Origin of the sequence: Bacillus sp. JJ1122 (assembly GCF_036964885.1) — a bacterium.
Classification (GTDB): Bacteria; Bacillota; Bacilli; order Bacillales; family Cytobacillaceae; genus Mesobacillus.
Genome location: NZ_JBALQL010000021.1, coordinates 1 through 57,671, shown reverse-complemented (window position 1 = coordinate 57,671; position 57,671 = coordinate 1). Strand labels below are relative to the sequence as shown.

Below are 57,671 nucleotides of genomic sequence, written 5' to 3'. Positions count from 1 at the left end.
AAAGATGGCATCCGAATTTTGCGCCACTTCAATAGCGTTCTGCCCAACCGCTAAGCCAGGGTATATTTTTTGGATCTCTAATGCTTTGGATAAGGTTCTATTTGTAATCATCATTGAAGAAGGGGAAACGGCATTCCCATCAATGAGAGCTTCGGCAAGAATTCTCCCCATATTCCCTGTGCCTATTATCCCTATTTTCATAACCCTTCCCTCCTTCGTGCATTTATTCTCCTATATCCATATGATTTTAACTTTTAGAATATGACATTAGAAAGGTGTTGGTTCCGATATGGATTGGATCAAAGAACATAAATTATATATTGTTGCAGGAATGGCAGCAGCAATTTTTTTCATCTATTCTTCTATCGATTTCCAAGGGGAGCTTACAGAAGGAAATGAAGAACTGACGGTCAAGAATGAACTGACAGAGGAAATGAAAAATGAAGCAACCGTCCCAGAACAAAAACCACTTGTTATGATGGCTGATATTAAGGGAGCTGTTATTAAGCCTGGAGTATATGAGATTGAAGCCGATGACAGAGTGATCGATCTCATCGAACTGGCAGGAGGACTAACGAAAGATGCGGAAGCAGCCTCAATTAACTTTGCCATGCATGTGAGTGATGAAATGGTTATTTATGTTCCTAGAAAGGGAGAAAGCACAGAAGGTTCCGTTCCATTACAAAGTGGCCAGCAAACACAAGATAAACAGAAGATAAATCTCAATACAGCTGCAGCGAGTGAGCTAGAAACATTGCCTGGAATAGGACCTTCTAAAGCAGAAGCAATCATTGAATACCGCGAAACGATTGGACTATATAAAACAATCGAAGATTTAAAGAACATTAGCGGAATTGGTGATAAGACGTTCGAGAAACTGAAGGAGCTTATTTCTGTAAAATAATCGGCATACAAATTGAACTCGTCCAGTATTAGCATTAGAATTATTAATATAAGAATTTTTTACGTCATAACTGCAGGATTAAATTTCATAAACAAAGTTGCTTTCAAACTGGAGTTGAACAGTTAAGGTTAACACAGTCCACATAAGTAATTAATTCAGGCAGCTGTGTAGTATTCATTTTTACAATTAGCAATTTTAAGGGGGAAAACAGCATGGGAAGAAAGAGTTGGGATGAGTATTTTTTGGATATTGCAGAGGAGGTCGGGACACGTTCAACTTGTCCTCGGCTGCATGTTGGCTGTGTAATTGTTAAGGATAAGCATATTGTATCGACTGGTTATAATGGGTCAATTCACGGACATGACCATTGTGAAGATGTAGGCTGTTTGATTAATGAGCAAGGAAGATGCATCAGGACTCTCCATGCAGAAGAAAATGCGGTCTTGCATGCTGATAGAGGCTTATTGCAAGAGGCAACAGCCTTCGTGACTCATGAGCCTTGTGAAAAATGTGCCAAAACCCTAGCGCAATCCGGCATAAAAAGAGTAGTTTACCGCAGCGCCTATCCTAATAAATGGAATGAAATTTTTCTCAAAGATGTCGAAGTTGTTCACTTATCAAAATAGTGATGGAGATCTGATACATATTCATTATAGAAAAGAGTCAAATAAGATGATCATGAAGCATGACAGCAAATTTCGTATTAAAGGGCAATTGTTTTACTTTGCAGTCTTCTCATTATTGGGTCTGCTAACAGTGCTTGAGAATTACGTCATATATGGAGGATTGTTCTTGCTGGCGATCATCTTCCTGAATTGGATAAAAAAGTTTTCTGCAGCTATGTTAATACTGCTAGGAATCTGCTTTGCCATCTTCATCGCTGCAGGATCTTTTGAGAAAGGAAACATGATTACCTATTTATCAGGTGTTGAAAAAGACTTTTTGATTTTCTTTGAAGATGAAATTAAAATCGACGGCAATCTCCTTTTTGCCTATGCAAAATTATACCCCAGTCAGGAAAAAGTGGCTGTCAGGTACAGGATCAAATCGGAAGATGAAAAACAGAAAATAAAAAAGCAGTTGGTGCCGGGAACGTCATGTCAGGCTTCTGGAAGTCTTGAGTTTCCCACTGAAGCCCGAAATCCCAACGCTTTCGATTATCGAAATTATTTGAATCGAAAACAAATCTACTGGGTTGTCGATGTAGAAAGATTGCCTCCAGAACATTGCATCAATACATCGAGTGGAATGTTGACTGCTCTAAAAAGATTCAGACAGAAAGAAATAACCAGGATGGAAGAGCATTTACCAGAAGAAGCAGCAGCACTTACTGCAGCTCTATTGTTTGGGGTCAGAGATCTTTTAAACCCTGAAACGGAAAGGTCATACCAGAAAATAGGGATCGTCCATTTGCTGGCTATATCTGGATTGCATGTAGGACTTCTCGCTGGAATGCTGTATTTCACTTGTATCAGACTCGGTATAACAAAGGAAAAAACAGATTTATTGCTGTTGATTTTCCTTCCGCTTTATTCAGCTGTAACTGGTTTGGCACCCCCGGTATTAAGAGCAGTAGCCATGTTAATGTTATTGATTAGTGCAAGGCGGCATCGTTGGCAGCTTACTCCGCTGGATGCCATTTCAATCGCATTTATGATGATGGCCTTCAGTGAGCCTTATCTTATTTATGACATAGGATTTCAACTTTCTTTTTTAGTTAGCCTTTCCCTAATAATCTCAGCACCAAAGATACTTACTGGATTTAAATCCTTTCCCCGCCAAACTGCAGCCGCATCTTTTATCTCACAACTAGGGAGCTTGCCGATCATTCTTTCTTCCTTTTATGAAATATCACTCATATCCGTGCTTGCAAACCTTCTATTCGTACCGCTATTTTCCTTCATTATTCTTCCGCTGCTGCTGGTCACCTACATAACTTATTCCTTATTTGAAAGCCTTCCAGTCTTATATGTAACATTACTCGAGAAACTCATTCATCAGGTAAACCAGATATCAGCTTTACTTGCTGAAATACCTGGTTCCTCAATCATCATAGGTAAGCCAGAAACGAGCATCTTGGTTTTGGAAATAATTTTGATTCCGATATTTTTCATCCTTTGGGAAAAAACAATGTCGAAGGGGTTAAAGCCAAAGGGCTGGCATTACATACTGCCAATCCTTCCGCTCCTAGTACAAATCATCATTCCTTATATAAATCCGTACGGTAAAATCATCTTCATCGATGTAGGGCAGGGGGACAGTATTTTAATCAGGATGCCTTTCAACAGGGGGAACTATCTCATTGATACAGGCGGTGTCATGGCATTTGAACAACAAGACTGGCAGGAAAGAAAGGAAGTGTATGATCCTGGAAGGAACATTGTCCTTCCGTTGCTAAAAAGTGAAGGGATTGGCAAAATCGATAAGTTAATTCTGACTCATGGGGATGCTGACCATATCGGAGGTGCATCAGCTCTATTCAATGAACTTCGTATTAAGCAGCTGATTTTGCCTCGGGAAACAGAAAGATCAACTCTCGAGTTGTACATCATCAAGAAAGCATTGGGGCAAGGAACAGCTATTTATTCGGCAGGTGCAGGAACTGTCTGGAATTCAGGGGAAGGGAATTTTAACATTCTTAACCCATCGGGTAATACTGGGGACCGCAATGAAAGATCTATCGTTCTCCTTGCCAATATTGGCGGGAAAAAGTGGCTTTTTACCGGTGATCTTGGTAAGGATGGTGAACAAGTTTTATTAAGTAATTTTACTGACATTGATATTGATGTTTTGAAGGTAGGACATCATGGCAGCAAATATTCAAGTTCCAAGGAGTTTATCGAAAGCATTAAACCAGAATATGCTGTAATTTCAGTCGGGGCAAAGAACAGATATGGTCATCCAAACGGAGAGATTTTGAATAGGTTAAATCTACAGGAAATTCGTATATTTCGGACCGATTTATCCGGTGCCATAATATACAGATTTAAGGGCGATTCAGGAACATTTTTCACCCAGGTTCCATAGGATATAGCAAAGAGCAGCGAGGCTTTAGCAAAAGTAAAGAGACTGCATTATTAAATGCAGTCTCCGTAACTTTAGCCTATGTAGCCGTGATTAACTCCCGATTAACTGCACGACTGTCGCAATAATGAACATTGCTGCAAAGAACCCAAAAGAAACTCCGAATCCAACACCTGAGTCAACAGCGTCATTGCGATTGCTTTGGACATTCTCTTCAAATTGATTCACAGTCAAAACCCCCCTATTTCCTTTATAGTATAAGCGATTTGTTTTTAAAAATCCAGTATTCTTCCGCCTGCTATAGTTTGAATAAGGATGTAAAATGCATCCTAAAACATTGTCCAGCGCCAGCGCCTAGCCCCTCTATCACAAGCCGTACCGCTGTTAAGAGCTGGGAACTGCCTCCTCGCAGATCCTTTTATGCCTCTCGAGGCTCTCCAAGGCACTTTCGCTTTTCGAATTTGACAAGAGTTGTCACAAATACTTTTCCTGCTTGGGGCTAAAATAATCTTAACTTCGATGCACCGCTGTTATATAAGTATCCTAGGCCTTATATTCCAGCGTTCAATATAAATAGGGGAATTGGTCCGGAAAGGCGCGGCCAATTCCCTTAGAATGCTTGTCAAAATGTCCAAGCTTCTTTACGATAGGTATATGGCAAAACTGTACGATCGGAGAGAAAGACATTGGTATTGGACATTTGGAAAAAAATAAGCAAAAAACAGATCGATTCCGTTTACTTATTGTACGGAACAGAAGCTTTTTTAATTAATGAAACCAAGCAGCTGCTAATTGAACATGTACTTGATGATGAAGAAAAGGATTTTAATTTATCCGTCTATGATTTAGAAGAAACGCCAATTGAAGCAGCCCTGGAAGATGCTGAAACTTTTCCCTTTATGGGAGAGAAGAGATTGGTTATCCTGCAGAACCCTATCTTTTTAACTTCAGAAAAGTCTAAAGGAAAGGTAGAACATAATCTTGGAAAGCTTGAGGAATATCTTTCACAGCCTGCACCATATTCCATTGTCGTTTTTTCCGCACCATATGAAAAATTGGACGAACGAAAGAAAATCACTAAAGAGTTAAAAAGAAAAGCTGCCGTTATTGAAGCGAAGAAGTTAACCGAACAAGAATTAATTACATGGGTAAAAGAAAGAGCATCCCTTAGTGGTGTTGAAATTGAAAAAGATGCGATTGAACTTTTATTGTCTTTAGCTGGAACAAACCTTTTCATGCTCACTTCGGAAATAGATAAACTGGCCCTATATGCAGGCGAAAGCCGTTCGATCAACAAAGACATAGTCGACAGGCTTACAGCTCGTTCGCTTGAGCAAAATATCTTCACCCTGGTAGACAAGGTTGTCCATCGGAATGTTGAAGGTGCATTGAGGATTTATTATGATTTATTAAAACAAAACGAAGAACCGATTAAAATCCTTTCTGTCATTACTGGTCAGATAAGGCTGATTTATCAAGTAAAGGAATTATCCCGAAAAGGATACGGCCAGCAGCAGATAGCGGGAACACTAAAAATTCACCCATTTAGGGTAAAACTTGCTGCAGGACAGGCAGGTTCGTTTTCGGATGAAGAATTGATGAGAATTATTAAACTGCTGGCAGATGCGGATTACCAAATGAAGACAGGCGGAATGAGAAAAGAAATGCTGATCGAGATGATCTTGTTTCAGATCAATGGAAGAAAATAGTGTTTTGCAATCTCGTTACAGGCAGCATTTTTACTGAAAATTATTTATGCAAAATAAAAAAACGACCATAAAGGTCGTTTTTTTATTAGCATTTAAAATTAGCCATTAGCGTTTAATTTTTTCATTAAACGGGCTTTTTTGCGGGAAGCTGCGTTTTTGTGGATAAGACCTTTAGCTGCTGCTTTGTCAAGCTTGCTAGCTGCTTCAGCAAAAGAAACCTTTGCTTCAGTATCGTTGTTCACGATTGCTGCTTCTGCTTTTTTAACTGCTGTACGCATAGAAGATTTTACAGTAATGTTTTGAGCTTTGCTCGCTTCACTAGTTTTTACACGTTTGATTGCAGATTTAATGTTTGGCATTCCGTTCACCTCCTAAAAAAGCATCGAGATTTTATGGAACTCGACATTTCCAGTACATTTCTTATTTATTAAGAACAAATGATATTTTATCAAATAGGGGTTAATAATGCAATACTCTGCTTTAATTTAAGTCTAGTGTATCGTGAATGTTTTTTTATGTAAAAGGAAAAGATAGGCAATAGTATGCTGGCAACAGCCAAACTGTATGTGGAGGAATGCGACAATGAAGGAATCCGTAGACTTGAGCATGTATTCAATCAGGACTGACCTGGCGGTTGAGGCAAGAGAAATGGTGCTCGCAGACCAGGCAGCAACAGTCCACTCACAGGAAAATCTTTCACACATTGAAGGCGTAATCATTAAAGAAAAAGAAGAAAATGATATAAAAATTTCGCTAGTTGAGGTAACGGCAGAGGGTGAAAAAAATCTTGGCAAAAAGAAGGGGCAATATTTAACGATTGAGGTTGTCGGAATCCGCCAGCAGGACAGTGAGCTTCAAGGAAAGGTAGAAAAGGTTTTTGCTTCGGAGTTTGCTCAGTTCTTAAAGCAGGCAGGAATCAACAAGGATGCATCATGCCTTGTGGTTGGTTTGGGAAATTGGAATGTAACCCCTGATGCCCTTGGGCCGCTTGTATGCGAAAACCTGCTTGTTACAAGGCACTTATTCGAACTGCAGCCAGAACACGTCGAAGAAGGATACCGCCCAGTAAGTGCGCTATCTCCGGGAGTTATGGGCCTTACAGGAATCGAGACATCAGACATTATATTTGGGGTTGTTGAAAAAACCAAGCCTGATTTTGTTATCGCAATTGATGCACTTGCTTCCAGATCAATAGAAAGAGTCAATGCGACGATTCAAATTTCTGATACTGGCATCCATCCAGGTTCTGGTGTGGGGAATAAAAGAAAAGAGTTGAGTAAGGAGACTCTAGGGATCCCGGTAATCGCCATCGGCGTCCCAACTGTTGTTGATGCAGTTTCAATCACGAGTGATACGATTGATTTTATTCTTAAGCATTTTGGAAAGGAATTGAGGGAAGGAAATAAACCTTCGAGGTCACTTGTTCCAGCGGGAATGAGCTTCGGAAAAAGAAAGAAGCTCACAGAAGAGGATCTGCCAGAAACTCAGCATCGTCAAACCTTCCTAGGAATGATAGGCACTCTCGAGGACGAGGAAAAACGTAAGCTGATTTACGAAGTACTATCACCTTTAGGTCATAATTTAATGGTCACACCGAAAGAGGTAGATGTTTTCATTGAGGATATGGCGAATCTAATAGCCGGCGGACTTAATTCTGCCCTCCACTCAAACATTGATCAGGATAATACAGGTATGTATACACATTAGATGGTATTTATTCCCTGTTATTCTGATTATCTCAATTGACCAGTTTTTTTATAAAAGGCTGAAAATTATTCTTTATTAATATAAGTGATATCAAATTATGAACAATTGATTTCTAAAAAGGAATTTCCAACAATTATTTCAATATGATTAAGATGAGATTACTGGTTCTATCTTCTCTAGCAAAGTCATAACATTTACTAGACTTGCACAGAGAGGTGGAACAATGAGACTTAGTAAACGATCTGGAATAATTGTAGCAGTCCAAGGTACTCATCTGGTAAAAGCAGCCCTAGCATTTGTATTCTTTCTCATTGGCGTTTTTTCAATCAGTGGAGTCATGACTTCACTCCGTCCTGAATATCGAATATCGTCCGATTCAGTTAACCAGGCAGCTATGAACTTGAATGGCCAGCTGCTGTTCTCGCTGATGGGGTGGGAGAACCATCAATTCTTAAAAGCGCTGCCTAAAGACAGTGAAGCACCAAAGCTGTCGACAGTGATGTTTAAACTGTCTACCAATATTAATCTTGATGACCCCAGGAGCTTGCTCGGAAGGGAACTGCCAGGATTCTCACTATTTGATGGGAAAATACTTGTAGCTGGTGAGGGTACTAATTATACAAATATGCCAATGGAATCTGCACCTCCTGTTGAAATATTGAAAGCTGACAAGGAGGCTGCATTGCAAAATACCGATGATCTTCCACCTGTCCCGCAGAATGATACAGGTGCTCCGCCATTAAGCACTGGAGGACGGAAAGCAGTATATATTTATTTTACACACACGAGGGAATCATATCTCCCGTACTTAAAGGGTGTAACAGACCCGGATAAAGCCTATCATTCAAAAGTGAATGTCACTAAAGTGGGTGACCAGCTCAAATCAGGACTTGAGAAACGTGGAATCGGAACAACTGTTGATAAGACTGATGTAATGGCCAACTTGAATAAAAAAGGCCTCGGATTTGGAAAAGCTTATCAGGAATCACGGCCGGTAGTGGAAGCGGCAATGGCTGGTGACCGGAATCTGCAATATTTTATCGATATCCACCGGGACGGGTACCGCAAAGAGAAAACGACGATTCAAATTAATGGGAAACCCTATGCGAAAATTGCATTTGTCATCGGTGGAGAAAATGCAAACCATGAAAAGAATCTTGCATTAGCGAAAGAGCTTCACCATCTTCTGGATAAAAAATATGGCAAAGGTCTTAGCAGGGGAGTCGTCGAGAAAAAAGGCGCAACCACGAATGGTAAATTCAACCAGGATTTATCACAAAATGCAATTTTAATTGAATTTGGCGGGGTAGATAATACGTTTGAAGAGTTGAACCGTTCAGCAGATGCACTGGCTGATGTCTTCAGCGAATTCTACTGGCAGGCAGAAAGCGTTGGGGTACCTGCACAGCAACCGCAGGATAAGAAATAAATAGTTGGCTAGGTGATCGAGATGAAAATGTTTATGCTGAAAAGCATCATGCTTGCTTCCTTAATGTTCCTATCCGTTTTGTTCGGCATGCAGCAGGCAAATGAAGGAATTCATAAAATGAAGGGTTATGATGACCCGGAATTCAAAAGTGCTTTTACCATTAAAGAAGAAGATGGATCAATTAAGAGCGCAATATTGGGCAATGACGTTTCCAGCCATGACCTCGAGCAAAAAAGAAAAAAACTAGAGGAAATGAAAGCATTCAATTTTTTCTCATCAATAGGCAAAAAACTCGCAGAAGGAATATCAATAGCAATTGAAAAATCAGTAGATTTGATAACAGGGAAGTAGAAGCAGCGGGTGAGAGCCCGCTGTTTTTCTGTTTGTAGGATTGATAAAAATGGGGGGATGGAGAAAATTAGCTAAAAAATGAAGCTGAGTGGCACATGGAAAAGCAAGGGGGTACAATAGTTCATCAAATAAACAGATTGGCGCCTCAAAAACCGGTGGCTGAGCAAAACAGGTTACCCAAAAAGCCGATTAGCTTCTTTGAAAGTGAAATTATGTAAAAATAAATAACCAATGAAGACGGTTGGCACCTGGAAAATTAAGATTATGGAAACTTGGATATCCAATGTAGCCTATTGGTACCTAGAAAAGCAATATTATGGGAAAATGGATATCCAATGAAGCCTATTGGCACTTGGAAAAGCAATATTATGGAAACTTGGATATCCAATGAAGCCTATTGGCACATAGGAAAGCAATATTATGGAAATTTTGATATCCAATGAAGCCTATTGGCACTTAGAAAAGCAATATTATGGAAATCCGTATATCCAATGAAGCCTATTGGCGCCTGGAAAAGCAAGATTATTGAAAATAAGTTTGTCCATGGACCTGATGTGCGACTGAAAAATCAAAATAAAAGTTCCCCAATGCAAACCATTGGGGAACAAAACAATAAATAAAAAATCATTGATAATATGACCATTGTCCGTAACCTGATACAATGAAATTTCCCTTCAATATGAGGTTGATTATTTTCTTCGGAAAAAGATCCCCACACCATTCATAAATTGTATTCGTAGATATCTTTTTAGTTGGATTTAAGATCTTATACTCCTCAATACTTCGTAATAGAGCGTCTTTCGTATTCTCATGTTTTCCGCATTTTTGGCATGTTAATATGACCGGACGGTATTCTTTCATAACCGTACCGCATGACTCGCAAAACACTCCTTTTCGCAGCTCATTATAATCGTACTCGGGTACTTTGCTGAAAGGGGATTTCGTTAAATGGGCTGATAGTAATTTTTCAGACAGTCTGGCGTGTTGGTTATTCAAAGTCGACTTCTGGGTATCAAATTGTTGGATTAGACGGTTTAGATTGGTTGGCATTATGATTCTTCGGTCAAGGGGTGCCTGGTATAAAGTGAATTCAGGATTGATAAATATGAGGTACGCTCTAATGGGGATTTTAATATGGAAACTATGCATTAGTTGCCTGAAAAGAGATTCGTTTCTATCTAACTGAAGCATAGGATTTTTAACTTCGACTCCGTTAATCTTTTTGAATTTTTCACCTTCAAAATAAAACTCTCCTTCGTAGTTCTTCACCTCGAATAGATGCATGTGGTCCTGTGAAATTAGCAGCGAGTCAATTTGAAAATGTGAATGGTTCAATTCAAATAGTAAATCGTTAAGAACATAAGATTCAATTTCTATTCTATGAAGATATTCATCAAACAAAACCTCACCTTCGAATCCTTTTTGAAGATTTAAATAGTATTGCTTGTCCTTATCCGGCAATTCCATCCGATAATTCAATGCTTTCATGACTCTTAGATCTTCTGGTTCTGAGCGATTCTTTTTAAACATGACCCACATCCTTTCACTTCTATTTTTATTGAAAAGCATATAAATATCCAGTGAACGTTTTAGTACATAATCAACCCGTTGCCTAATATTAGAAAGTAAACCATACAATTTTCTTGTTTCTAAGATTAAAAAATCTCGGTTAATCAATATTTATGAAGACTGCACTTTTCGTTTTTCATTGAATCTTGATATCCCTGCTGATATAATCAACAATAGTGTACATGCGCGAGTATAGTAGGAGTGAAACGCAATGAACAGAGAAGATAGACTGAAAAGACAAAGTAAAATACGAAATTTTTCGATTATCGCCCATATTGACCATGGTAAGTCCACATTGGCTGACCGAATCCTAGAGAAAACGAATGCGTTGACATCTCGTGAGATGAAGGATCAGCTTTTAGATTCCATGGATTTAGAGCGTGAACGCGGAATAACAATTAAATTGAATTCAGTGCAATTGAGATATAAGGCGAAAGACGGAGAACTCTATACTTTCCATTTGATTGATACTCCAGGGCACGTCGACTTCACTTATGAGGTGTCACGAAGCCTGGCTGCTTGTGAAGGTGCTGTTCTTGTAGTCGACGCCGCACAGGGAATTGAAGCCCAGACATTGGCGAACGTATACCTGGCAATCGATAATGACCTGGAGATTGTGCCGGTTATCAATAAGATCGATTTACCGAGTGCCGATCCTGAACGGGTTCGAAATGAGATTGAAGAAGTAATCGGTTTGGATGCTTCTGAAGCTGTTCTTGCGTCTGCAAAAGCGGGAATTGGGATTGAAGAAATCCTTGAACAAATCGTCGAGAAGGTTCCGGCTCCGGAAGGGGATCCCGATGCTCCTTTGAAAGCCTTGATTTTTGACTCTCTATATGATGCCTACCGTGGTGTTGTAGCCTATATTCGGGTGGTCGATGGTACGGTTAAGGTTGGAGATAAAATTAAGATGATGGCGACAGGCAAGGAATTTGAAGTGACAGAGGTAGGAGTGTTTACTCCAAAATCGACTCCTTCAGCAGAGCTGACTGTTGGTGATGTAGGATTCTTAACAGCGGCTATTAAAAATGTTGGCGACACGCGTGTCGGTGATACAATTACTAGCGCGAAGAATGGTGCGACTGAACCGCTTCCAGGTTATCGCCGTTTGAATCCAATGGTATATTGCGGTTTGTATCCAATTGATAGTGCTAAATTCAACGATTTAAGAGAAGCTCTTGAAAAACTTGAACTCAACGATTCAGCACTTCAATTTGAGCCAGAAACATCCCAGGCACTAGGATTTGGATTCCGCTGCGGATTCCTTGGACTTCTTCATATGGAAATTATCCAGGAGCGGATCGAGCGAGAATTTAAGATCGATCTAATCACCACAGCACCAAGCGTTATTTACGATGTCATCATGACGGATGGTTCTGAAGTGAAGGTGGATAATCCATCAAACATGCCAGACCCTCAAAAGATTGCACGTGTTGAGGAGCCTTATGTAAAAGCAACAATGATGGCGCCGAATGATTATGTGGGTGCAATCATGGAGCTTTGCCAGGAAAAACGCGGAATTTTCATCGATATGCAATATATGGACGAAACACGTGTAAATATCGTTTATGAAATCCCGTTATCCGAAATCGTCTATGATTTCTTCGACCAGTTGAAATCAAGCACGAAAGGCTATGCGTCATTTGACTATGAATTGATTGGCTATAAACCATCTAAGCTTGTTAAAATGGATATCCTTTTAAATGCTGAAAAGGTAGATGCCTTGAGCTTCATCGTTCATAATGATTTCGCATATGAACGCGGAAAGATCATCGTTGAGAAATTGAAGGATCTTATTCCCAGGCAGCAGTTCGAGGTTCCAATCCAGGCAGCCATCGGGCAAAAAATCGTGGCTCGTTCAACGATTAAAGCGATGCGCAAAAACGTATTGGCTAAGTGTTACGGTGGGGATATCTCACGTAAACGAAAGCTTCTTGATAAGCAAAAAGAAGGTAAGAAACGGATGAAGCAGGTTGGTTCTGTTGAAGTTCCGCAAGAAGCCTTCATGGCCGTTCTGAAAATGGACGATACCACTCCGAAGAAATAAAATAGCAAGGGAGGCTGGATGTACTTGTGGACGCAAGTGTATCTAGCCTCTTTTTTCAATAGTTATTCATGAAATCATGGCGAATGCCTCTTAGGAAGTGATTGATAAATGAAAGCAGCATACATTCATATCCCGTTCTGTCATCATATTTGCCATTATTGTGATTTTAACAAGGTATTTATGAAAGGGCAGCCTGTTGATGAATACTTGCAATCGCTAGAAAAGGAAATGGAGCTTACAGTAAAAGAGGATAAAAGCGTTCTTGAAACGGTGTTTGTCGGCGGCGGGACACCAACAGCCTTAAATGAGAAGCAGCTAGAAAGACTAGTTGATGGCATCAATAGGCAGCTTAAAATAGACAGCAGTACGGAATACACATTTGAAGCCAATCCTGGAGATTTATCTAAGGAAAAACTTACAATATTGAAAAATGCTGGAGTAAATCGATTAAGCTTTGGGGTTCAAACCTTCAATGATGAACTCCTTAAAAGAATTGGCAGGAGCCATCGTGCAAAGGATGTCTTTGAATCAATCGTCAATGCAAAAGCGGTTGGCTTTGAAAACATCAGCGTGGATCTTATCTACAGCCTCCCTGGCCAGACGAAACAGGATGTCATAGATTCTATTCATACAGCGCTAAGTCTCGGACTTGTCCATTATTCAGGCTATTCACTGATCATTGAGCCAAAAACTGTTTTTTATAACCTGATGCAAAAGGGCAAGCTTACAGTTCCTGGAGAGGATGCAGAAGCTGAAATGTATGAAACGCTTATGGAGCAAATGGAGCTTCATGGGCTGCTTCAATATGAAATCAGCAATTTTGCTGTCCCGGGGTTTGAAAGCAGGCATAATTTAACGTATTGGAATAATGAAGAATACTATGGATTTGGAGCAGGGGCACACAGCTATGTAAACGGAATGAGACAATCCAACTACGGTCCTCTCAAAAAATATATGGACCCGTTGGCGAAGGATGAGCTGCCAATCATGGATGCGCACCAAGTTACTCGCGCGGAAAAGATAGAAGAGGAAATGTTCTTGGGACTAAGGAAAACAGAAGGTATATCGATTCGACATTTTCAGGAAAAATTCAATGAAAATCCTATTCATTTATTTGCTGAGCAAATTAATGAATGGTCTGAAAAAGGACTGCTAAAAATGGATGATAAACGTATCTTCTTAACTCGGCAGGGACGGATGCTCGGTAACGAAGTTTTTCAATCATTCATTGGGGTATCAAATCATTGACATCCTCAGCGTTTATTGATAAATTATTTTTAGAATTAGCACTCGTTCTTATAGAGTGCTAACAGAGGTGATGATGTTGTTAACAGATCGTCAGGTGCTAATATTGCAGGTGATTGTTGATGACTTTATTCGTTCAGCTCAGCCGATAGGTTCAAGGAGCTTGTCGAAAAAAGAGGAAATAACCTTCAGTTCGGCTACAATCCGAAATGAAATGGCAGATCTAGAAGATCTAGGTTTCATTGAAAAAACTCATACTTCTTCGGGTAGAATTCCCTCGGAGAAAGGGTATCGTTATTATGTTGATAATCTTCTGCTGCCGCAAAAATTGAATCATTCAGATATGGCTGCGATTAATTCCATTTTTGCTGAAAGAATTTACGAGCTTGAAAAGATCGTTCAAAAATCAGCGAAAATCCTTTCTGAAATGACCAATTATACTTCGATTGTCTTGGGACCAGCTGTAAAGGACAATAAATTAAAAAAGCTCCAGATTGTCCCGTTGAACAAGGATACTGCAATCGCGATTATCGTAACGGATACAGGTCATGTGGAAAATAGGATTTTCCATTTTCCAACAAGTGTTGATCCTTCCGATGTTGAGAAAATGGTCAATATTCTCAATGAACGCCTGGCAGGGGTTCCCCTTACAAATCTTAACTCAAAGATTTATAAGGAAATTGCCGTGTTGCTGCGTCAGCATATTAGCAGCTATGATTTACTGCTAAATACGATAACCGATACTTTGAATATGCCTGCACATGAAAAGGTGTTTTTCGGAGGCAAGACCAATATCCTGAGTCAGCCTGAATTCAATGATGTAGAAAAAATCCGCAGTCTTATGAACATGATTGAGCAAGAGGATGGACTATATCAGCTGATCAGGAAAAATCCTGCTGGAATCAACATAAAAATCGGCACTGAAAATGACAATTCCGCCATGGAAAATTGCAGCCTCATTACAGCTACCTATTCGATGGGAGCTGAAAAACTAGGTACGATTGCTGTGCTTGGTCCAACGAGGATGGAATATTCACGCGTAATAAGCTTGCTCCAATTGATCAGCACGGATCTTTCAAAGGTGTTGACGGAGCTGTATCAAAATAAATAGGCATGGAAATATTGATTAAGGGTGGAGCAGCCTGTTCCATCCCGAATTGTTATGTGTTTTCAAATGAAGGCCAGGTCCATCCTGATCTTTCGATGAAATAAATGCTGCCAGGCTTAATGCCATAGACCGAGCCGCAAACTTTTAAGGGAGGTGAGTTAACGTGACAGAAGAAAGAAACACTGAGCAAGAGTTGAACAGCCAGTTGGAAGAAGAGAAGGTTGAAGAAGTTTTTGCTGAAAATGAAGCTTCTGAACAGACTGTAGAGGTTCCTGATCAGGAGCAAGATCCAGTTCAAGTTAAAATTGCTGAATTGGAAGCGAAACTTGAGGATGCTGACAACCGTTACCTGCGCCTACAGGCTGACTTTGATAACTTCCGCCGCCGATCAAGAATTGAACTTGAAGCGAGCGCTAAATATAGAGCACAAAGCGTAATCACTGATCTGCTCCCAGCTATTGATAATTTTGATAGAGCAATGAAGATGGAAGTAGATAACGAACAGGCAAAATCCCTTATGCAGGGAGTCGAAATGGTTTACCGCAGCTTGCTAGATGCTCTTAAAAATGAGGGCGTTGAAGTAATCGAGGCTGTTGGCAAAGAATTTGATCCACATCTTCACCAGGCCGTCATGCAGGCTGAAGATGAAAATTACGGTTCTAACATCGTAGTGGAAGAGTTCCAAAAAGGCTATATGCTTAAGGACCGCGTAATTCGTCCAGCAATGGTAAAAGTGAACCAATAATCGTGGTTACATATTTTAGCTAGGAGGTAATAAATATGAGTAAAATTATCGGTATTGACTTAGGTACAACTAACTCTTGTGTGGCCGTACTTGAAGGCGGCGAGCCAAAGGTTATTCCAAATCCAGAAGGAAACAGAACGACACCTTCGGTAATAGCATTTAAAAATGGTGAGCGCCAGGTAGGTGAGGTTGCTAAGCGCCAGGCTATCACAAACCCTAATACAATCATTTCAATTAAACGTCACATGGGTACAGACCATAAAGTTGAAGCTGAAGGCAAGGAGTACTCACCTCAGGAATTATCTGCTGTCATTCTTCAATACTTGAAGTCTTATGCAGAAGACTATCTTGGTGAGCCAGTAACAAAGGCTGTCATTACAGTTCCAGCATATTTCAATGATGCAGAACGTCAGGCAACCAAGGATGCAGGAAGAATTGCCGGTCTTGAAGTTGAACGTATCATCAACGAGCCAACAGCAGCTGCACTTGCTTATGGTCTAGACAAAATGGACGAAGACCAGACAATCTTAGTTTATGACCTTGGTGGCGGTACGTTTGACGTTTCCATCCTTGAATTGGGCGATGGTGTATTTGAAGTAAAAGCTACTGCTGGTGACAATCGTCTTGGCGGCGATGACTTTGACCAGGTAATCATTGATTATTTGGTAGAGCAATTCAAGAAGGAAAATGGCATTGACCTTTCTAAAGACAAAATGGCTCTTCAGCGCTTGAAGGATGCTGCTGAAAAAGCAAAGAAGGATCTTTCTGGTGTAACTTCTACACAGATTTCTCTTCCATTCATCACAGCAGGAGAAGCAGGACCGCTTCACTTAGAAGTGAACATGACTCGTGCGAAATTTGAAGAACTTTCTGCTGGATTGGTAGAGCGTACAATGGGACCAACTCGCCAGGCACTTAAAGATGCTGGTTTAAATCCTTCTGAACTTGATAAAGTAATCCTTGTCGGCGGATCTACTCGTATTCCTGCCGTACAGGAAGCGATCAAGAAGGAAACTGGAAAAGAGCCACACAGAGGAGTTAACCCTGATGAAGTTGTAGCAATGGGTGCTGCAATCCAGGGTGGTGTCATCTCTGGTGATGTTAAGGATGTTGTCTTGCTGGATGTTACTCCGCTTTCACTTGGTATTGAAACAATGGGTGGCGTATTCACTAAGTTAATTGACCGGAACACTACAATTCCAACATCTAAATCACAAGTGTTCTCTACTGCTGCAGACAGCCAGACTGCTGTAGATATCCACGTGCTTCAAGGTGAGCGTCCAATGGCTTCTGCCAATAAAACACTTGGCCGTTTCCAACTGACTGACATTCCGCCAGCACCACGCGGAATTCCTCAGATTGAAGTTACGTTTGATATCGATAAGAATGGGATCGTTAACGTTCGTGCAAAAGACCTTGGAACAAACAAAGAACAACAGATTACAATCAAGTCATCAACTGGACTTTCTGATGACGAAATCGAACGCATGGTAAGAGAAGCTGAAGAAAATGCTGATGCGGACAAGAAGCTTAAAGAAGAAGTTGAACTTCGCAATGAGGCTGACCAGTTAGTATTTACAGCTGAAAAGACTTTAAAAGATCTTGAAGGAAAAGTGGACGAAGCTGATGTCAAGAGTGCAACCGATGCTAAAGATGAGCTGAAGGCAGCAATCGAGAAGAACGACATCGAAGAAATCCGCACTAAGAAGGATGCATTGCAGGAAATCGTCCAAAACCTTAGCGTGAAGCTTTATGAAGAAGCTGCTAAGCAAGCACAGGCGCAACAAGGTGCACCTGGACAAGACGGACCTAAAGACGACAACATCGTTGATGCAGAATTTGAAGAAGTAAATGACGATAAATAATTAATTAACACAAAAAGTCAAAGTCAGGTCATACTTGGCTTTGGCTTTTTATTTATAGCTACGACAAAGAAATATGACTACTAAAATACCGCATAATAGATGTTTTTAAATATTGCACTTGAATATACGGGAATGTTAGAATTATCTTTATGTGAAAAGATTCGGGAGTGGTAATCATGAGCAAACGGGATTACTATGAAGTCCTTGGTGTCAGCAAATCGGCTACCAAGGATGAACTAAAGAAGGCTTATCGAAAGCTTTCTAAACAATTCCATCCGGACATCAACAAAGAGCCGGGAGCAGACGAAAAATTCAAAGAAGTTAAAGAAGCATATGAAGTGCTGAGCGATGACCAAAAGCGTGCCCACTATGACCAGTTTGGCCATGTTGATCCGAACCAGGGCTTTGGCGGGGGAGACTTTGGTGGCGGCTTTGGCGGATTCGAAGATATCTTTAATTCTTTCTTTGGCGGCGGAGGCGGCGGCAGACGCCGAGATCCAAATGCGCCAAGGCAGGGTGCTGACCTTCAATATACAATGACTCTGAAGTTTGAAGAGGCTGTATTCGGCAAGGAAACGGATATTGAAATTCCTCGTGAAGAAACATGTGATACATGCGACGGATCAGGTGCAAAGCCGGGCACGAAAGTGGATACATGTAAACATTGTCATGGAAGCGGCCAGTTGAATGTTGAACAAAACACACCGTTTGGACGTATTGTCAATCGCCGTGTTTGCCATTATTGCAATGGTACAGGCAAAGAAATTAAGGAAAAATGTTCAACATGTTCCGGTACAGGAAAAGTGACAAGACGTAATAAAATCCATGTGAAAATCCCTGCAGGTGTCGATGATGGCCAGCAGTTAAGAGTTGCCGGAAAAGGCGAAGCTGGTATTAACGGCGGACCATCCGGAGACCTTTATATTGTTTTCCACATCAGATCCCATGAATTCTTTGAACGTGATGGCGATGATATCTATTGTGAAATGCCAATCACATTTGTCCAGGCAGCATTAGGTGACGAAGTAGAAGTGCCGACATTGCATGGCAAGGTAAAATTAAAAATCCCGGCAGGCACTCAAACTGGGACTAAATTCCGCTTAAAAGGCAAGGGAGTCCCTAATGTCCGCGGTTATGGTACAGGTGACCAGCATGTTCTGGTTCGTATTGTTACACCTACAAAGCTGTCAGAGAAACAAAAGCAGCTATTGAGGGAATTTGCGGATGTCAGTGGCCAATCGCCGATTGGGGAGCATGAAGAAAGCTTTTTCTCAAAAGTAAAACGAGCCTTTAAAGGTGATTAATTGAATGGAGCTGGTATAAATGAAATGGTCTGAAATCAGCATTTTGACAACGAATGAAGCGGTTGAGCCGATTTCAAATATCCTGCATGAGGCAGGAGCAAGTGGTGTAGTGATTGAAGATCCACTCGAGCTTGTGAAGGAAAGAGAGGACCAGTTCGGCGAAATATACCAACTTAATCCAGACGATTATCCTGAAGAAGGTGTCATTATCAAAGCTTATCTCCCTGTGAATAGTTTTCTTGGAGAAACAGTTGATGAAATAAAAGAAGCAATTAATAACCTGATTATCTACAATATCGATATCGGAATGAACAAGGTTTCAATCAGTGAAGTAAATGAGGAAGAATGGGCAACTGCCTGGAAGAAATATTATAATCCGGTGAAAATTTCCGAAAAGTTCACGATTGTCCCAACCTGGGAGGACTATACTCCAGTAAATACAGATGAACTGATCATTGAACTTGATCCTGGAATGGCTTTCGGAACAGGCACACACCCGACAACAGTTATGTGCATCCAGGCGCTGGAAAGAACCGTCAAACAAGGTGACCGGGTTGTAGACGTCGGTACTGGTTCAGGAGTCCTTAGTATTGCGGCTGCAAAGCTTGGTGCTTCAAGAGTAGAAGCGATGGACCTTGATGATGTAGCAGTTCAGGTGGCGAAACTGAATATTAAACTAAATAAAGTTCAGGAAGTTGCAACAGTGTCTCAAAACAACCTTTTAGATGGTGTAGCAGAGGGTGCAAACATAGTTGTCGCGAATATTCTCGCTGAAGTGATCCTCAGGTTTGCGGACGATGCCGGCAAAATTGTGAAAACTGGAGGCTACTTCATTACCTCCGGGATCATCCAGCAGAAAAAAGAAGTTGTTAAGGATGCGATGATCAACGCTGGTTTTGAGATTGAAGAAATTATTGCAATGGAAGACTGGGTTGCAATTATAGGCAAAAAGAAATAATCTAGGGAAAAGGGGAACAAGTAATGCCCCTTTTTTCTGTCTTTTTTTAGGCAAAGATATCCAGCTTCATTTCGATTGGAAAGCAGGTGCTGTGGTGCAGCGTTATTTTATTGATAGACAGGGAAGCAAGGATCAATTCATTATTAGTGGCGATGATTATCATCACATTGTACGTGTCATGAGGATGAAGGCTGGTGATCAAATTATTTGTGTTTTGCCAGAGGGAAAAAGCGCGATTTGCCATATTGCAGAAATTACCGATGAAATGGTTGTGGCAAACGTTGTAAAATGGGAAGAAGGGACCTCCGAGCTGCCGGTCAATGTTGTTATAGCGAGCGGTCTGCCTAAAGGGGATAAGCTCGAATTGATAATCCAGAAGGGCACAGAACTTGGTGCCTATGAATTTGTCCCCTTCACTGCATCCCGCTCGGTTGTCAAATGGGATGGCAAGAAAGCTGCCAAAAAGATTGAACGGTGGCAAAAGATTGCCAAGGAAGCTGCAGAACAGTCGCATCGCAGCAGAGTTCCCAATGTCTCAGAACCGCTTAGTGTCAAAGAACTAATTAATGCCGGCAGCAAGTATAAGCATAAGCTTATTGCCTATGAGGAGGAAGCGAGGGAGGGAGAAACATCAGCCCTTGCTTCAACCCTAAAGAAAATGCAGGCAGGCGACAGCCTCCTGATCGTATTTGGTCCGGAAGGCGGATTGACCTCTGAGGAGGTTTCCCATCTAACTGCAAACGGCTTTGTATCCTGTGGTCTTGGACCACGCATCTTGCGTACAGAAACAGCACCATTATATGCACTTTCTGCTGTTTCCTATCATTTTGAATTATTGGGGTGAAAATAATGCCTACAGTTGCGTTTCATACATTAGGTTGTAAGGTTAATCATTACGAAACAGAAGCCATTTGGCAGTTATTTAAAGAACAAGGATATGAGAGAGTAGAATTTGAAGCAATCTCTGATGTTTATATTATTAATACATGTACAGTAACAAATACTGGAGACAAGAAAAGCCGCCAGGTCATTCGTCGAGCTGTGAGGAAAAATCCTGATGGCGTTATTTGTGTAACCGGCTGCTATGCACAAACATCTCCTGCAGAAATCATGGCGATTCCTGGAGTTGATATCGTTGTCGGAACACAGGACCGTGTAAAAATGCTGGAGTATATTGAACAGTACAAGCAGGAGCGCCAGCCAATTAACGCTGTCCGGAATATCATGAAGAACCGCGTTTATGAAGAGTTGGATGTTCCAGCATTTACGGACCGTACAAGAGCTTCATTAAAGATTCAGGAAGGCTGCAACAATTTCTGTACCTTCTGTATTATCCCATGGGCACGCGGCCTTATGAGATCACGTGATCCACAGGAAGTGATCCGCCAGGCACAGCAGCTTGTAGATGCAGGCTATAAGGAAATCGTCCTTACAGGCATCCACACAGGCGGCTATGGGGAAGATATGAAAGATTATAACCTTGCAGCGCTTCTAAGAGACTTGGAGGCACAGGTTAGAGGCATTAAGCGTCTACGTATATCTTCAATTGAAGCCAGCCAGATTACTGATGAAGTGATTGAAGTAATTGACCAGTCCAATATTGTTGTACGTCATCTGCATATCCCGCTTCAGTCTGGTTCTGATACAGTATTAAAGAGAATGCGCAGAAAATATACGATGGAATTCTTCGGAGAGCGCCTCGACCGTTTAAAAGAAGTATTGCCGGGGCTTGCAGTAACTTCTGATATCATCGTCGGCTTCCCGGGAGAAACAGAAGAAGAATTCATGGAAACGTATAATTTCATTAAGAAGCATCAGTTTTCAGAACTTCATGTTTTCCCATATTCAAAACGTACGGGAACTCCTGCTGCGAGAATGGAAGACCAGGTGGATGAGGATGTTAAAAATGAACGTGTACACCGATTGATCCACCTTTCAGACCAGCTGGCGAAGGAATATGCTTCTCAGTTTGAGAATGAGGTATTAGAAGTAATTCCTGAAGAGATTTACAAGGATGCTCCCGATAGTGGTTTATATGTGGGCTATACAGATAACTACCTGAAAGTAGTTTTCCCTGCTGCTGAAGAAATGGTCGGTAAAATTGTGAAGGTTAAGATAATAAAAGCAGGATATCCGTTCAATGAAGGACAATTTGTCCGTGTTTTAGAAGATGAAAATGTAGTTGAAGAGGCTGCTGTTTAATCAAAATGAGCTGGCGAAGATGCCAGCTCATTTTTTGATTATCTAATAAATGTTAATTGTTAGTGCTTCCTCCATTATCATGGGTTAATATAAGAAGGCTATCGAGGAACTGCTTAAATTGATTTTTTAAAATTGACAAGCTTTTTATACTAATTAATCCGTTTTCCATGAACAAACTCGACCATTCTGCCGAATTTTTCAGCAAAAGGAAGGACCAGCAGAGAAGCAATGACATTATATACTACACTTACATGTGCAAGCTGGACCTCAGCGCGATGGGCGGTGAGGGGGACAAGGCCAGCTAGCTGATCAATGAACGGATAAAAGGCAGCTGCTCCTGCAACATTCAGCCAGACATGGGCATAGGCAGTCAGCCTTGCTTCCCTGCCGGCTCCGATCGAAGCAAGCAATGCGGTAATGCACGTCCCTATATTTGCGCCTAGCATGGCAGCGATGGCTGAATCCATATTTAGCGTTCCTTCTGTAAGGAAGCCCATGATGATACCTGTCATTGCGGTGCTGGATTGAATCAGCCCAGTGACAATCGTGCCGGTTAGAATACTGATCACATGACTAGTGTTCAGGTTCCCGAGAGCACTTTCCACGATTGGGATGCTTGTCACTGGGTCTGCCAGGAACGTAAAGCCACGCATGGCCGCAAAAACTGCTGCAATCCCAAAGGAAATTGCGCCAATATTTTTCCATGTACTATTTTTTGTCACAAGCAGCACGGCACCGATCATTGCCAAGGGAACAATGAATCCATCTATATTGAAAGTTATTAGCTCCAGCGTAAATGTTGTTCCGATATTTGAACCGAGAATGATTCCTATTGATTGAGAAAACTTAATCAAACCAGCTGAAATCAGCCCAATGGTGATCACCATTACAGCGGAACTGCTGTGCAAAAGAGCTGTAACAACTGTACCGGCAATGAGTCCTTTTAAAGGAGTATCAGTCATGACTGAAAGCCAGTTCTTCATCCTGCTTGCCGAAAGCTGAAAAAGCCCTTTTCTTAATAACATCATTCCGCTTAGAAAAATACCCAGGAACAAAAGAAATAATAATAGATAGACCATCACATTCACCCTTTCAATAATATGTATGAAGGGCGATGCTGGACATGCATATAAATTTTCCTGAAGGATAAAATTCAACATATGCACATTATTTAAAACATGGGCTAATTTCAGTTGACCTCATGGCGCTGTTATATTATAATTGCAAGGTACATGGTTTCCATGTGTTTTGGTGTTAGTGTGTTGTGCTCGGAGGGAGGGAAAGAGAATGTCTAAAACTGTCGTTCGTAAAAACGAATCGCTTGAAGATGCTCTTCGACGCTTCAAACGTACTGTATCTAAATCAGGTACTATCCAAGAAGCTAGAAAGCGCGAATTCTACGAAAAACCTAGTGTAAAGCGTAAGAAAAAGTCTGAAGCTGCTAGAAAACGCAAGTTCTAAGAGAGGGTGGAATCAAATTGAGTCTGCTCGAGCGTTTAAATAATGATATGAAACAAGCGATGAAGAACAAAGAAAAGGACAGACTCACTACGATTCGGATGATCAAAGCCTCTTTGCAGAACGAAGCAATTAAGTTTGGCAAACAGGAGCTATCCGAAGAAGAAGAGTTAACTGTACTTTCTCGTGAAGTGAAACAACGCAAAGATTCCCTCCAGGAATTTGAAAAGGCGGGTCGTGAAGACCTTGTTGAAAAGATACAAACAGAACTAAAGCATGTCGAGGTTTACATGCCACAGCAGCTTAGCGAAGAAGAAGTGACGGCAATCGTCAAGGACGCTATCGCAGAGACAGGTGCGGCATCAAAAACCGATATGGGTAGAGTAATGGCTGTCATTATGCCTAAAGTAAAAGGTAAAGCAGACGGATCTCTCGTTAATAAACTTGTACAACAACACCTTTCATAAAAGCTCGAAGGCCGTAAGATTTTCTTACGGCCTTTTTAGCATACACTAAAAGGTAGGAATACATATAAATGTTTGTCTAATAACGACTATTTGATGCTTATTCATAAAAGGTAATTATAGTGCCATTTTAGTGCATAAAATATGAATAAGTTTGTCGATGCGGACTTTTTTAATGGCAGTTTTCTAAAAGATTGTTTTTTTGAAGGATAAGCAATAAGTATACGAAAAGAACCTGCATAAACAATAAAAACATACAAAACAATCTTGGCTAAAAATTGATAAAATAATGAAACCTTTCTGGATGCGGTTACGTAATACCAATATGGCCTTATTTTTGTGAATGGGGGTGCCAAATTGAAAATAAAATCAGTGATTGCCAGCCTGATCATTATTTTGTCACTGGCCGGGCTGATCAAACCGTATACCGCAGATGCGAAAGAGAAAGTAGTTTACGTCGTACCTATTGAAGAAACGGTCGAAAAAGGATTGCTTGCCTTTTTGGAAAGAGCTGTGCATGAGGCAGAGGAAGCAAACGCAGAGGCCATCATTTTTGATGTGAATACACCCGGCGGAGCTGTGGATGCCGCAGGTGGCATTGGCAAGCTTCTAACGGGCACAGAAGTGAAAACCATTGCATTTGTAAACAAGCAAGCCTTATCAGCAGGAGCCTACATTTCCCTAAACACTGACGAAATTTATATGGTTCCTGGTTCAACAATGGGGTCTGCCGCGATAATCGACCAGCAGGGAAATACAGCAGGGAAAAAGGCTGAATCCTATTGGTTTGCGGCTATGAAGAGCGCAGCAGTAGAAAGCGGGCGCGATCCGATTTATGCTCAGGCTATGGCTGATGAAAATATCGACCTGCCGGAGTTAGGTGCCGGCAAAGGGAAATTGCTCACATTGACTGCAGAACAGGCGCGAGAGGTTGGGTATTCTGAAGGCACTGTAAAAAATCTGGATGAATTATTAGCTAAGCTAGGTTATGAAAATGCAGATGTCAGGAATGTGAATGAAACATTCGCAGAAAAGCTTGCAAGGTTTCTGACGCATCCGGTTGTCATTCCTATTTTGCTCACAATTGGCAGCCTTGGGCTCGTTTTGGAGCTATACTCACCGGGATTTGGATTGCCAGGTTTAGCTGGACTTTCATCACTGCTATTATTTTTCTATGGTCATCTTGTCGCCGGCCTTGCTGGCTTTGAAACAGTGATTTTATTCGCATTGGGAATTGGGCTGATCCTGCTGGAGTTTTTCATCCCTGGAGGGATAGCAGGAGCAATCGGGTTTGTAGCCGTAATTGCCAGCTTTTTTATCGCTTCTGATAATATGGTCCATATGGGGATATCGATATTGATTGCCCTGAGTGCCTCTATACTTCTATCAATTCTAATGATAAGGGTGTTTGGAAAAAGGATGAAACTATTCAAGCGAATCATACTGACAGATTCAACGAGCACGGAAAAAGGATATGTTTCGAATAAGAATCGGCTGGAGCTTATTGGGGTTGAAGGAATCACTTTGACACCGCTGAGGCCGTCTGGAACAATATTGGTAGACGATGAGCGCATTGATGTGGTAAGTGAAGGCGCATTCATATCGAAGGGTATAAGAGTAAGGATTATAAAAACAGAAGGATCAAGAATTGTGGTCAGAGAGGTTAAAAATCCTTAATAAAGGCTCATTCACTTCGGTGTCCCATTTTGAATGGTAAAAAGATTAATCCGCTTTTATGGAGTCAACAAAGCACAATGTTATCTATGTGCGAGCGTTTAGTTGACACCATCTAATAATAATTTTGAGGAGGCACAAAAATGATTGAAGCAGGAACAGCTTTTGTTTTAATTGCAATCGTACTTGCGGTAATTCTACTCGGGGTATTACTGACATTTGTTCCAGTAATGCTCTGGATATCCGCATTAGCTGCTGGTGTAAGAGTCAGCATATTCACCCTGATCGGGATGAGACTTAGAAGGGTAATTCCAAGCAGGGTTATCAATCCGATGATCAAAGCACACAAAGCGGGTCTGAATGTAACGACTAACCAGCTGGAGAGCCATTACCTTGCTGGTGGTAATGTTGACAGAGTCGTAAATGCCTTGATTGCGGCACACCGTGCTAACATTGAATTATCTTTTGAAAGAGCGGCAGCAATTGACCTTGCAGGGCGTGATGTCCTTGAGGCTGTACAAATGAGCGTAAATCCGAAGGTGATCGAAACTCCATTCATTGCCGGTGTTGCGATGGACGGAATTGAAGTGAAAGCAAAAGCCAGAATTACTGTTAGAGCAAACATCGACAGGCTAGTCGGGGGTGCCGGCGAGGAAACGATTGTGGCTCGTGTTGGTGAAGGGATCGTATCAACAATCGGTTCATCAGATAATCATAAAAAAGTGCTGGAAAATCCAGATATGATTTCGCAAACGGTTCTTTCAAAAGGATTGGATGCTGGAACTGCATTTGAAATCTTATCCATTGATATTGCGGACGTAGATATCGGCAAAAATATTGGAGCAGAACTTCAGACAGAACAGGCAGAGGCTGACAAAAAAATTGCTCAGGCTAAAGCCGAAGAGCGCCGTGCTATGGCGGTTGCACAGGAGCAGGAAATGAAAGCACGCGTACAGGAAATGAGAGCCAAGGTTGTCGAGGCAGAAGCAACAGTACCGCTTGCTATGGCGGAAGCACTGCGTGAAGGCAATATAGGTGTGATGGATTACATGAACATCCAGAACATTTCTGCAGATACGGATATGAGAGGCTCCATCGGTAAGCTTTCTGGTGGAAAGAAAGATGACAACAATAACAACTGACGAGAGAACCCGTTAAAAGAAAGGGGGGCTCCTCCTGGAACGATTGTTTGATTTAATAGGTAACCCGTTTGTAATATTCGTCCTGATCGGCATTCTGTCGAGCCTTTTTAATAAAGCTAAAGGCCATGGCCAAAACAACCAGCCACCACGGCCTGTACGACCTGCCAGCAAGCCTGCGGGTATGGATGGTCCCGTAAAAGCTCAACGTGAGATTCGCCGTGAACCTCGCCCTGTCCAGAGCCGCGCGACCAAGCCTCAACCAGCTAAAACTGCGAGAGAGGCTGTGGATGCAAGCAGCATCCAAAAAGAATATCAGGAAAGAAAGCGGCAGGCTGAAATGAGTGAGAGTAAGCCAAGAACTGCTGACAGAGGCAGATTGTCCACTGAGGATGCTGCTGTCCGTCCGCGTCATACTGGCGCTAAAGAGGAGCCTGTACTGGATTTTCAGCCTGATCAAGACCGGCTGATTGAGGGTTTAATATGGGCAGAAGTGCTTGGCCAGCCGCGCGCTAAAAAGCCGTACAGCCCAGGAAGCAGAGACTAGACAGGTATTAAGGGCGTAACCCAGCCGTACAAAAGGTCAGAAATCTTATAAACCTTTTATATGTGCTCTTTAAGACGAATGCTGAAAAAATTCCTTTGTTCGTCTGTGCTGCCGCTCTTAACATTCGCAAGTGGCAGCAGTTAAAAAGGAATGCTTCTATAAGTGAAAAATGGTGCTAGAACCTGCTTTTTTCTCATACATATGAGATGAAAGGGGGTTCTTTTTTTTATGGCAAAAAAATGGGGCCAGTATGTACGTAAATGGATGACACAGAAAATGGATCTTCCTCAAGATGTCATGATGGATCTCCCTAGAATCACGATGATTGGGCAAGTCCATATATATATTGAAAATCACCGGGGTCTGCTTGCGTTTTCCGATGGCGAAGTCCGGCTGCTCATAAAAAACGGACAGCTGCTGGTAAAGGGCAAAGCCTTTGTCATCAGGACCATTTTACCAGAAGAAATATTATTAGAAGGAAAAATCGATCAGGTGCAATATGTAACCGACTGATACGAGGGGGAGAGCAATGAAAAATCAATGGATTCATATCTTTTCTGGCACGGTGAAGGTCAAGCTGACCGGAAAAGGCATTGAGAGATTTTTAAACCAGTTGACACGTAATGAGGTTTCCATTTGGAATGTGAGAAAGCATGGCTCAGAAACTGTGACCTTTTATGTGAACCTGCAGGACGTTAAGAAACTGAGGATTCCAGCAAGAGACAGCCAATGTAAAATCAGGTTTTTAGAAAGGGCTGGTGGCCCTTTCTTTTTAAGAAGATTATGGACAAACAGTGGTTTTTTACTTGGTGCCTGTTTGTTTTTTGCGTTGATTATGGTTCTATCCAACATGGTTTGGGGAATTGAAATAAAAGGTGCGAGCCCTGCAACAGAACATCAGATTCGTAAGGAATTGGACAAGATGGGAATCAGTGTCGGCAAGCTGCAGTTTTCTATAGATAATGTAGAAAGCATCCAGAGAGTGTTGACAGATCAAATAGGGGCCCTTACCTGGATTGGTGTGGAATTAAAAGGGACAACATACCATTTTCAAGTAGTCGAAAAGAGTGAGCCAAAGAAGGCGGAGGCTATCGGACCAAGGCATTTGGTAGCGAAAAGAAAAGCGGCGATTGTAAAAATTTTCGTGGAAAAAGGTGAACCTGTAGTAAAGGTGAATGATTATGTATTGCCGGGCCAGCTATTGGTCTCAGGGGTTTATGGGAAAGAGGACGCTTTAAAATCTGTAGCAGCATCTGGAGAGATCCTTGGCGAGACATGGTATTCAACAAAGGTAGAATTGCCTCTTAAAAGTACCTTTCAGGTTTTCAACGGAAATGAGAAGCGTAAATATGCGCTAAAAATAGTTGGAAAAGTGATGCCGGTCTGGGGATTTGGAAAGACAGAGTTCTCTGAATATGAAACGGAAGTGAACGAGAAGCGAGTGAAATTCTTTAAATGGAGCCTGCCACTTACTGTTGAAAAAAAGACTCTAAGAGAACGGGAACAAGTGACAAGAATCTATACTAAACAAGAAGCGATTGAAAGTGCAAAAGAATTAGCAAGAAAAGATATAAAAAAACACCTTCCTGAAAATGCTATTATAAAAGGGGAAAAAATTTTACATCAATCATTCGAGAATGATAAAGTAAACCTAATAACTCATTTTACAATCATTGAAGATATAGCAGTAGGACAACCAATTATCCAAGGAGACTGAGAATGACAGAAGACTTAAAAACAATGGAAATACAACTTGCGAATCCAAATGAAGCAATTTCCTTATTCGGCAACGCGGATATGAATCTTAAGCTAATTGAACAAGAGCTTGGTGTCTCGATCGTCACCCGTGGGGAAACACTCGGTATCTCCGGGCCAGAGGATAAAGTACAGCAGGCACAGGCCGTTCTGGTTAATCTTCTTGCCGTCATACGGAAAGGTATCAGCATAAGCCAGCGGGAAACGGTATATGCAATTCAGATGGCAGAAAAAGGAACGCTTGAATACTTCAAGGATTTATTTGATGAAGAAATAAGCAAAAACGTTAAAGGAAAATCCATTAGGGTAAAAACCCTCGGCCAGCGGCATTATATCAATGCTATTAAAAGTCGTGACCTTGTCTTTGGCATTGGTCCTGCAGGTACTGGAAAAACATATCTGGCAGTAGTAATGGCTGTGAATGCACTCAAAAATGGGACTGTGTCCAAAATTATCCTAACAAGGCCTGCAGTAGAAGCAGGGGAGAGCCTAGGATTTCTCCCTGGGGATTTGAAGGAAAAAGTGGATCCATATCTTCGCCCATTATATGATGCGCTTCATGATATATTAGGAACAGAACATACATTGCGCTTGATTGAACGAGGAACAATCGAGATTGCACCACTTGCCTACATGCGTGGACGGACTCTTGACGATGCTTTTGTCATCCTCGATGAAGCGCAAAATACAACTCAGGCACAAATGAAAATGTTCTTGACTCGGCTTGGTTTCGGTTCGAAAATGGTCATCACGGGTGATACTTCTCAAGTCGATTTGCCTAAAGGAGCCAAGTCAGGATTAGTCGCCGCTGAAAATATTTTAAAAGATGTTGCGGGAATTTCTTTTGTGCATCTTGAACAGGCAGACGTTGTACGTCATCCACTGGTTGGAAGGATCATAGAAGCATACGGAAAGTTTGAATAAACCAATGTCAGTCCGCTCTTGCTTTACAAGGCGGACTTTTGGTTATACATAGGAAAGTAAATGGTCATATATAAGTGATGAATAGTCATATTCCATAGCGTATGAACCAACTTGATCCCCTATTGTCAAATGGAGATGAAAGTTAACGTGAAACCTGATATGATGGAACAGAAAGTTAGTTATTTTTCCCAGTAAACTCTTGTGGCTTCTAAAAAGCCATAGTAGGAGGGCTGTAAATGGATAAGCTGCAGATCCAGTTAACTGCTATTCTGAAATTGTTGAATATAAAGATTGTCCGGGTACTTTTATTTTTGCTCATTGGCATTGTGATGTATTCTGCTATGTACAGCAATGTAAAGCCTGAGAAACTAAACCTGGAGCTGTTCTCTGTTGCAGAGCAGACCATCAGGTCGCCTATTACAATCGAAGATAAAGAAAGTACAGAAAAAAGCCGCAGGGAAGCGGTTGAGCAGGTTAAAGATATTTATTCAGTCAAAAAGGAATATACCCAAAACCGGGTCGACCTGGTTACTTCTATTTTTGATTCTGTTTCTGAAGTAAATGATGAGGCAGAGGAAAAAATAAACCAAAAGAAAAAAGATGCTTTGGACAATAATGAAGCAGAGGATACCACCGCTAAAGAACCTACAATAAATGAAAAGCTTGCTGCGTTGAAAACTAAATTGACAGAAAGTGAAACAAGGAGTCTATCCGACCAAGTGTTCATTACTTTACTTCAGTCGGCGAATGAGGAGCTGGCAGTAGCGAAAGATTTAACTGTTACTGCAATCAATAAGGTTATGGATTCTCGGATTCCAGCTGATCAAGTTGAAAATGCAAAAAAACGTTTGGAAGAAGAACTAAAATATACAAGCTTAAACAGTGATTTAAAGGATGCAGTCATAGAGATGGGTCGTTATGCCGTTGTCCAGAACGAGTTTTACGATTCCGATGCGACTGAGGAATTGCGGCAGCAAGCTATGGATGAAATAGAACCTGTCCGGATACTTGAGGGGCAAATCCTAGTGGATGAAGGACAGTTAATCAGCAGGGACATTTATAAGAAACTTCAGCTTGTGGGGCTGCTGGAAAGTGAAAATTCATACAAACCATTTATCGGCCTGGCCATGATTGTATCCCTCATTTTGTTTGCATTTTATTTTATTTTTAATGAGATGGAAAACGCTGATAAAAAACAAAAGTACCTTTTAATTTTCAGTATTATTTTCATCACTTCTATACTTTTGATGAAATTAGTTAGCATTTTCGAGGAATTTGAATATTCGGAGGTCGGTTACATTTTTCCGGCGGCGATGGGGGCCATGCTAATTAAAATATTGATCAATGAACGCTTGGCACTGTTTCAAACGGTCGTCTTGGCAATTTCAGGAACAATTATTTTCAATGAGGGCATTACTGGGACGTTGAATGTAACAGTTGGTATCTATATTCTTGCGAGCGGGCTGGCGGCTATTTTGTTTTTGCAGAAACAAAATCAGCGCTCGAAAATTCTCCAGGCAGGATTATTTGTATCTGTTATCAATTTAATCATCATCGTTTCAAACATTTTTCTTAGGAACAGCCAATACTCTGGAATGGAATATGGCTTTTACTTAATAGCAGCCTTCCTGTCTGGAATTACCTCAGCTGTTTTAACAATTGGCCTTTTGCCATTTTTCGAAGCTGGATTTGGCATCCTGTCTACCTTGAGGATGATTGAGCTTTCCAATCCGAATCATCCGCTTTTAAGAAAAATCCTTACGGAAGCTCCAGGTACTTACCACCACAGCGTCATGGTTGCCAATCTTTCAGAAGCAGCTTGTGAGTCGATCGGAGCAAACGGGCTTCTGGCAAGGGTGGGATGCTACTACCATGATATTGGAAAAACAAAAAGGCCTCAGTTCTTTATTGAAAATCAAATAAACATGGATAACCCGCATGATAAGCTTCCAGCATTAACAAGCAAAAATATTATCATTGCCCATGCCACTGATGGAGCTGAAATGCTCCGCAAGCATCGGATGCCAAAAGAAATTATTGATATCGCTGAGCAGCATCACGGAACAACTTTGTTAAAATTCTTTTACCACAAAGCAAAACAAAACGGGCATGATGTAAAGGAAGAGGATTTTCGATATCCAGGACCTAAGCCGCGAACAAAGGAGTCAGCAGTCATTGGAATTGCAGACAGTGTAGAAGCGGCTGTCCGGTCGCTTGCGCATCCTACCCACGAGCAAATCGAGACACTTGTGCGAAATATTATAGCTGACAGGCTCCAGGATGGGCAGCTAGGTGAGTGTGACATAACGCTTAAAGAGCTTGATACAGTTGCTGATACACTATGTGAGACACTCAAGGGGATTTTCCATTCAAGGATCGAATATCCAGAAATGAATAAACAGAAGGTGAAGCAAGCATGAAACTAGAAATTGATTTCTTAGATGAATTAAATGAATTGGCAAAGCAAGAGATAGAAGAAATTGAAAAATTGCTGAATTTTGCTGCTGACATGGAGAAGATTCAGGCAGGAAGTGAGCTTTCCGTAACATTTGTCTCGAATGAACGTATTCAGGAGATCAACAGGGAATACCGTGATAAAGACCAGCCGACCGATGTGATCTCCTTTGCTTTGGAGGAGATGGGAGAAGGGGAGATTGAAGTTGTAGGTGCAGACATACCTCGCGTTTTAGGGGATATTATTATATCTGTTCCTAGAGCCAGAGAACAGGCAGAGGAATATAATCATTCCTTTATGAGGGAGCTCGGTTTTCTCGCTGTCCATGGCTTCCTTCATTTGTTAGGTTATGATCATATGAACGAGCAAGATGAGAAAAAGATGTTCGACAGACAAAAAGAAATTCTCGATGGTTATGGGCTTGCACGCTAATAAACGGAAGAAGCATCGTTTGGTTTCTTCGTTCCGGTTTGGGTTTCAAGGAATTGCATCTGCAGCTTCCAAAGAACGAAATATGCAGATTCATATTTGCATTTCTGTTCTTGTCATTTTAGCTGGATTCGCATTCTCTATTACAAGATCAGAATGGATCGCAGTATTGCTCGCGATCGGAGGAATGATTGCTTTGGAGATGATGAATACCGCTGTTGAACGGACTGTAGATTTGTATACAAAAGAGTTTCATCCGCTTGCGAAGCAGGCAAAAGATATCTCTGCTGGAGCTGTCCTGATCTTTGCGATCATAAGTGTGATCATTGGATTGATCATCTTTCTGCCCAGGATTTTAGCCATAGTTCATTTATAGTTGTCCTGCATAGGACAACTTTTTCTTTGATTAGGAAATTATAAATTTTTTCAGGTGTGGATTACTCAACGCGGATTTGCTTAATCCAGCTCCAGCTCCTAGCCCCTCGAGTCGCTTGTCCAGTGTCGCCTCCTAGAAACTCCGAAACTTCAACTCCGCCGGCAGAAGCAAAAAGCGCTTCTTTGTCGGAGTCTCCAGTTTCTGCGTTTCTGGGCAGTCGGCTATACATTTCGATTTCGGTTCGCCCAATGAAGTCAAAGAACGACTTCACTGGTCGGCCCTTCGACGGATACGATGTCTTAGTGCCGACGTAGCCACAGGACGTGGCGGTTTTAGTCGGCCAGCGCTTGTCGGGGCTGACCAAGGCGCTTGCGCTTTTTGTTCTTTAGAAAATGTTTCAATGAATTTGAAAACAGACAAAAACTTAAGTAAAATGACATAACAGTCTATAAAAACTGTGAGTTAGTTTTTAGAAAATTTAAAATTTTATATTTCAATTTTGCTACAAACGATGAAATCTTAGTTGAAATAGGGTAAAATTAAGTGGAGAAGGGAATTACAAAATGAATTTTAGCAATCAAAACAATCAATCACACAGATCAGGGTTTATCTCAATCATTGGCAGGCCGAATGTTGGTAAATCAACATTTCTTAATAGGGTAATTGGCCAAAAAATCGCTATAATGAGTGATAAGCCGCAAACGACACGAAACAAGGTTCAGGGCGTTCTTACTCTTGAAGATTCACAGTTGATTTTCATTGATACTCCAGGAATCCATAAGCCTAAGCATCGTCTGGGAGATTTCATGATGAAGGTGGCTCAAAATACATTAAAAGAAGTCGACCTTATACTATTCATGGTCAATGCCCAGGAGGGTTACGGGCGCGGAGAGGAATTTATCATTGAAAAACTGCAAAATGTTAAAACTCCAGTATTCCTGGTCATTAATAAAATTGACTTAATTCATCCAGATAAACTTTTGGAACTAATCGATTCCTATAAAGAAAAATTCAACTTTGCTGAAATTGTGCCTATTTCTGCTCTTGAAGGCAACAACATTGAAAAGCTGCTGGAGCAAATTAAAGAAAAAATGCCTGAAGGGCCACAGTTCTATCCGGCAGACCAGGTAACGGACCATCCTGAACGGTTCATTGTTTCAGAATTAATCAGAGAAAAAGCACTGCATTTGACCAGAGAAGAAATTCCCCATTCAACTGCTGTAGTCATTGAGAAAATGGAACGACAGTCAGAAAAGGATATGGTCCATGTCATGGCAACGATCATTGTTGAACGAGATTCTCAAAAAGGAATCATTATCGGCAAGCAGGGGAGCATGCTAAAGGAAATTGGCAAAAGGGCGCGTCTGGATATTGAGAACCTGCTTGGGTCCAAGGTATTTCTTGAGTTATGGGTGAAGGTACAGAAAGATTGGAGAAATAAAGCTTCGCACTTGCGTGATTATGGTTTCCGAGAAGATGAGTATTAAGCCTGTTGGGCAAATGCTCCATCATTAACATATTAAAGAATATTGAAATTTATGCACAAGATTGTTTTACAATTTTTTCGTAACATGAAAATCTGATTGACAGGCTATGATATTCATAAGGATTTGGGACAAAAATGCTAGTGAAAAATTGAAAGGTGGGGTTTTCGATGTTGGATTTTACCTGGAAGGTTTTTTCGCAAACAGGTAACATTGACACTTATCTTCTCTTTAAGGAATTAGAGAAGGACAATCAAGAAATACCCGGTTATCAGGAGGAAGAACTAGCACAAATTGATTTTCCAATCTCATAGGTTTGTCTGTAGTAATGGATGGTGACAGCTGATGCTGCAGAAATGTGAAGGCATCGTCATTAGAACAACAGATTATGGCGAAACAAACAAAATTGTAACTTTATATACCAGGGAATTCGGGAAAGTTGGTGTGATGGCAAGAGGCGCAAAAAAGCCTAATAGCAGGCTTGCTGCCGTCACCCAGCTTTTTACGTATGGACAGTATTTATTCCATGCAAGCACTGGGCTTGGAGGTCTGCAGCAGGGTGAAATGATTTCATCAATGAGAGCGATTCGCGAGGACATCTTCCTGACAGCTCATGCCAGCTACATTGTAGATTTGACTGATAAAGTTACCGAGGATCGAAAATCAAACCCGTTTTTATTTGAACTTTTGCTCCAGACGCTTAATTATATGAATGAAGGTTATGACCTTGAAATCCTGACTAATATTTATGAAATGAAAATGTTGAATGTCCAGGGAATGTATCCTGTATTAGACAGATGTGCCAATTGTGGCAGTACTGAAGGAGAATTTCATTTTTCCATCAAGGAAGGCGGATTAATTTGCCATCGCTGCTTTGAACGAGATCCTTACCGGTTTAAAATAGCTCCTGGTACAGTAAGACTGCTCCGATTGTTTTATCTGCTTGACTTGAACCGCCTCGGAAATATTTCAGTCAAGCCCGAAACAAAAGCAGAGCTCAAAAAGGTCATTTCTGCCTATTATGATGAGTATTCTGGTCTTTACTTAAAAACGAGAAAATTTCTTGACCAGATGGATTCATTTAGGGACAGGCTATAACTATTGACATCATTACTTGTTTTCGATATTATTCAAATTAAAATTACATATGTTGCGGCGAAGGAAAAGAGTACTTAATCGCTCTGTATTAGCGAGTCCGGGTTTGGTGTGAGCCGGATTGCAGAAAATTAAGGAAGGCATTCTGGAGCGACATTTTCTTAAAGAGGCTGCTTTTTGGCAGCAAATAGGGTGGAACCGCGGGTAACTCTCGTCCCTATGCATGAATGATGTGCATAGGGGGCGGGAGTTTTTTATTTTAAACTGTGATAGTGATTATTATGATTTTTTTGGCTCTGTTGATTGGAGTGAAAATCAATATCCCAGCTAACAAAGCAATTTATATAAAAGCTATATAATAATTCGGAGGTGTTCAGATGAATATCCAAAATATGATCCTTACATTGCAAAAACACTGGTCTGAAAAAGGCTGCATCCTTATGCAGGCCTATGATGTCGAAAAGGGTGCCGGAACGATGAGCCCTTATACATTCCTGAGGGCGATTGGACCTGAGCCATGGAATGTGGCGTATGTTGAACCATCCCGCCGACCTGCTGATGGCAGGTATGGGGAAAACCCAAACAGGCTGTATCAGCATCACCAATTCCAGGTAATTATGAAGCCTTCTCCAGACAACATCCAGGAAATCTATCTAGAATCATTGAAGGCATTAGGAATTGATCCGCTTGAACATGATATCCGTTTCGTGGAGGATAACTGGGAGAACCCTTCCCTTGGCTGTGCTGGCCTAGGCTGGGAAGTTTGGCTAGATGGTATGGAAATTACCCAGTTTACTTACTTCCAGCAAGTTGGAGGATTAGATTGCAAACCAGTTTCGGTTGAAATCACTTACGGAATCGAGAGGCTTGCATCATACATCCAGGATAAAGAAAATGTATTTGATTTAGAGTGGACAAATGGTTTTACCGTAAGAGATATTTTCGGTCAGCCTGAATATGAGCATTCGAAATATACATTTGAGACTTCAGATCAGGAAATGCTGTTCAATCTGTTCAATATTTATGAAAAGGAAGCCCATCGTCAAATGGAAGCTGGACTTGTACATCCAGCGTATGATTATGTCCTGAAATGCTCGCACGTTTTTAATCTCCTTGATGCACGCGGTGCTATTTCAGTAACAGAAAGAACGGGCTATATCGCTCGCTGCCGAAATTTGGCCAAAAAAGTAGCGAAAACGTTCTATGACGAAAGAGAAAAACTAGGTTTCCCAATCATTAAACGGAAGGAGCAGGTAGAAAATGACTAAGCGCAATCTTTTACTAGAAATTGGATTAGAAGAAATGCCTGCAAGATTTATTACTGATTCCATTAACCAGCTTGCTTCCAAAGTTGAGAACTGGCTAACAAAAAATAATATTGGATTCGAAAGCATTAACTTATATTCAACACCACGCAGGCTCGCTGTCGTAATCATGAATGTAGATGAGCGCCAGGAAGACAGCGTAGAGGAAGCTAAGGGCCCGGCAAGGAAAATTGCTCTTTCTGAAACAGGAGAGTGGTCAAAAGCAGCAATGGGCTTTACACGTGGTCAGGGAATGACGGTTGAAGATATTTTCTTCAAAGAAATCAATGGTGTTGAATATGCACATGTCAGCAAATTTATAAAAGGGCAGGAAACCTCCGCTTTGCTTGTTGAATTACAAGCGATCATCACGAGCATGTCATTCCCAAAGAATATGCGCTGGGCAGATTTAGATATGCGATACGTAAGGCCAATAAAATGGCTGGTGGCGATGTTCGGCAGCGATGTAATTCCATTCGAAATTGCTGGCGTTCGAACAGGGAAGGTTACGAGAGGTCATCGATTCCTTGGAGAAGATGAAGTGACGATATCAAACCCTGAAGAATATGAAGAAACATTACTAGGACAGTATGTGGTCGCTGATGCCCAAAAACGAAAGGATGCCATCCTTTCACAACTTGAAAAAATCGAGGAAGAAAACAGCTGGACAATTCCAGTTGATGAAGATTTGCTCGAAGAGGTTAATAATCTGGTTGAATATCCGACTGCATTATACGGCCGATTTGAGGAAGAATTCCTGGAAATCCCAAGCGAAGTACTTATTACTTCAATGAAGGAGCATCAGCGTTATTTCCCGGTAACTGCGGAAGGAAAATTGCTTCCTCATTTTGTAACCGTAAGGAATGGCGATCACCTTCATATCGAAAAAGTAGCACGGGGTAATGAAAAGGTACTTAGAGCAAGATTGGCTGATGCTGCATTTTTTTATAAAGAAGATCAAAAACTGCAAATTGAAACTGCTTTGGATAAACTTAAGACGATTGTTTATCATGAAGAAATCGGCACAATTGCTGAGAAGGCTGAGCGTGTTCGTAAGCTTGTCAATTTAGTTGCAGACAGACTGGAACTTTCTTCTGAAGTTATTAAGGCTGCTGATAGAGCTGCACAAATCAGTAAATTCGATTTAGTATCACAAATGGTATATGAGTTTCCAGAACTTCAGGGGATTATGGGAGAGAAATACGCTCTTCAAAAAGGTGAAAGCCCTGAAGTAGCTGCTGCGATCAATGAACACTATATGCCTAGGAATGCAGAAGATTCTGTACCAGGCACACCAGCTGGAGCTTTAGTGGCAATTGCTGATAAACTTGATACGATCATCTCTTTCTTTGCACTTGGGATTATTCCTAGCGGCTCGCAGGACCCATATGCATTAAGAAGACAGGCAACAGGAATTGTTCAGACGTTAATTGAAAAACAATGGCCGGTTTCAGTTGAAAATCTTGTTGGACTTTCCTTGAGTTTGATTTCTGAATCAGGAATCGCAAAACGGTCTGAAGAAGAAGTTTACCATGAATTAATCCAGTTCTTTAAACTTCGTGTAAAGCATCTTCTGCAGGAACGGGGAATCCGTTATGATATCATCGATGCAGTACTAGGCGGGGAAATCGGAACTGTTTCTGAATTAGTTGAGAAAGCAGTAGCATTGCAGTCAGCAAGCTCCGACGAAGGATTTAAGGAGAGTATGGAGGCATTAAGCAGGGTGCTTAATATCGCCAGCAAAAAAGAGGTTCTCGGCGACATCAATCCAGAGCTGTTTGAGAATGTGCATGAACAAAATCTATATGATAAATATCTAGAGCTTGGCAGAAAGACAGAAAATGGTGTAGACGCTTCAGTGTATTATCAGCTGCTTGTCTCTTTAAAACCAGAAATCAATCAGTACTTTGATAATACAATGGTTATGTCAGATAATCTGGAAATCAAGGAGAATCGATTGAACCAGATGGCTGCACTGGCAGTTCTCATCATGAAGCTTGCCAAAGTCAACGATATTGTTGTGAAGTAATCATCGAAGTGCCTTCCAGCTTAAGGAAGGCACTTCGAAAATAACAAAGCTGCCACTTCTTGAATCTATTCTAAATAATAACAAAATACTTACTTTCTATTTGGAATGAGTAGGATATAATGATTTTATAAACGATGTATCTATTACAATTTCAAATAAGCGTAATGAATTATGCAATTGAGCTTTATGGTCTTGTTTACTTTTAGTACACCTGGAATTTGATTTCTTTAAAGCCATAATAGCGTATTACATTAATATTACATAAAATTGCGGCTAATTAGCCAAATAATTCCGTTAGGTGGTGAGGACAATCGAACTGAATAAGCGCCAGGAACAGATCCTGCAGATCGTCAAGGATAATGGACCAATCACAGGGGAACATATTGCCGACAGGTTGAATCTGACAAGGGCGACATTAAGGCCGGACCTTGCCATCCTGACAATGTCAGGCTATCTGGACGCCAGGCCGCGTGTAGGCTATTTTTACACTGGCAAAACAGGTACTCAGCTCCTTTCTGAGAACCTTAAGAAAATCCTTGTTAGAGAATATCAGTCGATCCCGATTGTAGTGCCTGAAAATGTCTCGGTTTATGATGCAATTTGTACAATGTTTCTTGAGGATGTTGGGACATTGTTTGTTGTGGATAAGGCTTCGAAGCTAGTAGGTGTTCTTTCTCGTAAGGATTTATTGAGGGCGAGCATTGGCAAACAAGAGCTGACCAGCTTGCCAGTGAATATCATTATGACAAGGATGCCGAACATAACTGTTTGCCGCAGGGACGATCTGCTTATTGATGCAGCAAAGGAATTAATTGAAAAGCAAATTGACGCTCTTCCAATCATTAAAGATACCGATGATGGATATGAACTTGTCGGCAGATTGACGAAGACGAACATTACGAAGGCCTTTGTTGCCTTGGCAGAGGAATAAGAAGCAAATATTGAAGGGGCTGGATACAAAAATGAAAAAAACGCCAATAATTTATGTGGTTTCTGACTCTGTCGGCGAGACAGCTGAGCTCGTTACAAAAGCTGCTATCAGCCAATTTGAACATGCAGATATATCCTTAAAAAGATATCCATATGTTGAGGATAAAGAACATATTGATGAAGTTGTCTCCCTTGCTAAGCAAGACGGCGGCATGATTGCTTATACTTTAGTGAAGCCGGAAATAAGTGAATATCTGATGGAGGCCTCTGGGAAAGAAGGAGTATATGCATGTGACCTTATTGGCCCTTTGATGCAGCAAATACAGCTCCTTTGCGGAGAAACTCCGTTATATGAACCAGGATTGGTAAGGAAACTAGATGAAGATTACTTCAAAAAGGTTGAAGCCATTGAATTTGCCGTTAAGTATGACGACGGTCGTGACCCAAGAGGAATCTTAAAGGCAGATATCGTGCTGGTAGGTGTTTCGAGGACTTCGAAAACACCTTTATCCCAATATCTTGCTCATAAGAGATATAAAGTGGCAAACGTGCCGATTGTTCCCGAGGTTGACCCTCCAGAAGAGCTATTCCTCGTTCCAAAGGAAAAATGTTTTGGTTTAAGAATTTCCCCTGATAAACTTAACCAGATCAGGAGAGAACGGTTGATTTCACTTGGCCTTAATGACAAAGCCATTTATGCCAATATTGAACGGATTAAGGAAGAAATTGAATTTTTCGATGGTCTTGTTGAAAAAATCGGTTGTCCTGTTATTGATGTGACAAATAAGGCAGTTGAAGAAACAGCAAATGTCATTTTGAACATGGTCCGGAACAAAAAGATGGACGCTTAGCACATATATATTGCGTATGTGCTTTTCTTTTTGAATGTATTTGAATCGTGTTTTAAAACATTGTCTTCCATTAAGTGGTATTAGTTTGCAGATAGCCTTAAACCACGAGAAAAAATAATGGCAAAATCCCCTTTCTTATACTATAATAAAAAATTGTGATAAAAATGTATCTGTTTAGGTTTAGACTTGACAGATTACGAATAAACTATTTATTATCAGTTGTCAAGATATTGACCATGAAAAAATTCGACAAAATTCCCTTTTTAAAAAATATAGTCCCTAAGAAGGAAAATCCGGAGTGATGTAGAATTAATACTAGTGAAATCAACAATCAGACTCTTTTTGTTGATGCAGATTCATGCCCGGTCTTAAAAGAAATTGTCGAAATTGCTACGAAGTTTTCAATCGAAGTGATTTTTGTGGCTTCATATGCCCATATGAAGAACGATCTCCAAGGGCTAAACTGGGTATTTGTCGATTCACATAAGGAGGCTGCAGACCTTTATTTAATGAATCACGTTAACAAAGGTGATTTTGCAGTGACGCAGGACATCGGTCTTGCCTCTACCCTTCTTGCGAAAGGGGTTTATGCCATCTCTCCAAGGGGAAACTTATTTGAAGAAAAAGGTATACAAACTGCGCTTGAATTAAGGCATCTTTCTGCTAAAGCAAGAAGGCGCGGATTCTACGGAAAAGGGCCGAAACCTTTCACCGAAAAAGACAGAGAAAAATTTATAAAGGAATTGAGCATGCTTTTGTCGAATTTTAAGATATGTTCAAGGAATCACAACTAATGAGGTCATGCATATGGCAGAGAGGATTGCCGAGGAAAAAGTAAATGAAATCCGGCAGGCGGTTGAAATAGTCGATGTCATTGGTGATTTTGTCCAGTTAAAAAAACAGGGCAGAAACTATTTTGGACTCTGTCCATTTCATGGGGAAAACTCCCCTTCGTTTTCAGTCTCACCCGATAAGCAAATTTATCATTGCTTTGGTTGTGGCGCAGGCGGCAATGTTTTTTCATTTTTAATGGAGATTGAAGGTCTTTCCTTCCAGGAAGCCGCCTTAAAACTAGCAGAACGAGCGAATATCGAACTGCAGCTTGATGGTCCCTTAACTAATAAAGGACCTCAATTGTCTGAAGGCTCTAAGCAGATGATTGAAGCTCATGAGCTATTGCGTAAATTTTATCATCATTTGCTGGTAAATACAAAAGAAGGACAGGATGCTCTGGAATATCTCCTTAACAGGGGCTTCACCCTGGAATCGATTGAACGGTTCCAGATTGGATATGCACTTCCTTCCTGGGATTTTGTATCTAAGCTGCTTGAGAAACGTGGATTTTCACTGGCGTTAATTGAAAAAGCAGGTTTAGTTATACAAAGAGAAAAAGATGGAACATATTTTGACAGGTTTAGGGACAGAATCATGTTTCCTATTGTGGACCATCAAGGAAATACAATTGCGTTTTCCGGGAGAACCCTAGGGGGCGAAGAACCCAAATATTTAAATAGTCCCGAAACGCAAATTTTTAACAAGAGCAAAGTTTTGTATAATTTTCATCTTGCGCGGCCTTCAATCCGGAAGCAGCAGAAAGCCGTGCTTTTCGAAGGGTTTGCCGATGTCATTTCCGCTAATCGTGCGGGTGTTGAAAATGGCGTAGCAACGATGGGGACTTCTCTCACCGAAGAGCATATTTCATTGTTGAAGAGAAATGTTCAAGCCGTTACAATTTGTTATGATTCGGACAAAGCAGGTATTGAAGCAGCCTTCAGGGCTTCCAATATGCTGTCCAAGGCAGGTTTTACGGTAAAAGTCGCACTTATGCCAGATGGCATGGACCCCGACGATTTCATAAAGGTCCACGGCGAGGAAAAATTTAAAAACGAAATAATTGGTTCGAGCGCCACCTTGATGGCATTTAAATTAATATATTATCGAAGAGGGAAAAACCTTCAGCATGAAGGAGATCGCCTTCAATATATCGAAGAAGTACTTAAAGAAATTAGTGCATTAGATAAAGCCGTTGAAAAAGATTTGTATTTAAGGCAGGTTGCCAATGAGTTTTCGCTTTCGCTAGAAGCACTTGTGCAGCAGCAGAACCAATTGGTGCAGGCAAGGAACCAAAAGAAGCAAACACCTAAAGGGCAAGCCCAGCCAGAAAACAAGCCAGTGGCGTTCAGCCGAAAAGCGGAGCTTAAACCTGCATACCATACGGCTGAAAGGCGTATGATTTCTCACATGATGAGAAGTGCCGATATTGCCTATAAGGTACAGGATATGCTTGAAGGGAACACACTGAACATTGATGAGCATCAGGCTATTATTACTTATTTATTTGCATACTATGAAAAAGGACATGACCCTGATCCAAGTGCGTTCTTAAATTACCTTCAGGATAATAAGCTAAAAAGGGTCGTTGCTGATATCGAGATGATGCCTCTAAACGAGGAAATCAGTGATCAGGAATTATCTGATTATATCAAGCAAGTGTTGAATTATCAAAAAATGTTAAAAATAAAGGAAAAATTGGCAGAACAAAAACAGGCAGAACGACAAAGTGACTTCTTGCGTGCAGCGTCTATCGCTGCAGAAATCATAAGTTTGCGCAAGACTCTATAAATCCCGATGCTGATTGTTTTTGATTTTTGGAAGGAGGGGGACAAATGGCTGAAAAGTCGGCCCGTTCTAAAGAGGTCACAGAAAATGAAGTGACAGTGGAACAAGTTAAAGACCAGTTAACTGCACTGGGTAAAAAAACAGGTGTCCTTGCTTATGATGATATTGCTGAAAGGCTCTCAAGTTTTGAACTTGATTCAGACCAAATGGATGAATACTATGAGTTCCTAGGAGAGCAGGGAATTGAACTAGTTGGAGAAAGTGATGAATCTGAGGATCCAGATATAAAGCAGCTTTCCAAAGATGATGAAGAGTTCGATTTAAATGATCTTAGTGTCCCGCCAGGAGTCAAAATCAATGACCCTGTAAGGATGTACCTAAAAGAAATCGGGCGTGTGGATCTTCTGTCTGCAGAAGAAGAAATCAATCTTGCAGAACGAATCGAAGAAGGCGATGAAGAGGCTAAAAGGCGTCTTGCTGAAGCAAACCTTCGACTTGTAGTAAGTATTGCTAAGCGATATGTCGGCCGTGGAATGCTATTTCTTGATTTGATCCAGGAAGGAAATATGGGTTTAATCAAGGCTGTTGAAAAATTTGATTACCGTAAGGGGTTCAAATTCAGTACTTATGCTACTTGGTGGATCCGTCAGGCAATCACACGCGCTATCGCTGACCAGGCACGTACGATCAGGATTCCTGTTCATATGGTTGAAACAATCAATAAATTGATTCGTGTTCAAAGACAGCTTCTTCAGGATTTAGGCCGCGAACCAACACCTGAAGAAATTGGTGAAGATATGGATCTTACACCAGAAAAGGTACGTGAAATTTTAAAGATTGCCCAGGAACCAGTTTCCCTTGAAACACCAATCGGTGAAGAGGACGATTCACACCTTGGGGATTTCATTGAAGACCAGGATGCTACATCTCCTTCTGAACACGCTGCGTATGAATTATTAAAGGAACAGCTTGAAGATGTCCTTGATACGCTCACAGACCGTGAAGAAAACGTTTTAAGACTAAGATTTGGCCTAGATGATGGCCGTACCCGCACACTTGAGGAAGTGGGCAAGGTATTTGGGGTTACGCGCGAACGTATCCGTCAAATTGAAGCCAAGGCACTTCGCAAGTTAAGGCACCCAAGCCGAAGCAAACGTCTGAAAGACTTTTTAGAATAGGATTGCCAAGGAATAATTTACTTTTTAAAATAAAAGTAAATTATTCCTTTTTTTAAGGTTCATTTCGCTACTCATATCTGATATAAGTAACTCCTTGAAACGGCAATTTAATTAAGACAGGAAGTGCAATTGATGGACGATCAGCGCAAGAAAATCATTGTTAATGAAATAAATTATTGGAAACAAAACAGAATGTTGCCAGAACACTATTGTGATTTTCTTCTGAATCTATATACTGAGGGCATTACCGAAGCCGTACAAGCTGCTAAAAACAGCCAATATGACCTGCCTAAAATCTTAACTGTTTTTTTACTTGGATTGTTATCGCTTTCAGTATTGTTATTTTATTTTACTGAATTATCTCTCATTTTGCAAATGACCATCATCATTCTTTTTGGAATAAGTTCCCTAATTTCAGGTATTTATTTAATCTCCAAATCTTACTTAAAATTAATCCCATTGCTTGCCACAGCAATGAATTTGTTGATCATTACAATCCAGGCAGCAGAAATTTCCTTTCCGGAAAATACATACATACTTTATTTCGTGACCATCGCCAATTGTTTAGTATGGGTCATTGCAGGTGTGAAATGGAAAATGATTTCATTTAAAATCTCCGGAATTGCAGGCATAATCATTCTGTTTATTACTATATTTATATAATTATAAAATATTTAAAAGTTTTTAAATCTTGAGAATATTGTCTATCCACCTTTATAATGAAGAATGTAAACGCATTCAACAGTTTAAGGGGGATGGAAATGAATTTCGATTTAACATCTGAACAGGCAATGATAAAAAGGACGATTAGAGAGTTTTCTGAGGAAGAAGTAGCTCCTGGAGCAATTGAAAGAGATAAAACCAAACAGTTTCCGACAGAAATCTTCAAAAAACTTGGTGAGCTTGGAATGTTGGGGCTTCCATTTCCAGAAGAATACGGCGGGGCAGGAGCCGATACAGTCAGTTTCGCGATTGTAACAGAGGAGCTGAGCAGGGGATGTGCTTCTACTGGGATTACTTACTCAGCACATATTTCTCTTGGCGGTGCTCCGATTAATCTCTTTGGAACAGAGGAACAAAAGCAAAAGTATCTTGAGCCTATTTGTACAGGGGAATCTCTAGGTGCATTTGGATTGACAGAACCTAATGCAGGATCGGATGCTGGAGGCACACAGACGACAGCTAAAGAGGAAAACGGAGAGTATGTAATCAATGGAAGCAAGTGTTTTATTACGAACGCGAGCTATGCAAAACATTTGGCATTGACTGCAATCACTGGGGATAATGCTGGAATGAAAGAAATCAGTGCGATCATTGTTCCAACAGATGCTCCTGGTTTTACAGTAATTGATAACTATGAAAAAATGGGATTGAATGCATCAAATACAACCGAGCTAGTAATGGAAAACGTTCGGGTGCCGGTTGAAAACCTTCTTGGCAAAAAAGGAGAAGGCTTCAAGCAATTCCTGATTACCCTCGATGGAGGCAGAATCGGAATTGGCGCAATGGCAGTCGGTGTTGCCCAGGCTGCTTATGAAAAAGCGCTGCAATATGCCCAAGAAAGAAAACAATTTGGAAAGTCACTTTCTAAATTCCAGGCAATCCAATTCAAACTTGCTGATATGGCCATGAAAATTGAATTGGCCCGTAATATGGTTTACAAGGCAGCATGGCTGAAGGACCAAGGGCGCCCATTCTCCAAAGAAGCATCAATGTGCAAGCTGTACGCTTCTGAAATCGCCATGGAAGTAGCTGATCAGGCTGTCCAGATCCATGGAGGTTATGGATATATGAGAGAGTATGAAGTGGAGCGCTATATGAGAGATGCAAAGCTGCTTGAAATCGGCGAAGGTACTTCTGAGGTACAAAGAATGGTCATCGCTAGGTTAATTGGCTGTTAGATTGGAAATAGTAAGGATGAGTGATTACGCAAAAACTTCATCATTTGATGGGGTTTTTTGTCTAATTTGTGAACAAGTGTGACAAAGTTTGCTTTTTTGCTTTTCCTGTAAACGTTTTTCAAGTAAAATAATAGTTGCTTGAAATTATTATTTAAAAGTGATGTTATACATAAGGGAGGGTATATGATGAATCGTAATCCAATCATTCCATTCGTATTGATCATGGTAATGGGTATCGGCTTAATGTTCCTGCTTTCTTTCAAAGGACTTGGAGATTCCAAAGACTTAGCGAAAGAAAAAGAAGGCGGCGGAAAGACTGAGGAGACTGCTGAAGTGAATCCTGAGGAGTTCTACAAGCAAACTTGCGCAGGATGCCACGGTCAACAGTATGAAGGTGGTGCTGGTCCTTCGTTAAAAGGTGTAGGCGGCAGATATTCTAAAGATGAAATCAAAGACATCATTACGAATGGTAAGGGCAACATGCCTCCAGGAATGGCAGCTGGTAAAGAAGAACAAATGGCTGAATTCCTTTCAAAAATGAAGTAATACCATGAAGGGCTCTTTGCAAAAGCAAAGGGCCTTTTAATTTATTCTCTGGCATGATTGGACAAGGGGCAGGAGCTTTTCATATACTAATAAAAGCAAAATACGATTTAGAAGGTGACTTGAATGAATGCTGAAAAGCTATCGAACCGGCTAGAAGCCGTTGCAAATAATATTCCTCATGGGGCAAGGCTGGCTGATATTGGTTCCGACCATGCCTATTTGCCATGCAATGTAGTGAAAAAAGGAATCGTCCCTGCAGCCATTGCAGGCGAGGTGGCAGAGGGGCCATATCAATCTGCGCTTGAGCAGGTGCACTCTGAAAACCTTGCAGAAGAGATTTCTGTCCGTAAGGGTGACGGTCTTGATGTGATTCAAACTGGCGAAGTTGACTGCATTACCATTGCTGGCATGGGAGGAACGCTTATTTCAAATATTCTCGATCGTGGTAAAACAAAACTTGATGGAGTGACTAGACTTGTTCTCCAGCCAAATGTCGGGAGTTTCGCAGTTCGCAGCTGGCTGATCGATAATGGCTGGGAGTTAATGAAAGAAGAAATCCTTAAAGAAGATGGAAAAATATATGAGATTTTAGTTGCTGAAAGAGGAGAGCCATTAAAGCCTTTTCAAAATAAGAATCTAGAAGAAGGAATTTTGTTTGGCCCATTTTTAATGGGAGAGAAATCACTGATATTCATAGAAAAATGGAACCAGGAAAAGAAAAACTGGGATCGGATCTTACACCAGCTTAATGATGCAGTACAAAATGAAGAAACAGCGAGTAAGAGGCTCGAATTAGAAAGAAAGATCAGTATGGCAGAGGAGGTATTAAAGTGAAAAAAGTCAATGGCCATGAGGTAATACAGCTTTTTGAACAATTCTCTCCAAAAGCTTTCGCGATGGAAGGAGATAAAATTGGCCTACAGATTGGAGCTCTGAACCAGCCCGTGCAAACGGTCCTGGTAGCTCTTGATGTGAATGAGGAAGTTGTAGATGAAGCAATTGCGAAAAATGCTAAATTGATTATCGCTCATCATCCACCAATTTACAGGCCCCTGCAGAAAATTGCAACAGATACTCCGGCTGGAAGAATAATTGCGAAGCTTATCAAGCATGACATTGCTGTATATGCGGCTCATACAAACCTCGATGTTGCTGTGGGTGGTGTGAATGATTTGCTGGCTGAAGCGCTGGGATTACAAAATCCTGAAGTGTTAGTTCCAACATATGAAGATACACTTAAGAAGCTTGTGGTGTTTGTCCCTGCTGAAGATGCCGAACAGCTTAGGGAGGCTCTTGGAAATGCTGGGGCCGGTTCAATTGGCAACTATAGCCATTGTTCTTTTTCAGGGCCTGGAGAGGGACGTTTCCTGCCAGGGGAGAATACAAACCCCCATATAGGCGTAAAGGGAAAGCTTGAAGCAGTCAGCGAGGTAAGGATTGAAACTATTTTCCCTCTCAGCATCGAAAAAAAGGTGCTCCAAGCAATGATCAAGGCACATCCCTATGAAGAGGTTGCATACGATGTGTACAGCATTGAAAATAAAGGTGCTGCGCTAGGTCTGGGACGGATTGGTCATGTAGATCCAACCACTCTTGGCGAATTTGCAGAGCGGGTAAAAGAAGTGTTGGAAGTTGATACAGTTCGTGTAGTGGGCGAACTAAACTCCAAGGTGAAAAAAGTTGCGGTCCTGGGCGGAGATGGTAATAAGTATTACTCACAGGCCAAGTTCCGAGGTGCAGATGTGTATATTACAGGGGATATTTATTACCATACAGCACATGATGCCATGATGGCCGGTTTAAACATGATCGATCCAGGACACAACGTGGAAAAGGTAATGAAAAAAGGCGTAGCATCAGTTATGGAGAAGCTTTGCAGGGAGAAAGGTTATGAGGTGCAATTCATTCCATCAGAAATCGGGACAGATCCTTTTACATTTATTTAAATTAAAATCCATTGGCCTGTTAATCGTTTAAATCAGCTGCCATCTATACGATAAGAAAAAAGCAGCCTGACATCCAGGCTGCTTTTTATTGTTAATTATAAGCTTGCTTCAGCTTTTTTTACCTTCGGCAGAATCTTGTTTAACGGAACTTTTTTCTCCTTCATCCACGTAGCTTCGTTTGCCGGGTCAAATTGTTCAAGGAATGTTATGACCTCTTTTGTGATAGGGGTTGGAGTAGATGCACCAGAAGTGACAGCGACGGTGTTGGCATCCTTGATCCACTCGATGTTCAATTCAGATACATCTGCAATCCGATATGCGTTCGTTCCGGCAATCTCTTCTGAAACCTGAGCCAGGCGGTTAGAGTTATTGCTTTTTGGGTCGCCGACGACGATAAGGACATCCGCTTCGCCAGCTTGCTCAGCAACAGCTTCCTGGCGCACCTGTGTTGCCATGCAGATTTCTTTGTGCACCTCTGCATGAGGGTACTTTTCTTTCACGCTCTGGATGATTTCGGACACATCCCATTGGCTCATAGTTGTTTGATTTGTAACAATTAATTTTTCGGCCTTCAATTGCAGTGCCTCAACATCTGATGGAGTTTCTACCAGGTGGACAATTCCAGGTGCGACTCCAACTGCACCCTCGGGCTCTGGGTGGCCTTTTTTCCCGATATATATAACTTCAAAGCCTTCTTTTTCCTTTGCGCGGATCAAGTTGTGGGTATTGGTTACATCTGGACACGTCGCATCAATTGAAACGAGTCCCTTTTTCTTAGCGAGTTCCCGGACTTCAGGGGAAATTCCGTGGGCTGTAAAAATAACAGTCCCGCCATCAACTTTTTCAAGTATTTCCTTACGGTTATTCCCGTCCAATGTGATGATTCCTTCTTCTTCAAATGCATCCGTAACATGTTTGTTGTGAACAATCATCCCAAGTATATATATTGGCCGCGGCAAACTTTTATCCAATGCAGCATTACGTGCAATGACCATAGCGTCGACGACACCATAGCAATAGCCGCGAGGTGAAATTTTAATTACATTCATTGAGTCATCCTCCTGCGAATACCTCTAATTCTCTCTTTTATTATATAAAACTTATAGAAAGAATACAAAAGCGACTTTCAGTAAAGGAATGACTTTACTAATTACACCTTGCTAAAAGAATAATTTTGGGGAAGATGAACCCTTGGGTCCAGTCTTTCTAGCAGCCTTTTTCTGGCCTGCTGGTTTACTCTTTGGTTGTGTTGGAGCTGTCTTTGCAGTTTTCTCCATACTTGCTGTATCTTTGTTTACTGTGACGTCTCCTTGTTCCTTTTGTTCTTCTGCATCAGGCATATCCTTCAGTCCCTTGTACAGCTTCCACATCGAGGGAATGTTGCGGACAAGGGGACCATATTGCTGAATCATTGGTCCAAATTGCTGCGCAGTCTTTAAAACCTGCTGTGTGTTGTTAAGGAATCCATTAAGTGCTGAAGGATTCGTCAGGGTTTTCAGGATTCCACCTCCAGAGCTTGCTGCTCTTGCTGTTCCGGCGCCTTGTGACAAAAATCCAGGCATAGCATTACTTTGGCCTCTGCTGCCTTTACCGAGAAGTTTAGCAAGTATTCCTCCGCCACCTTGTCTAGATTGCGGATTTCTGCCCATCCTTGGTCCAAATTGCCCCTGTTGCATTCCTGGCCTTATCCCGCCGAATTGGTTTGGGTTCATTTGGCGGTGAGGCATGGCAGGTGGGCCCATATATCCTGGACCCATGAAATGATGAGGCTGCATTCCGCGAGAGTTCATACGGGGTCCTTGTAGCATTCTGACCCCTCCTTTCTAGATAAATCATCTCCTATTAGAGTATGCAGCACCTCAGATTTGGTTTAATAAATTAGCATTCGGCACGAAACAGGTTTGTTTTTTCATGAGGAAAGGTTAAGATAGTACTGATTGGAGATTTTCTGCAATCTTTATTATAATTACAGGATGAACCTGAGAGACCAGCCTACGGAACGGGCTGAATTCCCTGCAGTATAGGGAAAAAGGGTAAAAAGGAGTTAAACAATGACTGAAACGAAATTTGATCGATATGAATTTAAGCCATTCATTATAGATGCCGTTAACAAACTTGGTTTTTATGAGCCAACTGAAATCCAGGAACGCTTGATTCCGACAATTATCAAAGGTGATAGCGCTATTGGCCAGTCACAGACTGGAACAGGGAAGACACATGCGTACGTTCTTCCAATCATGAACAAGCTTGATGCCTCCCGCAATGAGGTCCAAGCTATCATCACAGCTCCTACAAGGGAGCTTGCAAATCAAATTTACCATGAAGTTCTCAAGATAGCTGAACATGCACCTCAGGAAGAAAAAATTACTGCACGCTGCTATATTGGCGGCACTGATAAGCAGAGAACGATTGAGAAGCTGAAAACACAGCCGCAAATAGTAATCGGCACCCCAGGCAGGATTAACGACCTTGTAAAGGAAAATGCACTGTTTGTTCACACCGCTAACATGCTGGTCGTGGATGAAGCGGATTTAATGCTTGATATGGGATTCATTGAAGATATTGACCAATTTGCATCACGGATGCCTGAAAAGCTTCAGATGTTAGTATTTTCTGCAACCATACCTGAAAAACTTAAGCCTTTCTTGAAAAAGTACATGGAAAACCCTAAATATGTACAAGTAGATCCGAAGCAAGCAACAGCTGAGAATATTGAACATCTTCTGCTGCCAGCTCGACACAGGGACAAAATTGGACTCGTCCATTCTGCGCTCTTGGCATTTAATCCGTACCTCGGGATTGTTTTTGCCAATACGAAAAAGAAAGCAGACGAGATAGCGGACGGATTAATCTCAAAAGGCATGAAGGTTGGCCGAATTCATGGGGATTTAAGTCCACGTGAGCGTAAAAGAGTCATGAAGCAGGTTAAAGACCTGGAATTTCAATATATTGTTGCTACTGACCTTGCTGCAAGGGGAATCGACATTCAGGGAATCAGTCATGTAATCAATTATGAATTGCCGACAGACCTTGATTTTTATATCCACAGGGTTGGGCGTACAGCACGTGCAGGTGCCTCGGGAATCGCTTTAACGGTATATGAACAGTCTGATGAAGATGCATTAGTACGCCTCGAAAAAATGGGGATCGCCTTTAAAAACATCGATATGAAGAAAGGCGAATTTACCGAAATTGAAGAGCGGAACAGACGCCAAAATAGAAAGAAAAAAGAAACACCAGGTGAAGCGGTGGCCAAATCGCTTGTTTCAAAACCTAAAAAAGTCAAGCCAGGCTATAAGAAAAAGATGCAGTGGGAAATGGATAAAATTAAAAAACGTCAAAATCGGTTAAATAAGAAAAAATAAACAAACTGTAAATGTTTTAGGGAGAGATCAGTAATGTTAATTGGCTCACATGTTTCCATGAGCGGAAAGAAAATGCTGCTAGCAGCAAGTGAAGAAGCCGTCTCATATGGAGCAAATACCTTTATGATCTATACGGGAGCACCTCAGAATACGAGAAGGAAAAAAATTGAGGATCTTAATATTGAAGAAGGGCACAGGCATATGGAAGAGCATGGCATCAATGAAATCATTGTCCATGCACCATATATCATCAATATTGGAAATTCCGAAAATCCAGATACATTTGATCTGGGTGTAAGATTCCTAAGGAGCGAAATTGAGCGCACAGAGGCTCTTGGTGCCAGGCAAATCGTTCTGCATCCGGGTGCCCATATCGGAGCAGGCACAGAAAAAGGCATCCAAAAAATTGTCGAGGGCATCAATGAGGTTTTAACAGGTAAAGAAAATGTCCAAATCGCTTTGGAAACAATGGCCGGAAAAGGATCAGAGTGCGGAAAATCCTTTGAAGAGCTCGCGATGATTATGGATGGCGTCATTTACAATGATAAGCTTTCAGTTTGCTTTGATACATGCCATACCCATGATGCTGGATATCCTATCATTGAGGACTTTGATGGTGTCCTGAATGAATTCGATAAAATCGTTGGACTGGACAGGCTGAAAGTGCTCCACATTAATGACAGCAAGAATGCTGTAGGCATGAGAAAAGACCGCCATGAGAACATTGGGTTTGGCCATATTGGCTTTGATGCGTTGAGCTACATTGTTCATCACCCACAGCTTATCAGCGTGCCAAAAATTCTTGAAACTCCTTTTGTTGGAGAGGATAAGAATAATAAAAAAGCACCATATAAGCATGAAATAGCCATGCTTAAAAGCAAGCAGTTTGAAGAAAATCTGCTTGATATAATTATGAATGGCTAAAATAAATAACAAAGTTAAAAGCTGTGGAGAACTCCACAGCTTTTTAATTTGTTGTTTTATGAATGAGTAATTAATGTATTATAGGCTAGATTTCCATCATTTCGTAAATTTCACGAAAAGCTTGTTAACTTCGCGTGCAGTTTCTGGACTTGTGACACGGGCAATCTCTTTGATCAATGTTTTACGTTCTGAATCATTAAAAATGTTGACTTTTTTTCCTCGTAAGTATCCGGCAATTTTCTGTGCCTGCGCCATTGTGATTGAAATCTGAAATTGAGAGGCATATTTCAGCAGTTCATCAGCAGTAATATTACTTATTTTATGGTTAATGATATTTTCAAAAATAGCCAAAGATCATCACTCCTCCATAGTAAGGTATGAGCCCGGAATGGAAAAAGTGACTGTTTTCTTTGCCAGATAAAAAATATACTGTTTCATCCTTTCATCTTGGCTGTAATCTAGTTACTTTAAATTTTGAATATCTTTGAAATGCTAGGGGGTAAAAATCAGTGACGGTGTCAACGTGGAATTTCGGTGTTAAAATCAGATAGTTTACAATTTGCACGTATAAAGATATACTACTAAATGTAAATCGTAATGATTCTTATTTTGTGGGTGATGAAATGAGCAGTAACAATTATATCGTCCAGGTACAAAATTTGTCTTATCGATATGATAAAGAGAATGTACTTGAAAATATAAATCTGTCTATCCAAAAGGGTAGCTTTTTGGCGATTGTTGGCCCGAATGGATCGGGTAAATCGACCTTGCTTAAATTGATGCTTGGTCTGATTAAGCCGCAAAAAGGTACGATCCGTTTATTTGGGCAGGGAATTGGAAAATTCAAGGAGCATCATAAAATCGGTTTTGTGTCCCAAAAGGCTAACTCCTTCAATACTGGATTCCCGGCAACGGTTTTTGAGGTAGTGGCTAGTGGATTGACTAAGAAGCTTGGTCTTTTTAAGTTCTTACAGAAAAGGCACCATGATAAAATTAAGCAGGCAATTAAATCTGTAGGGATGGAAAAGTTCATGGACCGTAATATTGGCGAACTTTCCGGCGGGCAGCAGCAAAGAGTCTTTATCGCCAGGGCTCTCGTTAGCAATCCAGAATTGCTGATTCTTGATGAACCAACAGTCGGTGTCGATGCTGAAAATGTGAATTCGTTCTATGAAATGCTAGAAAGGTTAAATAAACAGAATGGTATTACCTTGCTTCTGGTTACTCATGATATTGGCACGATTTCCGATAAAGTTACAAATGTGGCATGCCTCAATAAAAATATGCATTTCCATGGGAGCACTGAGGAATTTGAGCTGCTAAAAATCAACGAGATGTCAGAAATTTATGGGCATGATGTTCATGTTTTGACTCATGATCACCACCATCACGAGGGGGCCCATTCATGATTAGCGGTTTATTGCAATACGAATTTTTGCAAAATGCCTTTTTAACTGGAATGATTATAGGAGTGATAGCTCCTTTGCTGGGTGTCTTTATTGTCGTCCGCAGACTTTCGCTCATTGCAGATGCTCTTAGCCATGTAACACTAGCAGGAATTGCGGCAAGCCTTCTGCTTGAAAAGAAATTCTTGGTATTCAGCGGAGTTAATCCGTTATATATGGGAATGGCTTTCTCGGTGACGGGTTCATTGTTTATTGAAAAACTAAGAACGGTTTATAAACATTACCAGGAATTGGCGATCCCGATCATCCTTTCTGGCGGTATCGGGTTGGGAGTCATCTTCATTTCCCTTGCAGACGGGTTCAATACCGATTTATTCAGCTATTTATTTGGCAGTGTCAGTGCTGTAAGCAGAATGGACCTATGGACAATTGCCATCATTAGTATCCTTGTCATATTGCTTGTTGTATTATTATATAAAGAATTATTCCTGTTATCTTTTGATGAAGAATATGCGAGGGCGACTGGAATCGCTGCAAAAACGCTCCATTTTATTTTTATTGTAATGGTAGCATTGGTCATTGCTGCATCGATGAGGATTGTCGGCATCCTGCTCGTTTCCTCACTGATGACATTGCCTGTTGCTGCCAGTATTCGTTTCGCAAAAGGATTTAAGCAGACCATCTTTTTCTCCATCCTGTTTGGCGAAATCTCTGTGTTAGGCGGTCTTTTCCTATCCTACTACCTGGATTTAGCGCCAGGTGGAACTATCGTGATGATTGCAGTACTCATTCTTGTCTTGGCTATATGGCTTAAGAAACGTGCATCATCAAGATCATTGTAACGGGGTGATTTCTTGAACGTACTAGAAGCAATGAACCTACTCAAGGAACAAGGGTTTAAGCATACCGGTAAACGGGAGGACATGCTCCAGCTCTTTTCTGATAATGATAAATACTTAACTGCACGGGATGTATTGGAACAAATGAAGGAGAACTACCCTGGTTTGAGTTTCGATACCATTTATCGTAATTTAAGTGTATTTGTAGATTTAGGAATTCTTGAAATGACAGAGCTTTCTGGTGAAAAGCATTTTCGGTTCACCTGCTCTCACAAAGAGCATCATCATCATTTTATCTGCCTCGACTGTGGGAAAACAAAGGAAATCGAAACTTGCCCGATGCGAAATATTGAGGCTAGCTTTAAAGGCTACGATATATCGGGACATAAATTTGAAATTTATGGGCGCTGCCCTGAATGTGTTCAATAACAACTTGATATAAGTTCCTTAAAGATCTGGCCACCTGGCCAGATCTTTTTATTCATTTCATCAATTTAATACAAAAATTAAGTGAAATGAAAAAAACGGCCTGGGATAGGCCGTTTTTAATTATTTTTTATCCATTTTTGCACCCAGTCTTGGGCTTCTTTCCAATCGTTTACACGAATGACTCCTTCAGGAATCGGATCTTGATTGTAAGGTGTATTAAATAACAATACAGGGATGTTTAGTTCTTCATGAAGATTCACCGCATTATCATGCTTATCCTCAAGAAAAATATCGACATCATATTTCTTTGCAGCTTCGATTTTATCATGTGAACCAATTAAATGGATATCATTGTACATAAGCTCTTGATTGGTAAACCATTCCTTTGTTATGTCAAGCAAGTGGCTGTCTCTGGCGCTTATGAAATACAAATCGTGCTCTTTTTCCCATCTTTTCAAGATTTCTTTTGCTCCTGCTGCCAAAGGGGATTGTGAATAAATGACCGGCTCCATACTTTTGAACCAGTCATAAAATTCCTTTTCAGAAACCGTTACCAGCGGCATAAAGTCATATTGCTTAATGTCATCAATTGTAATATTCAATCCAAATGCATCATTTAAATATGGAACAAATGTAGTTGGACAGGTGACTGTACCATCAATATCTATACCGAAACGTCTTTTCATTCAGCTTGCTCCTTAAATAAAATATATCCTTCCTTAATCTTACCAAATGAACAGACGGCGCAAAAGAAATACTTTTCATTCAGTCAAACATTGCCATGAGGAAAAACGGCAATGTAGCAAACAATAATAAATGCTCCACTTAAAGAAAGCGAGGGATTAAAGTGGCAGACCAAGAACGAGAACAGAGAGGTACCGAATATATCACTGAACCTAAGCAGGATGTTATAACGGTAAGAGATGCGCGTGATGAAATTTATCAAGAAGAGACAGCAGAAGAAATCGCCGCTCCCGCACGTGATGAACACTTCTACCGCGAAGAAACAGCGGCTGAAATTGCTGCACCTGCACCTTTAGTAAGAAGAGGATCAGATGAGGAAACTGAAACTGGAGGAAGAGGGCTTGCCTATTCAGCTCTTGCCCTTTCGATCTTGTCGCTGTTTATTTTACCAGTTCTTTTCGGAGCAGCTGGGATTATCCTTGGCTTCATGGCCCGCAGAAGAGGCTCCGCCATCGGAAGCTGGGCAATTGGAATAGGGGTAATTTCTATTTTAATTGGCATCTTCATCCTCCCGTTTTTTTAACGGGATTTAAAAGCTGCCAAAAAAAGACCCGGGAATTCTTGAACTATACCCCGGATAACGGACACTTATAAAAAAGTGCCCCTTATCCGGGGTTTTTTGTGTTTCAATAGAACTAATCAGAATGGACGGAGGATTTACAATGAGTAAGAAGCTTTATAATGAATCTCAAA

Annotated in this window: 58 protein-coding genes and 1 other annotated feature (1 of these 59 running past the window's edge); of the genes, 48 read left to right on the top strand and 10 right to left on the bottom strand. The window is 41.0% G+C overall.

What is annotated here, in order from left to right:
* On the bottom strand, nt 1–201 hold the 5' portion of the coding sequence (gene comER, locus V7201_RS12540; RefSeq protein ID WP_335377075.1) for a late competence protein ComER. Its footprint begins 624 nt before the window's first position; the window shows 201 of its 825 coding nt (coding positions 1–201); it begins with the start codon at nt 199–201; its stop codon lies beyond the left edge, outside the window.
* Nucleotides 202–289: 88 nt separating this feature from the next.
* Between comER and V7201_RS12535 the strand changes: the two genes are divergently transcribed.
* The 3 genes from V7201_RS12535 (at nt 290) to V7201_RS12525 (ending at nt 3,931) form a co-directional block, all read left to right on the top strand.
* On the top strand, nt 290–904 hold the full coding sequence (locus V7201_RS12535) for a helix-hairpin-helix domain-containing protein (RefSeq protein ID WP_335377074.1): 615 nt from the start codon (nt 290–292) through the stop codon (nt 902–904).
* Nucleotides 905–1,116: 212 nt separating this feature from the next.
* Entirely contained in the window at nt 1,117–1,530 is a 414-nt protein-coding gene (locus V7201_RS12530; protein WP_335377073.1) for a deoxycytidylate deaminase, read from the top strand.
* A gap of 46 nt (nt 1,531–1,576) precedes the next feature.
* Nucleotides 1,577–3,931, top strand: coding sequence for a DNA internalization-related competence protein ComEC/Rec2 (locus V7201_RS12525; protein WP_335377072.1), 2,355 nt, complete (start codon nt 1,577–1,579; stop codon nt 3,929–3,931).
* Between the two features lie 90 nt (nt 3,932–4,021).
* Here the strand turns inward: V7201_RS12525 and V7201_RS12520 are convergent, their stop codons facing one another.
* The gene (locus tag V7201_RS12520; protein WP_335377071.1) at nt 4,022–4,156 is read right to left on the bottom strand and encodes a YqzM family protein; all 135 of its coding nucleotides are present in this window, start codon (nt 4,154–4,156) and stop codon (nt 4,022–4,024) included.
* A gap of 458 nt (nt 4,157–4,614) precedes the next feature.
* On the opposite strand from V7201_RS12520, the gene holA reads away from it, so the two are divergent.
* The gene (holA, locus tag V7201_RS12515; protein WP_335377070.1) at nt 4,615–5,637 is read left to right on the top strand and encodes a DNA polymerase III subunit delta; all 1,023 of its coding nucleotides are present in this window, start codon (nt 4,615–4,617) and stop codon (nt 5,635–5,637) included.
* A 98-nt stretch (nt 5,638–5,735) separates the two neighbouring features.
* Here the strand turns inward: holA and rpsT are convergent, their stop codons facing one another.
* Nucleotides 5,736–5,996: a 30S ribosomal protein S20 gene (gene rpsT, locus V7201_RS12510; protein WP_035209610.1), complete on the bottom strand. Its 261-nt coding sequence runs from the start codon at nt 5,994–5,996 to the stop codon at nt 5,736–5,738.
* Nucleotides 5,997–6,219: 223 nt separating this feature from the next.
* Between rpsT and gpr the strand changes: the two genes are divergently transcribed.
* The 3 genes from gpr to V7201_RS12495 all read left to right on the top strand — a co-directional run bounded on the left by gpr (nt 6,220) and on the right by V7201_RS12495 (nt 9,124).
* Nucleotides 6,220–7,344: a GPR endopeptidase gene (gpr, locus tag V7201_RS12505; RefSeq protein WP_335377069.1), complete on the top strand. Its 1,125-nt coding sequence runs from the start codon at nt 6,220–6,222 to the stop codon at nt 7,342–7,344.
* A 223-nt stretch (nt 7,345–7,567) separates the two neighbouring features.
* On the top strand, nt 7,568–8,773 hold the full coding sequence (gene spoIIP / locus V7201_RS12500) for a stage II sporulation protein P (protein WP_335377068.1): 1,206 nt from the start codon (nt 7,568–7,570) through the stop codon (nt 8,771–8,773).
* Nucleotides 8,774–8,794: 21 nt separating this feature from the next.
* Nucleotides 8,795–9,124: a YqxA family protein gene (locus V7201_RS12495; protein ID WP_335377067.1), complete on the top strand. Its 330-nt coding sequence runs from the start codon at nt 8,795–8,797 to the stop codon at nt 9,122–9,124.
* A 624-nt stretch (nt 9,125–9,748) separates the two neighbouring features.
* Here the strand turns inward: V7201_RS12495 and V7201_RS12490 are convergent.
* Nucleotides 9,749–10,654: a nuclease-related domain-containing protein gene (locus V7201_RS12490; RefSeq protein WP_335377066.1), complete on the bottom strand. Its 906-nt coding sequence runs from the start codon at nt 10,652–10,654 to the stop codon at nt 9,749–9,751.
* A 250-nt stretch (nt 10,655–10,904) separates the two neighbouring features.
* Between V7201_RS12490 and lepA the strand changes: the two genes are divergently transcribed.
* The 9 genes from lepA (at nt 10,905) to mtaB (ending at nt 22,167) form a co-directional block, all read left to right on the top strand.
* Nucleotides 10,905–12,740: a translation elongation factor 4 gene (gene lepA, locus V7201_RS12485; protein WP_335377065.1), complete on the top strand. Its 1,836-nt coding sequence runs from the start codon at nt 10,905–10,907 to the stop codon at nt 12,738–12,740.
* 108 nt (nt 12,741–12,848) lie between these two features.
* The gene (gene hemW / locus V7201_RS12480) at nt 12,849–13,988 is read left to right on the top strand and encodes a radical SAM family heme chaperone HemW (protein ID WP_335377064.1); all 1,140 of its coding nucleotides are present in this window, start codon (nt 12,849–12,851) and stop codon (nt 13,986–13,988) included.
* A 76-nt stretch (nt 13,989–14,064) separates the two neighbouring features.
* Nucleotides 14,065–15,096 (top strand): heat-inducible transcriptional repressor HrcA, encoded by a 1,032-nt coding sequence (gene hrcA, locus V7201_RS12475; protein ID WP_335377100.1) that lies wholly within the window; start codon nt 14,065–14,067, stop codon nt 15,094–15,096.
* 160 nt (nt 15,097–15,256) lie between these two features.
* Nucleotides 15,257–15,838 (top strand): nucleotide exchange factor GrpE, encoded by a 582-nt coding sequence (gene grpE, locus V7201_RS12470; RefSeq protein ID WP_335377063.1) that lies wholly within the window; start codon nt 15,257–15,259, stop codon nt 15,836–15,838.
* A gap of 35 nt (nt 15,839–15,873) precedes the next feature.
* Complete coding sequence (dnaK, locus tag V7201_RS12465) at nt 15,874–17,703, top strand: molecular chaperone DnaK (protein WP_335377062.1); 1,830 nt, start codon at nt 15,874–15,876, stop codon at nt 17,701–17,703.
* 176 nt (nt 17,704–17,879) lie between these two features.
* Nucleotides 17,880–19,007 (top strand): molecular chaperone DnaJ, encoded by a 1,128-nt coding sequence (dnaJ, locus tag V7201_RS12460; protein ID WP_335377061.1) that lies wholly within the window; start codon nt 17,880–17,882, stop codon nt 19,005–19,007.
* A 19-nt stretch (nt 19,008–19,026) separates the two neighbouring features.
* Nucleotides 19,027–19,965 carry a 50S ribosomal protein L11 methyltransferase gene (gene prmA, locus V7201_RS12455; RefSeq protein ID WP_335377060.1) on the top strand — a complete coding sequence of 313 codons (939 nt, stop codon included), beginning with the start codon at nt 19,027–19,029 and terminating at the stop codon, nt 19,963–19,965.
* Between the two features lie 94 nt (nt 19,966–20,059).
* Nucleotides 20,060–20,809, top strand: coding sequence for a 16S rRNA (uracil(1498)-N(3))-methyltransferase (locus V7201_RS12450; RefSeq protein ID WP_335377059.1), 750 nt, complete (start codon nt 20,060–20,062; stop codon nt 20,807–20,809).
* 5 nt (nt 20,810–20,814) lie between these two features.
* Nucleotides 20,815–22,167, top strand: coding sequence for a tRNA (N(6)-L-threonylcarbamoyladenosine(37)-C(2))-methylthiotransferase MtaB (gene mtaB / locus V7201_RS12445; RefSeq protein ID WP_335377058.1), 1,353 nt, complete (start codon nt 20,815–20,817; stop codon nt 22,165–22,167).
* Between the two features lie 149 nt (nt 22,168–22,316).
* On the opposite strand, the gene V7201_RS12440 is transcribed toward mtaB, so the two are convergent.
* A complete protein-coding gene (locus tag V7201_RS12440) occupies nt 22,317–23,246 on the bottom strand; it encodes a Na/Pi symporter (RefSeq protein WP_335377057.1) in 930 nt (309 codons plus the stop codon).
* 208 nt (nt 23,247–23,454) lie between these two features.
* Between V7201_RS12440 and rpsU the strand changes: the two genes are divergently transcribed.
* The 11 genes from rpsU to V7201_RS12385 all read left to right on the top strand — a co-directional run bounded on the left by rpsU (nt 23,455) and on the right by V7201_RS12385 (nt 33,388).
* Nucleotides 23,455–23,628 (top strand): 30S ribosomal protein S21, encoded by a 174-nt coding sequence (rpsU, locus tag V7201_RS12435; RefSeq protein WP_015595024.1) that lies wholly within the window; start codon nt 23,455–23,457, stop codon nt 23,626–23,628.
* 17 nt (nt 23,629–23,645) lie between these two features.
* Entirely contained in the window at nt 23,646–24,092 is a 447-nt protein-coding gene (locus V7201_RS12430; RefSeq protein WP_335377056.1) for a GatB/YqeY domain-containing protein, read from the top strand.
* A 360-nt stretch (nt 24,093–24,452) separates the two neighbouring features.
* A complete protein-coding gene (locus V7201_RS12425) occupies nt 24,453–25,766 on the top strand; it encodes an NfeD family protein (RefSeq protein WP_438825046.1) in 1,314 nt (437 codons plus the stop codon).
* Between the two features lie 140 nt (nt 25,767–25,906).
* A complete protein-coding gene (floA, locus tag V7201_RS12420) occupies nt 25,907–26,905 on the top strand; it encodes a flotillin-like protein FloA (RefSeq protein ID WP_335377055.1) in 999 nt (332 codons plus the stop codon).
* A gap of 43 nt (nt 26,906–26,948) precedes the next feature.
* The gene (locus V7201_RS12415) at nt 26,949–27,449 is read left to right on the top strand and encodes a hypothetical protein (protein WP_335377054.1); all 501 of its coding nucleotides are present in this window, start codon (nt 26,949–26,951) and stop codon (nt 27,447–27,449) included.
* Between the two features lie 228 nt (nt 27,450–27,677).
* Nucleotides 27,678–27,962, top strand: coding sequence for a sporulation protein YqfC (yqfC, locus tag V7201_RS12410; protein WP_335377053.1), 285 nt, complete (start codon nt 27,678–27,680; stop codon nt 27,960–27,962).
* A gap of 16 nt (nt 27,963–27,978) precedes the next feature.
* Complete coding sequence (yqfD, locus tag V7201_RS12405) at nt 27,979–29,166, top strand: sporulation protein YqfD (protein ID WP_335377052.1); 1,188 nt, start codon at nt 27,979–27,981, stop codon at nt 29,164–29,166.
* Between the two features lie 2 nt (nt 29,167–29,168).
* Complete coding sequence (locus V7201_RS12400; RefSeq protein ID WP_335377051.1) at nt 29,169–30,128, top strand: PhoH family protein; 960 nt, start codon at nt 29,169–29,171, stop codon at nt 30,126–30,128.
* A gap of 236 nt (nt 30,129–30,364) precedes the next feature.
* Nucleotides 30,365–32,548 carry an HD family phosphohydrolase gene (locus V7201_RS12395; protein WP_335377050.1) on the top strand — a complete coding sequence of 728 codons (2,184 nt, stop codon included), beginning with the start codon at nt 30,365–30,367 and terminating at the stop codon, nt 32,546–32,548.
* A complete protein-coding gene (gene ybeY, locus V7201_RS12390) occupies nt 32,545–33,015 on the top strand; it encodes an rRNA maturation RNase YbeY (protein ID WP_335377049.1) in 471 nt (156 codons plus the stop codon). Before V7201_RS12395 ends, ybeY begins: the two co-directional genes overlap by 4 nt.
* The gene (locus V7201_RS12385; protein WP_335377098.1) at nt 32,999–33,388 is read left to right on the top strand and encodes a diacylglycerol kinase family protein; all 390 of its coding nucleotides are present in this window, start codon (nt 32,999–33,001) and stop codon (nt 33,386–33,388) included. Before ybeY ends, V7201_RS12385 begins: the two co-directional genes overlap by 17 nt.
* 61 nt (nt 33,389–33,449) lie before the next feature.
* Here the strand turns inward: V7201_RS12385 and V7201_RS12380 are convergent, their stop codons facing one another.
* Nucleotides 33,450–33,659 carry a hypothetical protein gene (locus V7201_RS12380; RefSeq protein WP_335377048.1) on the bottom strand — a complete coding sequence of 70 codons (210 nt, stop codon included), beginning with the start codon at nt 33,657–33,659 and terminating at the stop codon, nt 33,450–33,452.
* Between the two features lie 292 nt (nt 33,660–33,951).
* Between V7201_RS12380 and era the strand changes: the two genes are divergently transcribed.
* The 15 genes from era to V7201_RS12305 all read left to right on the top strand — a co-directional run bounded on the left by era (nt 33,952) and on the right by V7201_RS12305 (nt 49,271).
* Entirely contained in the window at nt 33,952–34,875 is a 924-nt protein-coding gene (era, locus tag V7201_RS12375) for a GTPase Era (RefSeq protein ID WP_335377047.1), read from the top strand.
* Between the two features lie 167 nt (nt 34,876–35,042).
* Nucleotides 35,043–35,186 carry a YqzL family protein gene (locus tag V7201_RS12370; protein ID WP_207500038.1) on the top strand — a complete coding sequence of 48 codons (144 nt, stop codon included), beginning with the start codon at nt 35,043–35,045 and terminating at the stop codon, nt 35,184–35,186.
* A 31-nt stretch (nt 35,187–35,217) separates the two neighbouring features.
* Complete coding sequence (gene recO / locus V7201_RS12365) at nt 35,218–35,970, top strand: DNA repair protein RecO (protein WP_335377046.1); 753 nt, start codon at nt 35,218–35,220, stop codon at nt 35,968–35,970.
* A 48-nt stretch (nt 35,971–36,018) separates the two neighbouring features.
* Nucleotides 36,019–36,189: a binding site (T-box leader), on the top strand.
* Nucleotides 36,190–36,344: 155 nt separating this feature from the next.
* Nucleotides 36,345–37,235, top strand: coding sequence for a glycine--tRNA ligase subunit alpha (gene glyQ, locus V7201_RS12360; protein WP_335377045.1), 891 nt, complete (start codon nt 36,345–36,347; stop codon nt 37,233–37,235).
* On the top strand, nt 37,228–39,300 hold the full coding sequence (gene glyS, locus V7201_RS12355; RefSeq protein WP_335377044.1) for a glycine--tRNA ligase subunit beta: 2,073 nt from the start codon (nt 37,228–37,230) through the stop codon (nt 39,298–39,300). The genes glyQ and glyS overlap by 8 nt, the downstream gene beginning before the upstream one ends.
* A gap of 301 nt (nt 39,301–39,601) precedes the next feature.
* Nucleotides 39,602–40,231 carry a helix-turn-helix transcriptional regulator gene (locus V7201_RS12350; RefSeq protein WP_335377097.1) on the top strand — a complete coding sequence of 210 codons (630 nt, stop codon included), beginning with the start codon at nt 39,602–39,604 and terminating at the stop codon, nt 40,229–40,231.
* Nucleotides 40,232–40,262: 31 nt separating this feature from the next.
* The gene (locus V7201_RS12345; RefSeq protein ID WP_335377043.1) at nt 40,263–41,081 is read left to right on the top strand and encodes a pyruvate, water dikinase regulatory protein; all 819 of its coding nucleotides are present in this window, start codon (nt 40,263–40,265) and stop codon (nt 41,079–41,081) included.
* A gap of 323 nt (nt 41,082–41,404) precedes the next feature.
* Entirely contained in the window at nt 41,405–41,875 is a 471-nt protein-coding gene (locus tag V7201_RS12340) for a YaiI/YqxD family protein (protein ID WP_335377096.1), read from the top strand.
* 13 nt (nt 41,876–41,888) lie between these two features.
* Nucleotides 41,889–43,703 (top strand): DNA primase, encoded by a 1,815-nt coding sequence (gene dnaG / locus V7201_RS12335; protein WP_335377042.1) that lies wholly within the window; start codon nt 41,889–41,891, stop codon nt 43,701–43,703.
* 44 nt (nt 43,704–43,747) lie between these two features.
* Nucleotides 43,748–44,878 (top strand): RNA polymerase sigma factor RpoD, encoded by a 1,131-nt coding sequence (gene rpoD / locus V7201_RS12330; protein WP_335377041.1) that lies wholly within the window; start codon nt 43,748–43,750, stop codon nt 44,876–44,878.
* Nucleotides 44,879–45,010: 132 nt separating this feature from the next.
* The gene (locus V7201_RS12325) at nt 45,011–45,541 is read left to right on the top strand and encodes a hypothetical protein (protein ID WP_335377040.1); all 531 of its coding nucleotides are present in this window, start codon (nt 45,011–45,013) and stop codon (nt 45,539–45,541) included.
* A gap of 98 nt (nt 45,542–45,639) precedes the next feature.
* Complete coding sequence (locus tag V7201_RS12320) at nt 45,640–46,779, top strand: acyl-CoA dehydrogenase (RefSeq protein WP_335377039.1); 1,140 nt, start codon at nt 45,640–45,642, stop codon at nt 46,777–46,779.
* 186 nt (nt 46,780–46,965) lie between these two features.
* Entirely contained in the window at nt 46,966–47,325 is a 360-nt protein-coding gene (gene cccA / locus V7201_RS12315) for a cytochrome c550 (protein WP_335377095.1), read from the top strand.
* Between the two features lie 123 nt (nt 47,326–47,448).
* Nucleotides 47,449–48,159: a tRNA (adenine(22)-N(1))-methyltransferase gene (locus V7201_RS12310; protein ID WP_335377038.1), complete on the top strand. Its 711-nt coding sequence runs from the start codon at nt 47,449–47,451 to the stop codon at nt 48,157–48,159.
* Nucleotides 48,156–49,271, top strand: a complete 1,116-nt coding sequence (locus V7201_RS12305) for a Nif3-like dinuclear metal center hexameric protein (RefSeq protein WP_335377037.1) — start codon at nt 48,156–48,158, stop codon at nt 49,269–49,271. The genes V7201_RS12310 and V7201_RS12305 overlap by 4 nt, the downstream gene beginning before the upstream one ends.
* Before the next feature lie 95 nt (nt 49,272–49,366).
* On the opposite strand, the gene V7201_RS12300 is transcribed toward V7201_RS12305, so the two are convergent.
* The gene (locus V7201_RS12300) at nt 49,367–50,320 is read right to left on the bottom strand and encodes a 4-hydroxy-3-methylbut-2-enyl diphosphate reductase (protein WP_335377036.1); all 954 of its coding nucleotides are present in this window, start codon (nt 50,318–50,320) and stop codon (nt 49,367–49,369) included.
* 111 nt (nt 50,321–50,431) lie between these two features.
* A complete protein-coding gene (gene vrrA, locus V7201_RS12295; protein WP_335377035.1) occupies nt 50,432–51,079 on the bottom strand; it encodes a VrrA/YqfQ family protein in 648 nt (215 codons plus the stop codon).
* 243 nt (nt 51,080–51,322) lie between these two features.
* Between vrrA and V7201_RS12290 the strand changes: the two genes are divergently transcribed.
* Nucleotides 51,323–52,636 carry a DEAD/DEAH box helicase gene (locus V7201_RS12290; protein WP_335377034.1) on the top strand — a complete coding sequence of 438 codons (1,314 nt, stop codon included), beginning with the start codon at nt 51,323–51,325 and terminating at the stop codon, nt 52,634–52,636.
* 33 nt (nt 52,637–52,669) lie between these two features.
* Nucleotides 52,670–53,560, top strand: coding sequence for a deoxyribonuclease IV (locus V7201_RS12285; RefSeq protein ID WP_335377033.1), 891 nt, complete (start codon nt 52,670–52,672; stop codon nt 53,558–53,560).
* Between the two features lie 96 nt (nt 53,561–53,656).
* Here V7201_RS12285 and V7201_RS12280 read toward each other — a convergent pair whose 3' ends face one another.
* Nucleotides 53,657–53,911: a DUF2624 domain-containing protein gene (locus V7201_RS12280; protein ID WP_335377032.1), complete on the bottom strand. Its 255-nt coding sequence runs from the start codon at nt 53,909–53,911 to the stop codon at nt 53,657–53,659.
* 272 nt (nt 53,912–54,183) lie between these two features.
* Between V7201_RS12280 and V7201_RS12275 the strand changes: the two genes are divergently transcribed.
* From V7201_RS12275 to V7201_RS12265, 3 genes are read left to right on the top strand one after another with little or no spacing between them, the layout of a single operon-like run.
* Nucleotides 54,184–54,969: a metal ABC transporter ATP-binding protein gene (locus tag V7201_RS12275; protein WP_335377031.1), complete on the top strand. Its 786-nt coding sequence runs from the start codon at nt 54,184–54,186 to the stop codon at nt 54,967–54,969.
* Complete coding sequence (locus tag V7201_RS12270; RefSeq protein ID WP_335377030.1) at nt 54,966–55,808, top strand: metal ABC transporter permease; 843 nt, start codon at nt 54,966–54,968, stop codon at nt 55,806–55,808. Before V7201_RS12275 ends, V7201_RS12270 begins: the two co-directional genes overlap by 4 nt.
* Nucleotides 55,809–55,820: 12 nt before the next feature.
* A complete protein-coding gene (locus V7201_RS12265) occupies nt 55,821–56,234 on the top strand; it encodes a Fur family transcriptional regulator (RefSeq protein ID WP_335377029.1) in 414 nt (137 codons plus the stop codon).
* 116 nt (nt 56,235–56,350) lie between these two features.
* On the opposite strand, the gene V7201_RS12260 is transcribed toward V7201_RS12265, so the two are convergent.
* Nucleotides 56,351–56,920, bottom strand: coding sequence for a hypothetical protein (locus tag V7201_RS12260; protein ID WP_335377028.1), 570 nt, complete (start codon nt 56,918–56,920; stop codon nt 56,351–56,353).
* A 161-nt stretch (nt 56,921–57,081) separates the two neighbouring features.
* Here V7201_RS12260 and V7201_RS12255 point away from each other — a divergent pair, with 161 nt between their 5' ends.
* The gene (locus tag V7201_RS12255; protein WP_335377027.1) at nt 57,082–57,501 is read left to right on the top strand and encodes a DUF4190 domain-containing protein; all 420 of its coding nucleotides are present in this window, start codon (nt 57,082–57,084) and stop codon (nt 57,499–57,501) included.
* Nucleotides 57,502–57,671 lie beyond the last annotated feature (170 nt).

Coding starts and splice junctions, on each gene's coding strand:
- glyS (WP_335377044.1), top strand. CDS start 37,228: ATGACTAAGCGCAATCTTTTACTAGAAATTGGATTAGAAGAAATGCCT.
- floA (WP_335377055.1), top strand. CDS start 25,907: ATGATTGAAGCAGGAACAGCTTTTGTTTTAATTGCAATCGTACTTGCG.
- V7201_RS12495 (WP_335377067.1), top strand. CDS start 8,795: ATGAAAATGTTTATGCTGAAAAGCATCATGCTTGCTTCCTTAATGTTC.
- dnaJ (WP_335377061.1), top strand. CDS start 17,880: ATGAGCAAACGGGATTACTATGAAGTCCTTGGTGTCAGCAAATCGGCT.
- V7201_RS12525 (WP_335377072.1), top strand. CDS start 1,577: ATGATCATGAAGCATGACAGCAAATTTCGTATTAAAGGGCAATTGTTT.
- yqfD (WP_335377052.1), top strand. CDS start 27,979: ATGAAAAATCAATGGATTCATATCTTTTCTGGCACGGTGAAGGTCAAG.
- V7201_RS12275 (WP_335377031.1), top strand. CDS start 54,184: ATGAGCAGTAACAATTATATCGTCCAGGTACAAAATTTGTCTTATCGA.
- gpr (WP_335377069.1), top strand. CDS start 6,220: ATGAAGGAATCCGTAGACTTGAGCATGTATTCAATCAGGACTGACCTG.
- dnaK (WP_335377062.1), top strand. CDS start 15,874: ATGAGTAAAATTATCGGTATTGACTTAGGTACAACTAACTCTTGTGTG.
- spoIIP (WP_335377068.1), top strand. CDS start 7,568: ATGAGACTTAGTAAACGATCTGGAATAATTGTAGCAGTCCAAGGTACT.
- glyQ (WP_335377045.1), top strand. CDS start 36,345: ATGAATATCCAAAATATGATCCTTACATTGCAAAAACACTGGTCTGAA.
- cccA (WP_335377095.1), top strand. CDS start 46,966: ATGAATCGTAATCCAATCATTCCATTCGTATTGATCATGGTAATGGGT.
- lepA (WP_335377065.1), top strand. CDS start 10,905: ATGAACAGAGAAGATAGACTGAAAAGACAAAGTAAAATACGAAATTTT.
- hemW (WP_335377064.1), top strand. CDS start 12,849: ATGAAAGCAGCATACATTCATATCCCGTTCTGTCATCATATTTGCCAT.
- V7201_RS12260 (WP_335377028.1), bottom strand. CDS start 56,920: ATGAAAAGACGTTTCGGTATAGATATTGATGGTACAGTCACCTGTCCA.
- yqfC (WP_335377053.1), top strand. CDS start 27,678: ATGGCAAAAAAATGGGGCCAGTATGTACGTAAATGGATGACACAGAAA.
- vrrA (WP_335377035.1), bottom strand. CDS start 51,079: ATGCTACAAGGACCCCGTATGAACTCTCGCGGAATGCAGCCTCATCAT.
- mtaB (WP_335377058.1), top strand. CDS start 20,815: ATGCCTACAGTTGCGTTTCATACATTAGGTTGTAAGGTTAATCATTAC.
- V7201_RS12345 (WP_335377043.1), top strand. CDS start 40,263: ATGAAAAAAACGCCAATAATTTATGTGGTTTCTGACTCTGTCGGCGAG.
- recO (WP_335377046.1), top strand. CDS start 35,218: ATGCTGCAGAAATGTGAAGGCATCGTCATTAGAACAACAGATTATGGC.
- V7201_RS12370 (WP_207500038.1), top strand. CDS start 35,043: ATGTTGGATTTTACCTGGAAGGTTTTTTCGCAAACAGGTAACATTGAC.
- V7201_RS12385 (WP_335377098.1), top strand. CDS start 32,999: ATGGGCTTGCACGCTAATAAACGGAAGAAGCATCGTTTGGTTTCTTCG.
- V7201_RS12320 (WP_335377039.1), top strand. CDS start 45,640: ATGAATTTCGATTTAACATCTGAACAGGCAATGATAAAAAGGACGATT.
- prmA (WP_335377060.1), top strand. CDS start 19,027: ATGAAATGGTCTGAAATCAGCATTTTGACAACGAATGAAGCGGTTGAG.
- V7201_RS12440 (WP_335377057.1), bottom strand. CDS start 23,246: ATGGTCTATCTATTATTATTTCTTTTGTTCCTGGGTATTTTTCTAAGC.
- V7201_RS12530 (WP_335377073.1), top strand. CDS start 1,117: ATGGGAAGAAAGAGTTGGGATGAGTATTTTTTGGATATTGCAGAGGAG.
- V7201_RS12310 (WP_335377038.1), top strand. CDS start 47,449: ATGAATGCTGAAAAGCTATCGAACCGGCTAGAAGCCGTTGCAAATAAT.
- dnaG (WP_335377042.1), top strand. CDS start 41,889: ATGGCAGAGAGGATTGCCGAGGAAAAAGTAAATGAAATCCGGCAGGCG.
- V7201_RS12535 (WP_335377074.1), top strand. CDS start 290: ATGGATTGGATCAAAGAACATAAATTATATATTGTTGCAGGAATGGCA.
- V7201_RS12400 (WP_335377051.1), top strand. CDS start 29,169: ATGACAGAAGACTTAAAAACAATGGAAATACAACTTGCGAATCCAAAT.
- V7201_RS12270 (WP_335377030.1), top strand. CDS start 54,966: ATGATTAGCGGTTTATTGCAATACGAATTTTTGCAAAATGCCTTTTTA.
- era (WP_335377047.1), top strand. CDS start 33,952: ATGAATTTTAGCAATCAAAACAATCAATCACACAGATCAGGGTTTATC.
- V7201_RS12395 (WP_335377050.1), top strand. CDS start 30,365: ATGGATAAGCTGCAGATCCAGTTAACTGCTATTCTGAAATTGTTGAAT.
- ybeY (WP_335377049.1), top strand. CDS start 32,545: ATGAAACTAGAAATTGATTTCTTAGATGAATTAAATGAATTGGCAAAG.
- rpsU (WP_015595024.1), top strand. CDS start 23,455: ATGTCTAAAACTGTCGTTCGTAAAAACGAATCGCTTGAAGATGCTCTT.
- V7201_RS12285 (WP_335377033.1), top strand. CDS start 52,670: ATGTTAATTGGCTCACATGTTTCCATGAGCGGAAAGAAAATGCTGCTA.
- V7201_RS12290 (WP_335377034.1), top strand. CDS start 51,323: ATGACTGAAACGAAATTTGATCGATATGAATTTAAGCCATTCATTATA.
- rpsT (WP_035209610.1), bottom strand. CDS start 5,996: ATGCCAAACATTAAATCTGCAATCAAACGTGTAAAAACTAGTGAAGCG.
- V7201_RS12325 (WP_335377040.1), top strand. CDS start 45,011: ATGGACGATCAGCGCAAGAAAATCATTGTTAATGAAATAAATTATTGG.
- V7201_RS12490 (WP_335377066.1), bottom strand. CDS start 10,654: ATGTTTAAAAAGAATCGCTCAGAACCAGAAGATCTAAGAGTCATGAAA.
- rpoD (WP_335377041.1), top strand. CDS start 43,748: ATGGCTGAAAAGTCGGCCCGTTCTAAAGAGGTCACAGAAAATGAAGTG.
- V7201_RS12300 (WP_335377036.1), bottom strand. CDS start 50,320: ATGAATGTAATTAAAATTTCACCTCGCGGCTATTGCTATGGTGTCGTC.